This is a genomic window from Sinobaca sp. H24 (genome assembly GCF_023845525.1).
Window position 1 is genome coordinate 57,672 of the sequence record NZ_JALBWT010000012.1, and the last position, 57,671, is coordinate 115,342.

Sequence of the window (57,671 nt, forward strand, 5' to 3'; positions counted from 1 at the left end):
AGGCAAATCGTGCCAAAAGCACCGCATCCATGGAAAACGAGAACACCTCCTCGCTTTGAATAATCTGCAGGTTTTTTGTTATGTAATCGATACGTTCGTTTGACTCTGTCACGTGCTGCCACTCCTTTATTTCAATAAAAAGGCCTGTGTCCATTTTACACATAAAAAGACTGCCCAAAGAGTGAAAATCACTTTTAGACAGCCTGTTTTTTTATTTTTGCTGGAGAAAGGATAAGCAGAATAAACAATCGCCATCTGTACGAAGACTTCCATAATGCATGTTGCAAATATGAAAACCCTCATGATAAAGGCGGGCCAGATTATCGTACCCTTCGCCTACACTTGTACGCTTCGGTTTTTTGTTTACCTGAAGCTTTTCCATTTCCAGCCTGGCTTCCTCTTTTACATCCAGACGTTTACGCAGATGTTTATTTTCCAGGGAAAGAGCCTGGTTTTCTTCGATCAGCATAGCCAGCTGTTCTTTCAATTCTCCCAGTTCATCATGCAAAGCACCGATTCGTTCTTCCATATGAATGACCTGCGAAAATATTTCTCGTTTCTCCACGTTCCTCCCCACCCCAACTATCCGTATGCTATCAGCGAGTAATGAATCCTTGATCCATTAATTCGTCAAGACTGTATTCCAGCACATTTTCACGCTCTGCAATATGAACCTGAACCAGTCGTTCGAGTATGTTAATTCCTGCTACTTTTCCACGGCCTTCCGGTGTTTCAATTTTCTGGCCGATATCGGGCAGGTCTTTTTTCGCCTGCTCGTAGTGGTCGTTTTCATATTTGAGACAACACATAAGGCGTCCGCACAGCCCGGAAATCTTAGCCGGGTTTAACGAAAGGTTCTGATCTTTAGCCATCTTAATAGAAACCGGCTCAAAATCGCCCAAAAAGTGGAACAGCATAGGACACGGCCGCAGGGACCGATTCCGCCAAGCATTTTGGCTTCATCTCTTACACCATCTGTCGAAGCTCAATACGCGTCCGGAATACCGAAGCTAAATCTTTAACTAAATTCCTGAAATCAATGCGTCCGTCCGCGGTAAAGTAAAAAAGTACTTTATTGCGGTCAAACGTATACTCTACATTGACCAGCTTCATATCTAAGCTGTGTTCAGAAATTTTCGCTGCACAGGTAGCAAATGCTTTCTCTGACAGGGTTTTGTTCTCTTCCATAGCTTTTTTATCTTTACTATCTGCGATACGCAGCACCTTTTTTAAAGGAAGGACTACGTCATCTTCATTTACCTGTTTGTTGCCAATGACTACTTTCCCGTATTCTACACCACGGGCAGTTTCTACAACGATCCACTCTTCAGCGGGAATCGTTAACTCGCCTGGTGAAAAATAATATATCTTGCCTGCTTTCTTAAACCTGACTCCTACTACGTCATGCAAGGCTATGATCCCTCCTGTAAATGGAGCACTAACTGCTCCATCAGAAGCTGGTTGTTTACATTAGCACGAAGACGTCGTTTTGCGTCCAGGATAAGCTGCATCGATGCAGCAATCTCTTGTTCTGTTATAGAAAGGGCTTGTGATTCAAGCTTTTGCATTTGATCAGGATAAGCAAATTCTCCGCCTGCTTTCTGCACAGAAAGTAGATCACGGTACCAAAAGAGCAGCAGATCCAAGCCAATGTCCAGCTCTTTTCTATCTTTAAAATGAACGAGCCACTTTTCCTGTAACGTTAATAATGCCTGCTGAGGTCTTTGGTTCACCTCGTTTACTAATTGTATCACTAGAGCCCGCCCCTGTACAATCCACTCCTTGCTCTCTTCCTCGTAGTTATCAAGGGCATCATCAGGCAGCCGGGCCAATAAACCGGCGCCGGCCGGACTCATTCCCTGCTCTTCGAAATAAGCTATTCTTGTAGAAAGAAGCGGCGGCGCAAAGCTGATCCGCTGCGCTCTTGATTGAATAGTCGGCAGCAGAAAATGGGCATTTTCTGTTAAAAGTACTGCCATTGTCGGACTGGCAGGCTCTTCTAAGAACTTCAGGAGGCTGTTTCCGGCACTAGCTGTCATCGTATCTGCTTTATGAACAAGGTATACCTTCGTCCCAGCTTCCATTCCTTTATAAGTAAATTCTTTTTGTAGAGCTTCCACCTGAGCTTTTTTTATAGACTCCCCATCCGGATGCAGAAGCATTACATCTGGATGGTTGCCGTGGGCAATGCGTTTGCACTCCACACAGGTTTCGCAAGGCCTGCCTTCTGTCTGCCTTGCACAGAAAATACTCTGAGCCATAAGCAGGGCCACATCTTCCTTTTTGCTGCCGTGCATGCCTTCAAAAATATAAGCATGCGACAGCCTATCTTTTCTGATAGCCTGCCGCAGCATGGTCATTACTGTGGGCTGTTCTATTTCCATATCCGTCCACTTCATTTATTAACGCCTGCCTTAAAACTTCTCAAATCGTTCTACATCCATAATAAACACAGTTGCCCCGCCTACCTGCACCTCTACTGGATAAGGAACGTAGGAATCGGCATTTCCTCCCATGGGAGAAACAGGAGCTACAAGCTGTTCGCGTGACTTACAGTGATTCTTTATTATATCAAGGACGGCATCTGTCTCTTCATCTTTTATGCCTATGAGGAATGTCGTACTGCCTGCCTTTAAAAATCCACCGGTGCTGGCAAGCTTTGTCGCTTGAAAATCGCGTTCTACTAAGGCATTCGATAGTCTGTTGCTGTCTTTGTCCTGAACTACGGCCACGATTAACTTCACGGCTGATCCCCCTCTTTCTATAGGATAATATAAGTAGGTTTTCTTTAATATTACTGGAAATTATAAAAATCGCAAGCAGGAAATCCGGAGCTGTTATCCTTTATCGAGCAGCCTGACTTGAATAATCCGTACAGCCTCCTCTATAACCTCTTCTTTTGATTGATCAGCATCCACCCGCTCCATACGTTCTGGAAAACGCTCCAGCAGCTGATGATAAGCCTGATGCACAGAATGATGAAAAGGCATCGCTTCGCCATCAAGGCGATTAAACTCTCTATTCTGGTTCTCCAAAATACGGGCCATTCCGTTTTCCGGAGAAATATCAAAAAACAAAGTCAGATCCGGCATGCAGTCCTCAATAGCAAAAGCATTAACCTGATAGACAGCATCTATTCCCAGACCACGGGCGGCTCCTTGATAAGCGAGACTGCTGTCTACAAACCGATCGCATAAAACCACACATCCCTGTTTTAAGGCAGGGAGAACTACCTCCACCAGGTGCTGCCTTCTGGCTGCTGCGTATAAAAGAGCTTCAGTTCTGGCATCCATCTCCTGATGGTCAGGATCTAAGATGAGCGCTCGGATTTTTTCAGCGATGGCGACGCCCCCCGGCTCTCTCGTTGTAACTACTTCTTTTCCTGTCTGCTTCAAAAATTGTTCCAGCTCATGCATTGCCGTTGTTTTTCCTGAGCCTTCTCCACCTTCTAACGTGATAAACCATCCTTTATGAGTCATCTGCCAGCCTCCATCATCGTTTTAACCTTCCAGGTGCCCTCGCATGGATGCACTCCTTGCACACGGCCTCCCTGATAAAGCCATTCATTTAAAAATTCCCAGCGATCTCCCGTCAGCACTTCTCCTTTAAAAAAACAAGGGAACACCGGGAGGATAAGGGATAATATCAACCGCTGTCCTACAATATTCAGCTTCTGTCAGTGTTTTTTCCTTCTGCTTTCCATGAAAGACCACGGGGACTATTCGTCCCTCCGTGATAAGTTTATCTGTAATAGGCGACAAAGGCATCGCATTATAAAGATTTTCGGCCGGAGTTGTCTGTGTTAATTTTTGCAGAGCCCTTGAAGCTTTGTTCTTCGTTTCTTCGGTCCACGCTTGCCGCTCAAGCGGCAGAATAAGAAGAACCGTTTTTACAGTGGAAAGTTCCGGGTACAGTCCTTCCTCTTCTAATAAGGAAGCAAGCTGCCATCCTGTATAGCCTGGCGGCGTTTTAATAATACACTTTAATGGATCTTTATGGTAGGGCACCGGCGGGACATACAGGTTAAAACCAATATTCTCCAGAGCCTGCTCTGTCCCGGTGAAATGTTCGTCCCATTGTTCGGGTGAAATCTGCTTCTTCTGATCCAATGCATATTGTCTGGCTCCATCCAAAGAGGCCATAATGGGATACGAAGGACTGCTGGATTGAAAAATAGCACAGGCAGCCTGAACTGCTTCAAAGGAAAGACGGCTGGCGGAGCCGATATGTAAATAAGCACCCATCGTCATAGCAGGAAGCGTCTTGTGAGCGGAGTGTACAACTGCATCTGCTCCCTGCACGAGACTGGAAGTCGGAAAGTAATCACTCACCGCAAAATGGGCCCCATGCGCTTCATCGACTAATACAACACCTTCTTTCTCGTGAACCAGAGAAATAATATCACCTAAAGAAGAGACTATGCCGAAATAGGAAGGAGATGTCAAAATAATGCCTTTTGCTTCCGGATAAAGCGCATATGCCCGTTTCACTGTCTGTATATCCAAACCTAATGTAAGTCCTGTGTGTTCATCGACAGCCGGCATTAAAAAAATAGGCTTCAGACCGGCCAGACGGATAGCATTTATAACAGACACATGCGCATCCCGCTGCACCAAAACCACAGCTCCTTTTTCAAATGCCCCAAGTATCATCGCCTGGTTTCCGGAGGTCGATCCCCCTGTTAAAAAAAACGTATGACTGGATTGATAAAAAGAAGAGGCCAGTATCTGCGCTTCTTCAATGATTCCTTCCGGTGCATGCAGATCATCAAGGCCGGGAATCTCTGTGAAATCATAGTTCAGTATCGAAGCAAACATAGTTTTTTCGCCATAGGGAACAATACGGCCATTTTTATGACCCGGCACATGAAAAGAAACAGGTTCCTTTTGATGGTGGGCAAGCAGAGCATTTAGTAAAGGGGTATGGGCAGTCATAATAAACCTCCTGTTTTCCTTTAAATGTTTCACGTGAAACAGAAATAATAATAGAAAAAGCACCTTTTCCGTAGAGGAAAAGGTGCTTGCAGTAGCCCGGCAACGTCCTACTTTCACAGGGGGTCGCCCCCCAATTATCATCAGCGCACAAGAGCTTAACTTCCGTGTTCGGCATGGGAACGGGTGGGACCTCTTGGCTATCGTCACCGGACAAGGCTGGTTCCTTCAAAACTGGATAGCGACATCCGAATGGAAAAAGTTGTTGGATAAGTCCTCGATCGATTAGTATTGTCAGCTCCATGCGTCGCCGCACGTCCACCTCAACCTATCTACCTTGTCATCTCCAAGGGATCTTACTCACTTGCGTGATGGGAAATCTCATCTCGAGGGGGGCTTCATGCTTAGATGCTTTCAGCACTTATCCCGTCCACACGTAGCTACCCAGCGATGCTCCTGGCGGAACAACTGGTACACCAGCGGTGTGTCCATCCCGGTCCTCTCGTACTAAGGACAGCTCCTCTCAAATTTCCAACGCCCGCGACGGATAGGGACCGAACTGTCTCACGACGTTCTGAACCCAGCTCGCGTACCGCTTTAATGGGCGAACAGCCCAACCCTTGGGACCTACTTCAGCCCCAGGATGCGATGAGCCGACATCGAGGTGCCAAACCTCCCCGTCGATGTGGACTCTTGGGGGAGATAAGCCTGTTATCCCCAGGGTAGCTTTTATCCGTTGAGCGACGGCCCTTCCATACGGGACCGCCGGATCACTAAGCCCGACTTTCGTCTCTGCTCGACTTGTAGGTCTCGCAGTCAAGCTCCCTTTTGCCTTTGCACTCTGCGAATGATTTCCAACCATTCTGAGGGAACCTTTGGGCGCCTCCGTTACTGTTTAGGAGGCGACCGCCCCAGTCAAACTGCCCACCTGACACTGTCCTGATCCGGATCACGGACCGAGGTTAGAATAGTCGTACAGCCAGGGTAGTATCCCACCAATGCCTCCACCGAACCTAGCGGTCCGGCTTCCAAGGCTCCTACCTATCCTGTACAAGCAGTACAACCATCCAATATCAAGCTACAGTAAAGCTCCATGGGGTCTTTCCGTCCTGTCGCGGGTAACCTGCATCTTCACAGGTAATATAATTTCACCGGGTCTCTCGTTGAGACAGTGCCCAAGTCGTTGCACCTTTCGTGCGGGTCGGAACTTACCCGACAAGGAATTTCGCTACCTTAGGACCGTTATAGTTACGGCCGCCGTTTACTGGGGCTTCAATTCAAAGCTTCTCCCCAAAGGGGATAACCTCTCCTCTTAACCTTCCAGCACCGGGCAGGTGTCAGCCCCTATACTTCGCCTTGCGGCTTCGCAGAGACCTGTGTTTTTGATAAACAGTCGCTTGGGCCTTTTCACTGCGGCTCTCCTGGGCTATTCACCCGAAAGAGCACCCCTTCTCCCGAAGTTACGGGGTCATTTTGCCGAGTTCCTTAACGAGAGTTCTCCCGCGCGTCTTAGAATTCTCATCCCACCCACCTGTGTCGGTTTGCGGTACGGGCACCTTTTTCCTCGCTAGAGGCTTTTCTTGGCAGTGTAGGATCGGGAACTTCGGTACTTAATTTCCCTCGCCATCGCCGCTCAGCCTTGATGAAGAGCGGATTTGCCTGCTCTTCGGCCTAACGGCTTGGACGTGCATATCCAGCAGCACGCTTGCCCTACCTTCCTGCGTCCCCCCATTGCTCAAATGGAAAGGAGGTGGTACAGGAATTTAAACCTGTTTTCCATCGCCTACGCCTTTCGGCCTCGGCTTAGGACCCGACTAACCCTGAGCGGACGAACCTTCCTCAGGAAACCTTGGGTTTTCGACGGAAGGGATTCTCACCCTTCTTTTCGTTACTCATACCGGCATTCTCACTTCCAGGCGCTCCACCAGTCCTCACGGTCTGGCTTTACAGCCCCTGGAACGCTCCCCTACCACGATCCCCCGAGGGGGATCCTCCACAGCTTCGGTACCGCATTTAGCCCCGGTACATTTTCGGCGCAGAGTCACTCGACTAGTGAGCTATTACGCACTCTTTCAATGGTGGCTGCTTCTAAGCCAACATCCTAGTTGTCTAAGCAACTCCACATCCTTTTCCACTTAATGCGGATTTAGGGACCTTAGCTGGTGGTCTGGGCTGTTTCCCTCTCGACTACGGATCTTAGCACTCGCAGTCTGACTCCCGGACAACAAGTCTCTGGCATTCGGAGTTTGACTGAATTCGGTAACCCGGTAAGGGCCCCTCGTCCAATCAGTGCTCTACCTCCAGGACTCTTATCCGAGGCTAGCCCTAAAGCTATTTCGGGGAGAACCAGCTATCTCCGAGTTCGATTGGCATTTCACCGCTACCCACACCTCATCCCCGCAATTTTCAACTTGCGTGGGTTCGGGCCTCCAGTAGGTGTTACCCTACCTTCACCCTGGACATGGGTAGATCACCCGGTTTCGGGTCTACGACCGCATACTAATACGCCGTTGAAGACTCGCTTTCGCTGCGGCTCCGCCTCTTCGGCTTAACCTGGCATACGATCGTAACTCGCCGGTTCATTCTACAAAAGGCACGCCGTCACCCATAAACGGGCTTCGACTACTTGTAGGCACACGGTTTCAGGATCTGTTTCACTCCCCTTCCGGGGTGCTTTTCACCTTTCCCTCACGGTACTGGTTCACTATCGGTCACTAGGGAGTATTTAGCCTTGGGAGATGGTCCTCCCGGATTCCGACGGGATTTCTCGTGTCCCGCCGTACTCAGGATCCACTCCGGAGGATCAGCGATTTCGGCTACCGGGCTGTTACCGTATCCTGCGGGCCTTTCCAGGCCGCTTCGCCTATCGCTGATCTTGATAACTCCGATGGAGTGTCCTACAACCCCAGGATGCAAGCATCCTGGTTTGGGCTGATTCCGTTTCGCTCGCCGCTACTCAGGAAATCGCATTTGCTTTCTCTTCCTCTGGGTACTAAGATGTTTCAGTTCCCCAGGTCTGCCTTTATCTACCCTATGTGTTCAGGTAGAAATACTATCGGATTAACGATAGTGGGTTCCCCCATTCGGACATCCCCGCCTCACAGCTCACTTACAGCTCCGCGGGGCGTATCGCCGTTCGTCGCGTCCTTCATCGGCTCCTAGTGCCAAGGCATCCACCGTGCGCCCTTTCTTACTTAACCGTTTTTCCGTCAAAAAAACAGCTGGCGCCTGCATATGCAGGGCTTGCTTGGTCTTTTTGTTTCGTTGTCGCTATCCAGTTTTCAAAGAACCAGGGTTCATCTTGCGAGAGGGTATCCTCTCAAAATGGAATGAAAACAACTGCGCGCACTCCGGACCGGTGGTCCGGGGTCGATCCACGAATCAAAGCTCCGTAGAAAGGAGGTGATCCATCCCCACCTTCCGGTAGGGATACCTTGTTACGACTTCACCCCAATCATCTGCCCCACCTTCGGCGGCTGGCTCCCAAAGGGTTACCTCACCGACTTCGGGTGTTGCAAACTCTCGTGGTGTGACGGGCGGTGTGTACAAGGCCCGGGAACGTATTCACCGTGGCATGCTGATCCACGATTACTAGCGATTCCGGCTTCATGCAGGCGAGTTGCAGCCTGCAATCCGAACTGAGAATGGCTTTGCGAGATTGGCTCCACCTCGCGGTTTCGCATCCCTCTGTACCATCCATTGTAGCACGTGTGTAGCCCAGGTCATAAGGGGCATGATGATTTGACGTCGTCCCCACCTTCCTCCGGTTTGTCACCGGCAGTCACCTTAGAGTGCCCAACTGAATGCTGGCAACTAAGATTAAGGGTTGCGCTCGTTGCGGGACTTAACCCAACATCTCACGACACGAGCTGACGACAACCATGCACCACCTGTCATTTTGTCCCCCGAAGGGGAACCTTCTGTCTCCAGAAGTAGCAAAAGATGTCAAGACCTGGTAAGGTTCTTCGCGTTGCGTCGAATTAAACCACATGCTCCACCGCTTGTGCGGGCCCCCGTCAATTCTTTTGAGTTTCAGCCTTGCGGCCGTACTCCCCAGGCGGAGTGCTTAATGCGTTAGCTTCGGCACTAAGGGCATCGAAACCCCTAACACCTAGCACTCATCGTTTACGGCGTGGACTACCAGGGTATCTAATCCTGTTTGCTCCCCACGCTTTCGCGCCTCAGCGTCAATAACAGACCAGAGAGCCGCCTTCGCCACTGGTGTTCCTCCACATATCTACGCATTTCACCGCTACACGTGGAATTCCACTCTCCTCTTCTGCATTCCAGTTCCCAGTTTCCAATGACCCTCCACGGTTGAGCCGTGGGCTTTCACATCAGACTTAAGAACCGCCTGCGCGCGCTTTACGCCCAATAATTCCGGACAACGCTTGCCCCCTACGTATTACCGCGGCTGCTGGCACGTAGTTAGCCGGGGCTTTCTGGTGAGGTACCGTCAGGGGGCGGCCCTGTTAGAACCGCCCTTGTTCTTCCCTCACAACAGAGCTTTACGATCCGAAAACCTTCATCACTCACGCGGCGTTGCACCGTCAGACTTTCGTCCATTGCGGATGATTCCCTACTGCTGCCTCCCGTAGGAGTCTGGGCCGTGTCTCAGTCCCAGTGTGGCCGATCACCCTCTCAGGTCGGCTACGTATCGTCGCCTTGGGGAGCCTTACCTCTCCAACTAGCTAATACGCCGCGGGCCCATCCTCCAGTGCATGGTCCGAAGCCATGCTTTTACAAGCGATCAGGAGATCTGCTTGATTATCGGGTATTAGCTCCGGTTTCCCGGAGTTATCCCCGTCTGAAGGGCAGGTTGCCCACGTGTTACTCACCCGTCCGCCGCTCAATTCCCCGGTTTCCCTCCGAAGAGGTCCGCCGGGTCATGCGCTCGACTTGCATGTATTAGGCACGCCGCCAGCGTTCGTCCTGAGCCAAGATCAAACTCTCCATGAAAGTTGATGCTTAGTTCTTGCTGGTCTTACATTGCGCAGCAGCCTTCTGCCGCGACTTCTTGTTCGCGCGTTGTTTTCATTCCATTTTCAAAGGACACTTATTTACGTTGTCGTCTCTTAACGACTTCATAAATTAACACTTGCGTGCAAAAAACGCAATACATAATTGTGATAAAATAATGAACGTTTTTGAGTTGTTTTCTCAGCAACGTTTTCAACTATACCATCTCTATTATAAAATAACAATAAAAAAAATGCATTACTTATTAAAAAAATTTCGTTACTTTATATCGTAAATAAAAAACAGGAAGACTTCCCCGCTTTTACTCAGATGGTATTGATTCAAAAAGCAGCTTTTCTCCATCAAAGTAAAAACGCGGATCATAAACTCCCAGCTCTGTCTCATCTTTCGTTACCACTACGAAAGGAGCCCACTCGATTAATACTTCAGCCCGTTTGTTTTTTTCCAAAAGAGGATCAAGATTTACTTCTTCCTGGGAATAAAGAGTCTCTGTCAGTGATTCTCTTCCGAAGGCATTGTGATTTTTAATGGTAACAACCTCATTTTTTTTACCAATAACATTAAACGAGCCAGGAACAAAACCCGCAGAAAGCTCTACTTGATCATACCTGTCTTCTACCTGGTTAATAATAAACGTTCCCTGCAGCCCCTGTATGGAAGTGTGAAGAGCCGCCAGAACGAGCACGGTTCTCCAGACCCTCGGAGCAGAAATATCTTTGTATTTCCATTTAATAAAAAAGGCGCCCGCAAACAGAGTCCAAATAACCACATCAACAATAGGAAGAAATCCTAAAGCTACCCTCGTGGAACTTAGAGGTTCAAACCAGCCCGTTCCCCAGGCATTTAAACCGTCAAGCGTATTATGGATAACTACGTTAATAAACGCCGCGAAAAAGATCAGCCAATGCTTTTGCTTCCAGATGATAAAAGCTGCTGAAAAAATCAACAACGCCCAAACAGGAGCCATAAAAAAAGAATGCGTTAATCCACGATGCCAGAGAAGCCCCATGATCTGCCCCGTCTCCGTAAGACCCGTAAAGACGTCAGCATCAGGAGCCTGGCTGCCGACTAAACTCGCAAAAAAAATGGAGCGTTTGACCGGTTTATCGAGACCAGATTTATCAATAGCTCCATAAGTCGCCATTCCAAAAAGAGCATGTGTCAGCGTGTCCATTTAATACCTCTTCTCTACCAAGGGTAAGTCTGTCTTTGTACTGTACCTTTTCTTTCTATAGAAGAGCAACGTTTTTGACCTGAGCACGCCGGTTCCCTTATTTAATAAAAAACAGCAGGCATAAACAGCCGGCTTGTTATTTATTCTTTTGAAGTGCCTGCTGATAGCGCATTTCCTTTAAAAGAAACATATACTTTGCTTTCTTTATCTTCAAATAAGCAATTGTCTCAGGAGAAGGATCAAGGCTTTTTTCAACATTAAGCTGAAATGATTGAAATTCGCGCTTCAGCTCTTCTGTTTTTTCGATAAGGCTTTGCTGTCCGGCATGATAAATCTTGTTTTTTTTGAACAAAGAAGCGCCCTCCTTTTTTGAATACTATTCATTATAAGGAGCCCGTCGTTATTTTATAGTTCCCGGCGGCCTTCTATTGCTTTGGAAAGCGTCACTTCATCTGCATATTCCAGATCTCCGCCTACAGGAAGACCATGAGCAATTCTTGTCACTCTCATACCAGAAGGTTTAACGAGCCTGGAAATACATCGCTGTAGCTTCCCCTTCAATAGTAGGGTTTGTTGCGATAATAACTTCTTTTACTTCATCATTTTGAAGCCGTTTGATCAGCTCAGGTACTTTAATATCTTCTGGACCAATACCATCCATTGGGGAGATCGCGCCATGGAGAACATGGTACTGTCCGCTGTACTCCCGCATTTTTTCCATTGCAATAACATCCTTAGAGTCCTGTACTACGCATATAATAGATTGATCCCGCTGCTTGTCTTCACAAATTCTGCACGGATCTGTATCTGTTATAAAATGACAGTTAGAGCAGTAGGTTAAGTCGCGTTTAGCATGAACCAGCGCTTTCGCAAAATCCAGCACATCATCTTCTTTCATATCCAATACAAAGAAAGCAAGGCGGCCTGCTGTTTTCGGTCCAATACCAGGAAGTTTCATAAAGCCTTCAATTAGTTTAGAAATTGGCTGTGGATACTGCACCTTTTCCTCCTTTTAGAACATTCCAGGCATATTCATTCCTTTAGTAAATTTGCCCATGTCCTGTTCAATCATTTCGTCTGCTTTCTTAAGAGCCTCATTAGTAGCGGCAAGGACGAGATCCTGCAGCATTTCTACATCTTCAGGATCTACAACGTCCTGGTCGATTTCGATATCGACAATACGTTTGTCTCCGGAAGCAGTAACTTTAATAGCTCCGCCGCCTGCTGTTGCTTCTACATTCTTTTCTTTTAGTTCTTCCTGCGCCTGAGCCATTTGTTTCTGCATTTTCTGCATCTGCTTCATCATATTTCCCATATTGTTTTTCATTATTATTCCTCCAATAGTATATTAGTCTTTTATTTCTAAAAGGTCTTCCCCCACCAGTTTCATCGCTTCATCAACAAAAGGATCTTTTTCCGGTTCCTGTTCCTGTTCTTCAGAAGCAGGCTGGCGGCTTTTATATTCCTGCTTCACCTTTTCCCACTGCTGATTTAAAAGTGTGACTGCTTCAAGCGCCTGTCCTGTTACTTCTTTAATGGAAGACTCTATAGCATCCCGGAATTTTGTATCAACCATGCTTCGATGCATTTCATTCTGAAAAGCCAGAATCAGTTTTTCTCCATTTGTTGCTACCGGCTTAGCATCACTGATCCACGCATGACCCGGTACACTTGTCTGCTTTACCTTCTGCATAACAGCTGCCCACTGCCCTGTCAGCTCCTGAAGCTTCTGGCGATCTGCACCCTGAACTGCTTCCCGTACTTTTCCATCATTGCCCAGAGCCTGTCCTCCGCCGCTTCGCGGCTGCACTTTCCTCTTAGCAGCCTCAGAGCGGGAAGAGTCTGCGGGCTTTTCAGGCGCGGGTGCTTCTTTTACCTTGTTCAGCTTTTGTTCGAGCTGCTCTATTTTCTTCTCAAGACGTTCGTAAACGTCAGAGGATACAGGAGCACTCTCTGTTTTAGATGCCGGCATGGCAGAGGAGGCATGAGCCGTTTGGATAAGCGCCATTTCCAGGAAAATCTTAGGGTGGCTGGACCATTTCATCTGCTGGAAATGGGTATTGAGCTCATTGAGTACCTGATAAATCCAGGAAAGTTCTGCCTGTTCGGCCAGCTCCTTAAATGTATCGTCCACCATGACTCTATCTAGAATTTCATCAACATTTGGTGCGGTTTTAGCGACCAGCATGTCTCTTAAATAGTATATAACGTCTTCCATGAATCGAACAGGATCTTTTCCATCCTGAATCAGCTTATCTGCAGCTCTTACGGCAGCAGAAGTGTCTCCTGCAAGAACAGAACGTATGGTTTCCGCCAGAAAACGCTGGGAAACCGCCCCGGTAATGGCTAATACATCATCCGGCGTAATAGTATCCTCTGCAAAAGAGGAAGCCTGATCCAGAAGACTGAGTGCATCCCGCATTCCGCCTTCCGCCGCCCGTGCAATAAGCTGAACAGCTTCTTCTTCCGCCGTCCATTCCTGCTGCGTAATAATGTAATTCATTCTATCCGTCAAAGCTTTAGTTGTTATTCGTTTGAAATCAAAACGCTGACACCTGGATACAATGGTTAGCGGAATTTTATGCGGTTCTGTGGTAGCGAGAATAAAAACGGCATGCTTTGGCGGTTCTTCCAATGTTTTTAACAGGGCATTAAAGGCGCCTGTGGAGAGCATATGAACCTCGTCTATAATGTATACCTTGTATGAAATATCGCGGGGAGCGGACATGACATTTTCCCGTATATAGCGGATTTCGTCTACTCCGTTGTTGGATGCGGCATCGATTTCAATGACATCCACTACAGATCCATCTGAAATCCCTCGGCAGGCCCGGCATTCGTTGCAGGGTTCTCGAACAGGAGCATGCTCACAGTTAATCGCTTTAGCAATGATTTTGGCGGCGCTTGTTTTTCCGGTTCCCCGCGGACCGCTGAATAAGTAGGCATGTGAAAACTTTTCTTGTTCGAGCGCATTTTGAAGCGTTTTTGTAATATGTTCCTGGCCTGCCATATCTTTTAACTGCTTTGGCCTCCATACCCTGTATAATGCCTGATAGCCCAATCCTCTGCCTCCTTTATTAACATACTTCTGTTTTTAATTATACCGATTCTACAAACACTTTTCAAAAATGATATCCGTTTTCTTCATTATAATAATGAAGAAAAAAGAACCACTCTCAGGAGAGTCGTTCTTTTATCATATGTATAAAGCCGTGCACCTTCTGTCGACAATGCTTTCATGCACGTTACCTATGCAGTTAGCTCGAACCGGGCAGCTCTGCGGCACATAGAAGAGTCCGCTTACTGCTGCTTCCTTCCGGACCTGACAGGATTCACGGGTTTCCATTGCGCAGAACCCGGTTGTCAACACCACTTACATAGGGCAGGCTGCACAAAAGCATAGCCTCGAGAAGGGATTCAGTCTCGCTATAGCGGATTGCGAGTACAGGGCACCGCTACCTCCCCACCTAGCACGGCAAATTGGATAACATATTCAGGCGCTTTATGCGCAACTTTTAGTATATATAGTTTTTTGTTTGAACGCAATAGGTTCGGCTTTATTCTTCTGCCTGATTTTCGTCTGCTGTGCTCTGCTCTTTTTTTTCCAGTTCAGCAATTTTTGCCATAATAATATGCGGCGGCGTGTGCATAATGTGCTCTAACGGCATATTGAGCTTTTTGCCAGCATCTGAGCCGTTTCCGCTGAAAATTGATTAGGTGCCATTAATTATCCCCCTGTTTTATTCATCGTGTTCGTTTACTATATCATGATGAATCATTGAATCCAACTTCTCCCGCTCTCTTCTTTTGAAGCGCTCTTCTTTTTTCTTTCTCTGAGTTCCAAAAAAAAGGAGGAAAGATAGTGCCGCATTCCTCTTCCATCACTCCGCGTTCGACGAGGGCCTGATGATTAAAACGCGGTTCATCTAACAAGTTCATCAATGTGCCTGCACAGCCTGCTTTCACATCGGCCGCTCCGTAGACAACCCGGACAATACGAGACTGAACAATGGCTCCCGCACACATAGGACACGGCTCCAGGGTGACATAGAGCGTACAGTTCTCCAAGCGCCAGTTCCAAGCATTCGGCACGCCTGCTCAATCGCGGTCATTTCAGCATGAGAGCCCGCCTGCTGTTTCGTTTCCGCTGGTTGTAGCCATATCCGACGATAACGTCTTCTTTTACGATCACCGCACCGATCGGTACTTCCCCAGAATTCGGGCTTTTTCTGCCAGTTTCAATGCCTCTTTCATCCAATATACATCTGTATGAGCCATGGCCTGTCCCCTTTTATCACTTTTCTTCTATCATACCGAATTTGCTTTTGTCGTGCACTGACTTATAAAAAGCACAAAAAAAGCTGCCCTTTGCAGGACAGCTTTGTTATTAATAATGGCGGAGGAGGAGGGATTCGAACCCCGCGGGCGATGAAGCCCCTGGCGGTTTTTCAAGACCGCTCCCTTCAGCCAGACTTGGTACTCCCCGAATGGTTAAAAACTTTTGGCTGACAAGGAATATAATAGCATATACAAAATACCGGTGCAATAGAAAATAAAAGAAAGAGCAATTTAATTTTGCTCTTTCTTTGGTTTTAGCGTTTTCCACCTTTGGATCGAACGCATCCGAAGTCCATCTCCGATAAAATTAATGGAGAGAACCACAAGAAGAATAGACAGACCTGGTGGAATCCAGGCTTCTGGAGCTCCTGAAGAACTCGTATACTTCTTGCTTCGTTTACCATGTTTCCCCATGTAGGAGTAGGCTGCGGAATACCAAATCCTACGAAACTTAACGCAGATTCTAAAATGATCATCGTTGCCATCATAATTGTAGCGTTCGATAATCGGACCGACAGCATTGGGCAGAAAGTGCTTCGTAATGATACGCCAATCTGAACATCCGATTGATCTTGCTCCAAGAATAAATTCTTTTTCCCTGATTGATAAAAACGTTCCTCTCAGAATTCTCGTAATGTTCGGCCAGGTTGTCGCTGCAATGACTACTACAAACAATGTAATAGTTATATTTTGAATAATCGCGATTACCGTAAGAACAAAAAGAAGAAATGGAAGCGTAAGAACAACATCAGCAAGTCTCATAATAATACCGTCTACAATACCGCCGTAGTACCCTGCAATAGAGCCCAAAATCACTCCAATCACTAATGTACAAAACATGGCGAAAAAGCCAATAAGCAGCGTAACCCTCGCTCCATAGACCAGTCTGGCAAAATTGTCCCTGCCGGAACTGTCGGTGCCAAGCCAATGGTCAGAGCTTGGCGGCTGCATCACGTTGATTAAGTCAGACTGCGTTGGGCTGTTTGGGGTCAAAAATGGTGCAAATACAGCCACTAAAGAGAAAAACACAAGAATGACAAGTCCTGATATCGCAAGCTTATTTTTCATAAATCGCTTTACCGCTAACTGAAGGGGGCTGTGGCCTTTTTGTCCGGAAGTAATAATTGGTTCTACTGGTTGTGGATTCTGCATAGCATATGCCCCCTCAATCGTAGCGTATTCTTGGATCGACTACGGCGTAGAAAATATCCGCCAACAGGTTGCCGACAAGAATCGCTACCGATAATATCAAATTAATACCCATAATAACCGGGTAATCTCTGTTAACAATAGACTCTAAAAACAATGTACCAAGGCCTGGATAGTTAAATACAGCTTCTGTAATAACAGCCCCGCTCAGCAGCGTTCCAAATTCAAAACCAAGAAGTGTAATAATAGGAATTAAGGCATTCCGGAGCGTATGTTTATATAGGACGCTTTTAGGTCCCATCCCTTTCGCCTTAGCTGTTCGTACAAAATCACTTCCCTGAATATCAAGCATTTCACTTCTCATATAGCGCATGTAAATAGCCGTACTTGCCAGGCCAAGCGTTAAACCGGGAAGAACTAAATGATGGATCCGGTCAAAGAAATATTCCAGGCCGGTCGCTCCAATAGTGGAAACAGAGCCCTGCGTTGGGAACCATCCTAGTTGGAAGCCAAAGAAATAAATCAGCAGCAGCCCGGCAAAAAAGTTTGGTGTAGCAAGGCCTACAAAAGCAAATGTTGTAGCGCCGTAATCTGCTACAGAATAAGGTTTTCTGGCGGAATAAATACCGATTGGCAAAGCAACAATAATCGTAATAAATAAAGCAAAAATAGATAAGTACAAGGTGTTTACAATACGTGACATGATTAAGCCTTCTACCGTACGGCCGTTGTAGTTAATAGAATCTCCCAGATTCCCCTGGGCCACGGACCCTACCCAGCTGAGGTATTGAACATGAAACGGCTCGTTTAATCCAAGCTCCTCTGCCCGCTGTTCGTATACTTCAGCCGGAACGTTAGGATCGATATTTTCTCCGGTTAACGGATCGCCCGGTGCTAGAAACGCTAAAAAATATACGATCAAAGATACTGCCAGCAGCATAGGAATAAATAATAATAATCTGCGCAATATATATTTATACATCTATTTCTCCTCCTGCCTTTTTCAGAAAAGACTGGGCATTGCCAGAATTTCTGCTTGCATGATGTTGTAAGAGCCTCTTCCGGCAGTCTTTTCTCAAAAATTCAAAAGCAACAGCTGAATCTCTCTTATATACTTATGTATTGAAAAATAGTTTGGATGCATGGATCGAGATCCATACATCCTTCTATTTTCATGAAAATTACTGCTCTAAATACCACTCATGCGAGTTATCAACAATGGTATGCGGCTTTCTAACAATGCCCTGCAGGGCGCTGTTATGAGCGAATACGTTGTTTTCGGCATATAGTGGAACTTCTGGAAGTTCGTCAGAAAAGAGCTGTGCCCACTCTCCATACTTTTGCTCGCGGTACTCTAATTCAAATGCATCCGGAGCCTGCATTGCTTCTTCAATTAACTGGTCGCTTTCTTCACTGTTCCAGCGAAGATAGTTGTAGGCAGCATCTGATTTATGGATACCTGATGGATCCGGATCACCGGAAGCCAAAGACCAGCCTGCTAGATACATATCTACATCATTTGAGTTGCTTTCAATATGCTCGAAGTGAGCAGCTGCTTCACGCGGATTGTTTAAATTCACATCAAGTCCTACAGCTTCAAGGTTTTCTTCGATAATTGGTGCGCTTCTTTCACGGATAAGGTTTCCAGTTGGATAGTCCAGATTCAGCGTAAAGGCTTCGCCGTCCGGGTTTTCGCGCATACCGTCTCCATTTGTATCTTCGTAGCCTGCGTCATCTAAAATTTGATTTGCCGTATCTTCGTTATACTCGTAGTTAGTAACAGAGTCAGGGTTAAACGCCCAAGATGCTTCTGGGAACGGTGCATTCAACACTTCACCATGTCCGTAAAGAAGTCCGTCAATCATGCCCTGTCGGTTAATCGCATGAGCAATCGCCTGTCGAAGTTCAACGTCCTGTACTTTTTCATTTGGCTCCCATGAGTCCGGATCCGTCAGTGAATCATCCGGGCCTCTATTGTGCTTGAAACCAAGCAGCTGATAACCAAGGTCCTGCTGCTCAAACATTGTAATGTTTTCCATTTGTTCTACGGACTCTACGTCGCCTTTAGGAACACCGCCTGGATCTTTAATAAGATCTACATCTCCGTTTTCAAGCAGTCCTGGAATAATTTCCTGGTCCATTACCTGCCATTGAATGTTATCCAGGTTAGGCTCTCCGCCCCAATACTCTTCATGCTTGGCTAAAAGATACTGCTCGCCTTCCTGTAATTCGGAAAGCTGGAAAGGACCTGTTCCGATTACTTCACCGGCGTTCAGGGAAGCACCCGCTTCCGGCATTTCATCTACAGGAATGTCAGCAAAAACGTGCTCAGGAATAATCATAAAGCTTGTGTTATAAAGGGCCGTTGGGTTCGGCTCGGCAAACGTAAATTTCACGGTATTCTCATCGACTGCTTCTACTCCTTCCAGAGTATCAGCCTCTCCGCTTGAATATTCCTCAAAGCCGGCCAATTTATTTACATAATCGATACGCAGGCCGCCTGCGTTAATATATTCCGGATCTGCAATAGATTCATAAGTAAACACTACATCATCAGCTGTAAAGGCTTCGCCATCATGCCACGTTACGCCTTCCTCCAATGTATAAGTAAGTTCTGTCTGGTCGTCGTTGAATTCCCAATCTGACGCAAGTTCCGGAATGAACTCAAGGTTTTCATCCTGTGCCACCAGTGCCTCGTGCGTAAAATCAAGAATGTTTGCTTCATAAGCATCGCTGTAAAAGATTGGATTAAACTGGCCTTCAGGTGCGGAATACATTGCAGCCGTAATTGAGCCGCCTTCCTGAGGTTCGCCGCTGGATTCGCCGCCTTCTTCAGAATCCCCTCCTCCACTGCATGCAGACAATACTAAACCAAAAGACATCATTGATAGAAACCATGTTTTGTTTTTCAAAAAGATACCCCCTACTATATTTTATAATTACTCATTATTGAATCCTTACAGGATTCACCCCCTATACGTAATATAACCGGCTGATTAGTCTTTAGATGCATATTCCGGGCTGAGCACAGCTCCAGTTTTTGAATCAGTATACAAGTGGCATGCTACTTTATGGTCACCCCCTACATCGACAAGCTCAGGCCTTTCACCACTGCATCGGTCATGAGCCTGCGGACAGCGCGTATGAAAAGGGCACCCTGCAGGCGGATCTGATGGACTTGGCAGATCTCCCTGCAGATGAACTTTTTTCTTTCTTTTTTTTACATCCGGTTCGGGAACCGCTGAAATAAGTGCCTGAGTGTATGGATGCAGGGGCTGGGAGTAGAGGCTGCTTTTTGGAGCTATTTCTGCAATTCTTCCTAAATACATCACAGCTACACGATCACTAATATGTTTGACTACACTTAAGTCGTGGGCAATAAACAAATAGGTTAAATCAAAATCATCCTGCAGCTGTTTCATCAGGTTTAATACCTGCGACTGGACCGATACATCGAGAGCAGAAACCGGTTCATCTCCGATAATAAATTTAGGTCTGGTGGAAATAGAACGTGCTATTCCAATACGCTGACGCTGGCCGCCCGAGAATTCGTGCGGATATTTAAACCGTGCATCTCCGCCAAGACCTACTGTTTCCAGAAGCTCAATCACTCTTTCTCTGCGCTGCTCTTTTGTTAAATTCTCATGAAGAAGCATCGGCTCTTCAATCAGTTCCCCAACGCTCATCCGTGGATTTAAAGAACCGTACGGATCCTGGAATATCATCTGCATGTCTTTTCTCGAAGGTCTTATTTTCCGCTGCGATAACTTAGAGATATCTTTATCATCAAAAATGACTTTTCCCTCTGTTGGTGTGTATCAAGCCGCAAAATAATTCGTCCCAATGTAGATTTTCCGGAACCGGATTCTCCTACAATACCCAGCGTCTCTCCTTTATAAATATCGATGGAAATATCATCAACTGCTTTCACATGAGAAACAGTTCGTCTCAATATGCCGCCTTTTATAGGAAAGTATTTTTTTAAGTTTTTAATCTCTACCAGCTTTCCTTCGCATGGAGAGCAGGAACCTGGCTGTCTGTCCTCTTCCGTTTACTCTATTACTGAACTGGGTCAATGGCGTCTGCCTCCTTGGAACTCTGACTGTAAAGAATGCAGCGCACCTCGTGGCCTGGCTCATCTTCGTATATAGGAGGCACCGACTTGGTACACTCTTCCATGACATGCTACAGCGGGGAGCAAATCTGCAGCCCTGCGGGAAATCAGTGGCAGGGGGCACGGGCCTGGAATCGATTCTAATATTGTTTATCATCATCAATTTTTGGCATGCTGATTTAACAGCCCTACAGTATACGGATGTTTCGGATTCTCAAACAATTCATTTACCGCAGCTGATTCTACAATCTGCCCTCCGTACATAACCATTACTCTATCCGCCGTTTGCGGCGACTACGCCGAGATCATGAGTAATGATCAAAATAGCCGAGTGATTTTTCTTTGATATCAAGCAAAATCCAAAATTTGTGCTTGAATCGTTACATCGAGCGCAGTAGTCGGCTCATCTGCAATAATAAGCTTTGGATCACAGGAAAGGCGATGGCAATGATTACTCTTTGTCTCATTCCGCCGGAAAGCTGGTGCGGGTATTCATGAATCGTTTGTTCTGCACGGGGGAAACCAACCAGCTTAAGCAGTTCAATCGCTTTCTGCCTGGCTTCTTTTTTCTTCATTCCTCTATGTTTAATCAGCGGTTCTGCTATTTGCATCCCAATAGTGAATACAGGATTTAATGACGTCATAGGCTCCTGAAAAATCATTCCTATTTTATTGCCTCGTACTTTTATCATTTCCTTTTCAGAGAGATCCAATAAATCCTGATTTTCTAATTTGATGGATCCTTCCACAATCTTTCCGGCAGGTTCTGGTACAAGCCTCATAATCGACATGGATGTTATGCTTTTTCCGCTGCCGGATTCACCAACCAAAGCTACTGTTTCTCCGTTATGTATAGTAAAATCGATTCCATCAACAGCTTTGGCTGTTTTTCCATTTTCTAAAGAAAAATATGTTTTCAGCCCTGACACTTTCAGCAGCTCGGTCTGATTATTACTCATGAACCCACCCCAATTTATTAATTTACCTCTGATTTACCAAACGTTCATGAATTCTCTGCTTGTATGTACGAAAATGAATCCTTATACTGCTTCAGCTCTACGTTTACGTCAGCATTTAAAATACCTTCAATTTTTGCAAGTTCCTTGTTAACAAAATTCACTAAATCCTCATTACTCTTGAAATAAGCTTGTATAATAAGATCATGTTTACCTGAAAATGCTCCTACGAACCTTACTTCTGGATGCTTCTGCAGGGACCTTGCAATATCTTCCTGCGCCCCGAGCCTCGTTGAAAATCCTATAATTGCCTGCACCTCCAACCCCACTTTGTTTGGATTGGTATGAATAATAAATTCAAACACACCGGCACTAAGCATCTTGTTGATACGTGAACGTATCGTTCCCTCACTGCATTCTAAGTATCGTGCTATTTCACTGTAAGATCTTTTTCCATTCTCCTGCAGGTATCCAAGAATGGCCATATCCGTACTATCCAGCTGGCTCATTAGGCATCACTTCTTTTCTTTATGTATATTTCGCTGATTTCTTTACTATTTATTACGAAAAATGAAACAAATCGATAAAATATTGAGATAATTCGCAAGATTTTTTTATTTGATTAACGTAATTATAAGTACTACATAGAATATTTGCAATATTGTTTTTATATTTTTATTAAATTTAAATGACAGATTATCTAACAATGACTACTGCGAAAATATCAAATCTCCTGTTAAATAATACATTGATAACGCTTACATTACAATTTTTTTATGAAATATAATAAAAAATTCGTAGACAAAAAACAGGAGAGCTATTCGCTCTCCTGCTTTCTTAGAAAAAATTGGTTATTTACTTAGCTGAAATATGCGTTTTTCCACCCATATAGCCTTGAAGTACTTTAGGAATACGTATTGAACCGTCCTCCTGCTGATGATTCTCCATTAAAGCAGCTACCGTTCGTCCTACCGCTAATCCGGAACCATTAAGCGTATGGACAAATTCTGTTTTGGCTTTTGGCTCCCGCTTAAATCTAATGTTAGCGCGGCGGGCCTGAAAATCTTCAAAATTACTGCAGGATGAGATTTCTTTATAATCTTCGTAGCTTGGAAGCCATACTTCAATGTCATATTTCTTAGCGGCTGTAAATCCTAGGTCTGCGGTACACATGTTCAGTACGCGGTAAGGAAGCTCCAGGTCCTGAAGAACCTTTTCAGCATGACCGGTTAAAAGCTCCAGCTGCTCGTAGGAGTTTTCCGGATGCACAAAACGCACAAGTTCTACTTTATTAAACTGATGCTGGCGAATCAAACCTCTCGTATCCCGGCCGGCAGACCCTGCTTCTGAACGAAAGCAGGCACTGTAGGCAGAATAACCAAATGGCAGCTTCCAGCCTTCAATAATTTCGTCCCGGTGCATATTAGTAACCGGCACTTCGGCAGTAGGGATCAAAAAGTAGTCCTCTTCGCGGATGTTGAACGCGTCTTCTTCAAATTTTGGAAGCTGTCCTGTTCCCGTCATGCTTTCTCGGTTAACCATGTAAGGAGGAATCACTTCTTCATATTCATGCTTATCTGAATGAAGATCCATCATATAAGATATCAACGCACGCTCCAGCTTGGCTCCGGCTCCTTTATAAAAAACAAAACGGCTGCCGGTCACTTTCGAGGCGCGTTCAAAATCAAGCATACCAAGCTCCACTCCAAGATCCCAATGTGCTTTTACAGGAAACGAAAAGGAAGGCGCCTCGCCCCATTTCCGAATTTCTTCGTTATCCTCTTCACTTTCGCCAATCGGACACTCTCATGGGAATGTTCGGAATCGTAAGCATGAGCTGCTGCAGGTCTTCTTCTACCGTACGAAGCTCTTCGTCATACTTTTTCATATTGACGGATACATTTTTTGTTTCATCAATCAAATCCTGCGCATCTATGTTTTCCCGTTTGCGTTTGGCTACTTCCTGAGAGACTTCATTTCGCCTCTTTTTTAATTCCTCCGTTTTTTGAATAAGACTTCTTCGGCTTTCGTCAAGCTCTAGAAAACGATCGAGTTCGTCAATATTCTCGCCTCTTTTTTCCAGCTTTTTCTTCACTTCATCAAAATCTTTTCTTAGTCTTTTTACGTCCAGCATACTGCTGCCTCCTCTGATTTAATAATAGAATTTCAAACAAAAAACTCCCGCCCTTTATAGAAAAGGGACGAGAGTTCACCCGCGTTGCCACCCAGATTGCAGCATAGCCTGCTGCCTCTTTGTTCATCTGCTAACGGGGATGAGCCGGGAGAGGCTACTTGGTGTTCACTTCTCCACTCCGGATTGGATTCCTGAAGAACCGGTGCCTGCTTCCACCACTGCACAGGCTCTCTGTGTTCCGATTGTCTTCAGTACTAGTATCCATCAACGCTTTATACAGGCCTGACCGTTTCCTGCGCCGGCCTTGTTTCTTTTGCTTCTTTAACCATTTTAACAAAAAATTGATGCAGACGGGCATCATCTGTTAATTCCGGATGAAATGAGCAGGCCAGCAGATGATTCTGCTTCGCTGCTACAATTTCTCCTTCATACTCCGCCAGAATGTCAACGGATTCTCCCGTTTCGGAAATGAGCGGGGCCGGATAAAGACAGCTTCTACATCGTCAGCCACCTGATCGACGACGAGCGTCGTTTCGAAACTCTCCCGCTGTCGCCCAAAGGCGTTTCGTTCCACTTTCATGTCCATTAGCTGCAGATGGCCTTCTTCGTCTGAGCCTTCAATTCGTTCAGCCATAAGAATTAAGCCGGCACATGTACCGAAAATAGGCTTTCCAACCTCTGCAAAATCGCGGAGTGGCTGAAAAAAACCATATTTGTTTACTAAACGGCGCATGGTCGTACTTTCTCCTCCAGGAAATACAAGGCCGTCCAAGTCATCTAGCTGCTCAACCCGTTTAATAATTACGACTTCTGTATTTGGAGCTTCCAGGCTTTTTACATGTTCCCGGACAGCTCCCTGTAAAGCAAGCACACCAATTTTCACCATATTAGCATTCCTTCTTTCAAGCTTTATAATAGCGGATTACCAGCCGCGGTCCTGCATACGGTCACCTGGAGCAAGCGTGGAAATTTCAAGACCTTTCATCGCTTCTCCAATGTCTTTTGAAACGCGTCCGATTAATTCATAGTCGTCATAATGAGTCGTAGCTTCTACGATAGCACGGGCAAATTTCTCCGGCTGATTGGATTTGAAAATACCGGATCCAACAAACACACCGTCTGCGCCCAGCTGCATCATAAGCGCTGCATCAGAAGGAGTAGCAATTCCTCCTGCAGCAAAATTCACGACAGGCAGGCCTTTATTTTCCTGAATCTGCACAAGAAGCTCAAAAGGCGCTCCCAGATTCTTTGCTTCTGTCATTAGTTCATCACGGGACATACCGATAACACGCTTCACCTGAGACTGGATCATTCTCATGTGACGAACGGCTTCAACAATATTTCCTGTGCCGGGCTCGCCTTTTGTACGAAGCATGGAAGCTCCTTCGCCTACACGACGCATAGCCTCTCCGAGATCTCTGGCTCCACATACAAATGGAACGGTAAATTCGCTTTTATCCAGGTGATAGACTTCATCGGCCGGTGTTAATACTTCACTTTCGTCGATATAGTCTGCTCCGAGTGCTTCAAGTACACGAGCCTCTACTATGTGACCGATACGGGCTTTAGCCATGACAGGAATCGATACTGCTGCCATTACTTCCTCTACAATAGTAGGGTCAGCCATACGAGCCACTCCGCCCGCTGCACGGATGTCAGAAGGTACGCGCTCGAGTGCCATAACGGCCACTGCTCCTGCTTCTTCTGCTATTTTAGCCTGTTCGGCATTAATGACGTCCATAATGACGCCGCCTTTTTGCATTTCAGCCATACCTCTTTTTACGCGATCTGTTCCTTTATCTGCCATTATCCTAATCCCTCCGCTGTATAATACTGCCTGGTTACTAAGCAGTCTATCTCTATTTATTACAAAGCTTCTCCTTTATTGAAAACTTTCCTTAAAAAGGCAATAGGATAACTCTGCATTGCATCACTATTCCCATTGTATCACTGCTTCGCCAAGGAATAAAGACATTCGCACGGGCTTTCTGTAAAAAAGAAAAAGAAGAATATTTTATAAAATATTCTTCATCCAGTCTCCTGCATTATAACGAATGCTGTTAAATAAGCCGCCTACATTATCAAGAGCAGAAGAAAACCAGGTAGCTTCTTCAATCGTTTCGTCTGCAATAAGAGGTACACGATTTGGTACTCTCATCGAATCCAGCAGGTACTCACCGCCGGTACCATTTGTTTGAAGACGTATGGTACCAACTACATCGCCTTTTTTAACTGGAGCCTGCAGATTTCCTTCTTCATCCACTTTTTCCGAATCGAGCATTGTATCGATTTGAGGTTCTTTTCCTCCTTCTTCCACGTATGCTGAAATATTGTCACCGGCCACTACAGCAACTTCATCATTTCTGCCTTGTGACACTGGTAAAGTACTGCTTCCCTGAAGGCTTTCACCCTCTTCTACGTACTTGTTCTCCGAAATCACATCAAATCCATAGTCGTACAGTTTAGCGGTTTCCGTAAAACGGGCATTTCTGGACTCTGTACGCATAACAACAGAAATATACCGGCGCTCATCTCTTTCCACTGTTCCCGTGAAAGCATTACCAGCCAAATTGGTAGATCCTGTTTTTAACCCGTCTACTCCTTCGTATTCCTGTTCAAATCCAGGCAGCATCCAATTCCAGTTTTCTAAAACGACTTCATCATTAGTGCCTTCTCCAAACAACACTTCTTCTTCAGAAGCAATCTCAAGTATCTCCGGATAATCATTAAGGAGATTATACGCTAATATAGCGGTATCTCTAGCAGACATCATATTTTCTTCGTCCGCTCCCGTACCGGAAGGGTGTTCTCCAGCCATCGAAGTATTGTTCAGTCCGCTGGCATTCACGAATTTATAATCACTCATACCAAGTTGTTCTGCTTTGGCATTCATCTCATCAACAAAGGCCCGCTCCGAGCCGGCCAAATGTTCTGCCAAGGCTACAGTGGCCCCATTAGCAGAGTCTACAGCCATCGCTTCATAAAGTTCTTCGACCGTGTAGGATTGTGATTCCCGCAGAGGGACGTTAGCCAATCCCGGTCTTATCGATAAAGCAGCTACTTTGCTGCTGATTTCCACTTCGTCTTCCCATGATATGCTCTGTTCGTCTATAGCTTGATGGACTAAATATTCAGCCATCATTTTGGACATACTTGCAGGGGGTAGACTTGTATCAATATTGTCCTGATACACAATCTCTCCTGTCTCAGCATCTACTAAAATCGCAGCTTCTGCCTCTAAAGCAGGAGCCTCTGCTTCCACATCCATATGCAAGCCGACCAGCATCATAACGGCTATAGCTAGAGCCAGGCTGGATTTTAATAAGCTCTTCATAAATGTAACGCACCTCCGAAATATACTTCCGTTAGTTTATCACAGCCGCCTGTAAAAGAATAGACAACAAAATGTAACTAAACTCTAATATTTCATTATTTCCATGCAAAAAAACACTCAAGCCAAGTCTGCTTGAGTGTTTGCTGTTTAGCCGCTGTATTACAGGCTGTAGTTTGGGGATTCTTTTGTAATCTGTACATCGTGCGGATGGCTCTCACGCAGACCTGCATTCGTGATGCGGATAAATTGTCCATTTTCCCGAAGGTCTTCCAGAGTAGCGGTACCGCAGTACCCCATACCGGCACGAATGCCTCCGATCAACTGGTGTATCGTATCAGCAAGTGGTCCTTTATACGGTGTTCTTCCTTCGATACCTTCTGGTACAAGCTTTTGGTTATCTTCCTGGAAGTAACGGTCCTTGCTGCCTTTTTCCATAGCAGCCATAGAACCCATGCCGCGGTAAACCTTAAACTGACGTCCCTGGAAAATCTCGCGCTCTCCCGGGCTTTCTGATACTCCGGCCAGAAGGCTTCCGAGCATAACCGCATGGCCGCCGGCTGCAAGCGCCTTTACGATATCTCCGGAATATTTAATGCCTCCATCTGCAATAATCGGTACGTTGTGTTTTTCTGCTTCTTCAGCGCAGTCAAAAATAGCTGTAATCTGTGGAACACCTACACCGGCCACAACCCGTGTCGTGCAGATGGACCCAGGACCAATACCGACTTTTACAACATCTGCGCCCGCTTCGATTAAATCACGAGTACCTGCTGCTGTTGCCACGTTTCCTGCGATTAAAATCACATCCGGGAACGCACTGCGGATTTCGGCTATTTTATCCAATACACCTTTGGAATGACCGTGTGCTGTATCAATAACTAGAGCATCAACACCTGCATCAACAAGCAGTTCCACACGCTTTAACACATCTGCAGTTACACCGACAGCTGCTCCGGCAAGAAGACGTCCGTGTTTATCTTTAGCCGAATGAGGAAACTCAATAAGCTTTTCGATGTCTTTGATAGTAATTAAACCTTTTAACGTACCATCTTTTTCTACAAGCGGAAGCTTTTCGATCCGGTGCTGTTGAAGGATTTTCTCTGCTTCTTTTAAGGTAGTTCCCACCGAAGCGGTAACAAGGTTGGTTTTAGTCATAACGTCTTCAATTTTAATAGAGTAGTCTTCAATAAAACGAAGATCCCGATTCGTCAAAATACCAACAAGCTTTCTGCTTTCATCTACAATCGGCACGCCGGAAATACGAAACTTACCCATTAAATGCTCCGCATCAAACACCTGACGATCTGCGGTCAGATAAAAAGGATCGGTAATAACGCCGCTCTCCGAACGTTTTACACGGTCTACCATTTCTGCCTGCTCTTCTATGGACATGTTCTTGTGGATAATGCCAAGGCCGCCTTCTCGTGCAATGGCAATGGCCATGCCGGCTTCCGTTACGGTGTCCATGCCGCACTAATAATAGGAAGGTTCAACGGAAGTTTGTCTCCTAATGACGTTTTTACAGAAACGTCCCGGGGATGAATCTCTGAACGATCCGGGATCAAAGCACGTCATCAAACGTTAACCCCTCTTTTCCAAATTTATCTTCACGCATATGATATTCATCCTTTCCGCCTGTAAGTTTTTTCGATCATTTCTGATCTGTAAATGCCCATTTCATGCTGGTGACTTACGATTTCCTCATATCTTATCATTTTTTTCTGTACTGTCACGACTAATATGCATATGTTTAAACATTCCGAAAACTGGTAGGGCTTACTTTTCCAATAATAGGAAATCAGCTTTTTATACAGCCATTGCTATATAAAAAGCAGCCCCCTGATAAAGGGCTGCCCGTTATTTATTCTTCTTCAGGCTCTTCCGGGCCGTCATTGGTTGTATCGTTGGTTTCATTATCTGTTTCTGTTGGTTCCGCATCTTCTGAAGAAAGCGGATCTGCCGTTTCACCTTCCAGCAGTTCATCTTCAAGTAAAGCTTCTTCTTCAGGAGAATCTACAGGAGCTACGGTAGACACGAGTTCCCCGTCGCCAAGACGGATTAAACGGACTCCCTGGGCATAGCGTCCCATCGTAGAAATTCCTTCTACGCTCATGCGGATCAGCACGCCGTGTGCCGTCATAATCATGATTTCCTGCTCTTCTCCTACACATCTCATTGCAATAAGCGTGCCGTTTCGTTCCGTCAGGTTGGTCGCCTTCAAGCCTTTACCACCGCGGTGCTGCACCTTGAATTCACTGATTGGAGTACGTTTACCGTATCCTTTGTCTGTAACAACCAGTACATCACGGTCCTCGCTTGCAATGTCCATGCCGACGATTTCATCCTCACCTGTTAAACTAATTGCTTTTACGCCGGATGCTGTACGTCCCATTGCGCGGACATCCTGTTCAAGGAAATGAATAGCCATGCCTTGTTTTGTTCCGAGAATAATGTGGTCTTCTCCTTTTGTAAGCCTCACGCCGTAAAGCTCATCGTCTTCTCTAACGTTAATGGCAAACAGACCGCCTTTACGAATATTGGAAAAAGCGGATAAAGGAGAACGCTTGGATATTCCTTTTTTCGTAAGGAAGAATAAATACGTGTCGTCCGTAAATTCTTCTACAGGCATCACCGTACTAATGTATTCATCCTTCTCAATTTGAAGAAGGTTGATCGCCGGTATACCTTTAGCCGTCCGTGAGAGCTCCGGTATTTCGTAAGCTTTCAACCGATAAGCTTTTCCTTTATTCGTAAAGAAAAGAATGGTCTGATGGGAGCCTGTAGTAAACAAATGCTCTACGAAATCCTCATCATTGGTTCCCATCCCCTGTACGCCGCGTCCGCCGCGCTTCTGGCTGCGGTAGGTGCTGCTGAGCATCCGCTTAAGGTAGCCATTGTGCGTAATGGTAATAACCACGTTCTGTCTTGGGATAAGATCTTCATCCTCTATCTGGTTTTCCCCTGCTTCAATGCCTGTTCTCCGTTTATCATTAAAACGGTCTTTTACATCCTGCAGTTCCTCCCGGATAATCTCGAGGACCTTTTCTTCACTGTTGAGAATTGCTTTAAGCTCATTAATACGCTCTAACAGCTCCTGGTACTCGTTTTCAATTTTGTCGCGCTCCAGGCCGGTTAAGCGCTGCAGTCTCATATCAAGAATAGCCTGAGCCTGTTCATAGCTGAGACCGTATTCTTCCATAAGGCCGTTGCGGGCTGCATCGGTTGTCTGGGATCCGCGGATCAATGCAATAATTTTATCAATATGATCCAATGCAATACGGAGACCTTCTAAAATATGAGCTCTCGCTTCAGCTTTTTTTAATTCGAAGGCTGTACGGCGCTTAATCACCACTTTTTGGTGTTCCAGGTAATGGTAAAGCATTTCTTTTAAATTCAGTACTTTTGGCTGGCCGTCTACAAGAGCCAGCATGTTAATACCAAAGCTCGTCTGCAGGGAGGTCTGCTTATATAAGTTGTTTAAAAGAACATTGGCATTGGCATCTCTTCTAACTTCAATGACAATTCTCATGCCATTTCGGTCAGATTCATCGCGCAGATCCGTAATACCTTCGATTTTTTTATCACGGGCCAATTCAGCAATTTTTTCAATCAGACGTGCTTTATTGACCTGATAAGGAAGCTGATCCACAATAATCGTCTGTTTACCGTTTTTCTGCTCTATGATTTCTGCTTTTGAACGGATAATAATAGAGCCGCGGCCGGTCTGGTACGCACGTTTAATGCCCAGACGTCCCATAATGGAGGCACCTGTCGGAAAGTCAGGTCCCGGTATATATTCCATCAGTTCCGGTATTGTAATATCCGGATTGTCCGCCACAGCAAGAACGCCGTCAATGACTTCTCCAAGCTGATGGGGAGGAATATTCGTTGCCATCCCTACAGCAATACCAGAAGCTCCATTTACAAGAAGGTTAGGGAAACGGGCCGGGAGTACAATCGGCTCTCTTTCGTTTCCATCATAGTTTTCCTGAAATCAATCGTGTCCTTGTTCAGGTCACGTACCATTTCCATGGAGATCTTGGCCAGACGCGCCTCTGTATAACGCATTGCAGCAGCGCATCCCATCGACGGAACCAAAGTTGCCGTGTCCGCTGATCAGCATATTACGATAGCTGAAATCCTGCGCCATCCGTACCATCGTTTCATACACTGCCGAATCACCGTGTGGGTGATACTTACCAATGACTTCGCCGACAATACGTGCAGATTTCTTAAAAGGTTTATCCGGTGTCATGCCGAGTTCGTTCATTGCATACAAAATACGCCGGTGAACCGGCTTCATTCCATCTCTAACGTCCGGAAGAGCACGGCTTACGATAACGCTCATCGCGTAATCCAGGAAAGAGGTTCTCATTTCCTGGCCGATATTTATGCCTGTTACTCTTGATTCATTCTCTGCCAATGTTGTAACCTCCTGTTTCGAGCCGTTCTAATTCCTGATTATGCCCCGCCGGGCGTGGTTAAATGTCCAGGTTTTTCACGTAGTGGGCATTTGCCTGTATAAAGTCACGGCGCGGTTCCACACGCTCTCCCATTAACATTTCAAATACTTCATCTGCTTTCATTGCATCTTCTAGTTCTACTGCAGCAGGGAACGGCCTTCAGGATCCATCGTCGTCTCCCAAAGCTGGTCCGGATTCATTTCACCAAGACCTTTGTAACGCTGTACACCCGGTTTAGGCTGGGCCGCAAGTTCCGAAAAGATCTGGTCTCTTTCTTTTTCATCAAAAGCATAGCGGATCGTCTTTCCCTGTTTCACTTGATATAAAGGCGGCTGGGCGATATAAATATAGCCTTTTTCAATCAAAGGTCTCATATAGCGGTAGAAAACGTCAGAATCAACGTCCGAATATGCGCCCCATCGACGTCCGCATCGGTCATAATAATAATGCGGTGGTATCTTGCTTTTTCAATATCGAACTCTTCTCCAATGCCCGTACCAAGTGCTGTAATAATCGTACGGATTTCATTGTTTCCAAGAATTTTATCGAGCCGTGCTTTTTCTACGTTAATAATTTTCCCGCGGAGCGGCAGAATCGCCTGAAAATGGCGATCTCGTCCCTGTTTGGCTGAGCCTCCGGCAGAATCACCCTCTACGATGTAGATCTCGCTGATCGAAGCATCTTTGGATGAACAATCGGCCAGTTTACCAGGAAGAGAACTAACTTCCAGAGCGCTCTTTCTTCTTGTTAACTCACGGGCTTTTTTGGCTGCATCCCTTGCTCTTGAAGCCATAAGACCTTTATCTACAATTTTTCGGGCCGTATCCGGGTTTTCAGCGAGAAAGCGGGAAAAGTGTTCACTGAATAATGAATCAGTAACCGTACGGACTTCGCTGTTGCCAAGCTTTGTTTTTGTCTGGCCTTCAAACTGCGGGTCTGGTATTTTTACGGAAATAATAGCTGTCAGACCTTCTCTGACATCGTCTCCGACTAAGTTAGGATCACTTTCTTTAAATAGATTGTTTCGTCTTGCGTAATCGTTTATTACCCTGGTTAGTCCTGTCTTAAAGCCGGATTCATGCGTTCCGCCTTCGTGGGTGTTGATGTTATTGGCAAAGGAATAAATGTTGCTTGTATAACTGTCGTTATACTGCACAGCAATTTCTATTTTTGTTCCATCTCTGTCTGCTTCAATAAAAATAGGCTCTCCGTGAAGCGCTTCTTTCTGGCGGTTCAAATACTCTACAAAAGAAGCAATTCCGCCTTCATAGTGGTATTCTACTTCTTTTCCATCTTCCCGTTCGTCTTTGAGGGAGATACGAAGTCCTTTATTTAGAAAAGCAATTTCACGCAGACGGGTTGCCAGAATTTCATAATCAAATACCGTTACCTCTGTAAAAATATCAGCATCCGGCTTGAAATGAATTTTTGTTCCCGTAACATCTGTATCTCCTACCATCTGCAGATCCTGCTGAGGCACACCTTTGCGGTATGTCTGCTGGTATACATGACCCTCACGGTGAACTTCAATTTCCAATATCTCTGACAGCGCATTTACGACAGACGCTCCGACACCGTGAAGGCCTCCGGATACTTTATAGCCGCCGCCGCCGAATTTACCGCCTGCGTGCAGTACAGTCATAATAACTTCTACAGCTGGACGTCCCATTTTTTCATGGTTTCCGACCGGGATTCCGCGTCCATTATCCTGGACGGTAATACTGTTGTCCTTTTCAATAACAATGGAAATGTAGTCACAATAACCACCCATTGCTTCATCAATGCTGTTATCGACAATCTCCCACACAAGTGGTGAAGTCCTCTGGAACTAGTTGAGCCAATGTACATGCCGGGACGTTTTCTAACTGCTTCCAGGCCTTCGAGGACCTGAATCTGGCTTTCATCATATGAATTTGGATCCATTGCCAATTACATTCACCTTCTCTTCCATTACCGTATTCCAAATGTATACCTGTCTGTTATTCTTCGCTGAAATCTTCTATTTCTGAAATGACCTGCGCCGACGCTTCAATGTTAAAGAAGAAATGGGGGATAAGTACACTTTGTCGTGCGTAACCACTACTGATTTCGTATAATCTTCCGTAATCTCTACGACCTGACTGTTCTGCCGGGAGTCCATAAAACGGGCGGTGTCTTTTGAAGAAGCATGCGAAGTTTCATCGAGAATAGCGACTACATCCTTTGACCGATAATCATATCCCCGCCCAAATGAATAAACATAAGCCTTCCTCCCTACTTTGCTGGTGTCAGCAGACCATTGCCTGCGTGAAATGTTGAAGCTTTCTTTAGCGTTTCATGTTCAATGCCGTCAATACTCGTAGTCGTGACAAATGTCTGCACCTTTCCCTGAATCGCATGAAGAAGATGAGACTGCCTGAAATGATCCAGCTCTGAGAGAACATCATCAAGAAGCAGAATTGGGTACTCTCCTATGTTGTCATGGATAAGTTCAATTTCTGCCAGCTTCAGCGACAGTGCTGCTGTACGCTGTTGTCCCTGCGAACCATAAGTCTGTGCTTCCTTGCCATTTATTTTTAAAATAAGTTCGTCACGATGAGGACCGACCAGAGATATGCCGCGTCTTATTTCACGATCCGCGGCTTTTTCAAAGGCCTGATGGAGAGCGGCGGAAATTGCCTTTTCATCCATTCCTTCCTCTACTTCTGTAGACGAACTATATTCAATTTCAAGCTTTTCCATCTGCCGGCTGATCTGCCAATGAATATCCTGGGCCCAGGTGCGCAGCATCTTTAAAAAAGAAAAACGCCTTCCGATAACTTTAGAGGCCGTTTGGACAAGCTGATCTGTCAGCACCTGCAGCATCATATCCTGTTCTTTCGTAGCAGATGGAAAGATGTCTTTTAGCAGCTGATTTCTTTGTTTGAGTATTTTCTGGTAAATGCCCAGATCGTGAAGGTAGACCGAGCTGATCTGGCCTATTTCCATATCGAGAAATCGTCTCCTCAGGTTAGGACCTCCCTTAACGAGAGATAAATCTTCCGGAGCAAACATAACGACGTTGCAGGAGCCAATGTACTGGCTCAGCTTTTTCTGCTCCAATCCATTCACTTTTGCTTTTTTACCTTTTTCCGACAAGATCACCTGAAGGGACGCAGGGCCGTTTTTTTTTGTGATTTCCGCACTGATTCTGGCAAAATCCTGATCCCACTGGATTAACTCTTTATCCTTGGAAGTCCTGTGCGACTTAGCAAATGCAAGTACGTGAATGGCTTCCATAAAGTTTGTTTTACCCTGTGCATTTTCTCCAAGTATAACATTGATTTCATTTTCAACCGGAAGGGTCAGCTGGTTGTAATTTCGATACTGCTTCAGGGAAATTTCGTTTATATACAATCTTTGTTCCTCAATTAGAGCTGGAAGCTATTTCAAAAACTCCAGCGCCCTCAATCTCAACCACATCGCCGGGATACAGCTTACGGCCTCTGCGCTGATCCTGTTCTTTGTTAACAAAGACGGTATACTCCAGCAGAAAAATCTTAGCCATGCCGCCGGTATCAATAACTCCGGCTTCTTTTAAAAGCTGTCCGAGCGTTATATATTCTTTCGTTATTTCAATCGTATTTTCCATATAACGGGCCTCCTATGCCAAAAATGAACTGACATACTATATCATCTTATATTTTACTAAATTTCCGCCTATAAAGCCAATATGAAATCGACGCTTACATACTTGCTGCTGCGCTCTTTCATCAGAAAAGCCCCTGGCTTTTTCAACCCAGAGGCATAAGTGTTATTTAGTACGTTCTTACAGGAGAGAATAAATGCAGCATTTGATCATGGTCTGTCGGCTGAACGGTAAAAGGACTCATTGCTCCGGTGAAACGGATCTTAATCGTTTCACTATCGATTACTTTTAATGCATCCATAATGTTTTTGCCGTTAAAAGAATGCGCAGTTCTTCTCCCTCCATTGTATCACATGAAATCTTTTCTGTTACCTTCCCTACTTCTGCAGAAACAGAACTTACTTCTATTTCGTTGTTCTCCATTGTTTTCAAGTTAATAACATTGTTTTTTGCTTCTCTGGAAAGAAGAAGTGCGCGTTCAAGTGAAGATAGAAGTTCTTTTGTACGGAGCACAAGCTCCGTTTTAGCATGATCAGGAATCATATTTTTTGTAACCGGGTATTTACCGTCCAGAAGTCTGGAGAAAAACAGAAGGTTTTCAAATTTAAACAATACTTGGCTTTCCGTAACAATAATATCTACGAGTTCGGTAGAATCTTCGAGCACTTTATTTAATTCGTTCAGGCTTTTTCCTGGGATGACAACATTCGACAAAGACATAGCGCCCGTTTTTGTCTCTACTGAAGCCTTACGCATAGCAAGTCTGTGACTATCTGTTGCAGTACAGATTAATTCAGATTCTTCCCCTTCCAGGTTTACACCTGTCAACACGGGGCGTGTTTCCTGAGTGGACACGGCGAAAACAGTCTGGCGCACCATATCTTTAAGAAGATTCTGCGGCATTTGAAAATGATTGTCTTCATCAAGCTGTGGAAGTCTTGGATACTCCTCTGGATCAAGACCGTTAAGGTTAAAAACAACACTGCCTGAACGAAGAGTTGTGGCAAATTGATCCTGGACCGCGACTTCAATCTCTTCTCCCGGAAGCTTTTTTACAATTTCAGCAAAAAAACGGGCCTGCAGCACAATGCTTCCTTCTTCTTTGATCGTTACATACTCTTTTTCACCGTCACTGACAGGTATAAATGTTTCAATAGATATATCTGAGTCACTTCCGGTCAATGTTACTCCGTAATTAGTTGCTTCTATCTTGATTCCTGTAAGGATTGGAATGGTAGTTCTGGAGGAAACAGCTTTGTGTTACATGCTGAACACTGTGAACGAAAGCATCTCGTTGAATTGTAAAATGCATAGGTAGACTCCCTTATTATATATTTTAATAATTTATAGTCGTAGTAGTAGGGGGTGTTGGCAGTGTGGATAAGTTAGACAAGCCCAATCACCCCTAGGTTATCCACATGTGGATGGATTGTTAATAACTAAAATGTTATCCTCACTATGCTTTGAGCTGATCCATAAGCTCTTTAAGCTGCTTTTGAAAGTCGCTGTCTGAATGAACGAGTTTAGATATTTTCTCATGCGCATGAATAACCGTTGTATGGTCGCGTCCTCCAAATTCTTCTCCAATTTTAGGCAGAGAAAACTCGGTCATTTCCCTGGAAAGATCATAGCAATCTGTCTTGGAAATGCAAAACCTTTGTACGTTTTTTTTGCTTTCAGCTCCTGAGGCTGCAGGCTGTACTGGCTTGCGACCAGACGCTGAATATCCTCAATTGTCACTTTTTTTGGTTTGCTGTTTGGAATAATATCTTTCAATGCTTCTGCTGCCAGATCGGCATTCATATCCTGATTGATCAAAGAATAAGCGACGACCCTGATTAAGGCACCTTCAGTTCACGAATATTGGTATCTATCTGGTTGGCGATATAAAGCATGACTTCATTTGTATATCAAGCTTTTCCGCTTTTGCTTTTTTTCTGAGGATAGCAATTCTCGTTTCCAGATCAGGTGGTGTAATATCTGTAATCAGCCCCCATTCAAATCTGGAACGAAGCCGGTCTTCCAGGGTAGGTATTTCTTTAGGCGGCCGATCGCTGGAAATAACGATTTGTTTAGATTCCTCATGAAGAGCGTTAAACGTATGAAAAAAACTCTTCCTGTGTTTTGTTCTTTACCGGCTAAAAATTGAATGTCATCTATTAACAGTACATCTACATTTCTATATTTGTTCCGAAAGTTTACCGTTTATTGTCCCGGATGGAATTAATAAATTCATTAGTGAATTTCTCTGAAGATAGATAGACGACTCTGGCGTTTGGATTATGATCAATAACGTAATGCCCGATTGCATGCATTAAATGGGTTTTTGCCAAGTCCAACTCCCCATAAATAAACAGCGGATTATATGCTTTTGCGGGTGCTTCTGCTACGGCGAGCGAAGCAGCGTGGGCAAAACGGTTTCCAGATCCGATAACAAATGTATCAAAAGAATACTTATCGTTAAGCATACTTTTAGGCACGTTCTCCGAATTGTCTTCTTTTTCTCTTTGGCATTAGGCGCAGCCGGTACTGTGAATTCATCTGCGTGCTCAGCTTCAGGAATAATGAATTTTACATCCAGTTCCGAGCCGGTTAGATCATTTAATGTATCAGATATTAAAGAAGAATAGCGGTTTTCAAGCCAGTCGCGGGCAAACTCATTTGGTGGCAGTAACCACGATAGTGTCATCGTATATTCTGAGCCCTGGTTGCTTTCAGCCATGTTTCATAGCTTGGCTTGCTTACTTTTTCTTTCATAATTTCAAGCGTTTTGATTCCATAAGTCATTAATATTTTCCAGCACTCTCTTACCCTCCTTTTCGTCTCTCTTTACTGCTTTATCTATTACATAAGCGGATAAAAAAAACTCGGTTCACCACCGAGTCTGGTGTATCCATCTATTTTTTTTGCATGCCGGTCCCATAGTACACGGTAAAACTATTCAATGCTACCAAGGAAAAAATTTAATAGCATTTAACCTATGTATAAGGAAAAATTCGTATAACTTTTCTTAAAGGAGCTCTTGATAAGAAGTGGATAACAACTAGTATAGTAACATAATCGTCTTATCCACATGAGTCTTTTTTATGTGGAAAAACTATTCAGAGCCTGTGGAAAGTTATGCACAAAGTTATCAACAGGTGTGGATAAGTATTTTAGTTCACAAAGTTATCCAGAGGAAAACATAACTATCATATCAAAATAAAAAGCGAAGACAACGGACTTTTTAATAGTTATCCACATAATCAATAACTTGTGGGCTATACTTGTCCACACTACTATATTGTGTGTATATCCTGTAAGTAATTCTTTTAAAAGATAAAAATATGGCAAAAAAGTTATCCACACTACTTTTTATTTTGGGAGCTGCTGTTATTTTTTTCTGCCGGAGGTTTCATCAAAAGATTGCTATTGACAGATGCCCCTGTTTCTCTATATAATTTTACGGGAATGTGCAAGAGATTATATTTCAGTAAAGTACCCTTTCGGCTTAAGCAATCGAATTGATTCTTTTGAGAATATAAAGGCTGGGATATAGAAGAAACAAAGCACAGCAGAACGATAAATTACTCACCAGGAGGTGCTAGGAATGGGAAAACCAACGTTTAATCCAAATAATCGTAAGCGCAAAAAGAATCATGGCTTCCGTACAAGAATGAGTACAAAAAACGGCCGTCACATTATTAAAAACCGCCGTCGTAAAGGAAGAAAAGTACTATCTGCCTAAGGCCACTGATATTGACAGTGGTCTTTTTTTACTTTTCCTTACAAGAAGCACCGGCATATCCTGCTTAAATAAGCTGCAGGGCTGCTGTGCTTTCTGTAAGGGCTTGTTTTCTCAAGCAAGGCAGCTCTTTTGCTGCTAATTAAGCATACGGTCTGTTGAAGGCTTTGGCGGAGGTGCCGCTGTTTGAAAAAAAGCGCATAAATTAAAAAAGAATCATGAGTTCAGCACAGTCTTCGATAAAGGATCCTCATATGCGAACCGCCAGTTCGTACTATATGTTCTTAAGAAGCCTGCTCAGTCTGAATACCGTGTAGGTGTCACCGTGAGCCGTAAGCTTGGAAATGCGGTTACTAGAACAGGATGAAACGACTTCTTAGAGAAGTATTAAAAGAGCTGGATGATTTTCTTGATCCAAAAAAGATTATGTTATTATCGCTCGTAAGCCGGCTTTAGAAATGGAATATGAAGAATTAAAGAAAAGCTTTAAACATGTATTGCGAAAAAGCGGCAGCCGATCTTCCTAAAATAGGAAGCAGGCTTTTCTTTCTTTATCTTTTATATTCGCTAAAATGGTTAAGGGCTCTTTTTTTTGAGAAAAGCGAACGCTTACTTTTATATTTCAATATTTTACCATTATAATTGTATATATTTAACATTAAAATAAACCATACATACAAAATTTTAACTTAATGGAATTATTTGTAATTTAATAAATTCTCTTTTTCTTAAATGAGGCCCGGAGTATTACACTATATTGAAGATGGTTTTTATCAAGGAGGAAGCGTTTGTGCGAAAGAAATTAGGTTTAGTGGCAATGCTTGTTGCTTTAATGACTGTCATGGCCGGTTGTTTTGACGTAAATCAGCCAATCGATGCAGACAGTGAAGGTATTTGGAATTCGTATTTTGTTTATCCATTATCGTGGTTAATTATTTATATTGCAGAGGCAATGGGAGAAAGCTACGGCATGTCTATCATCATAGTAACGATTATGCTTCGTATTTTGATTCTTCCTTTAATGATCAAACAGACTAAAAGCGCAAAAGCAATGCAGGAAGTGCAGCCTGAGCTTGTAAAGCTGAGAGAAAAGTATTCAGCTAAAGATCAGAAGACGCAACAGGAACTGCAGCAGGCGACAATGAAGCTATTCCAGTCCAAAGGAATTAATCCGTTAGCCGGTTGTCTTCCTATTTTCATTCAAATGCCTATTCTCATCGCTTTTTATCACGCGATTATGCGGACGAGAGAAATTGGCACACACGAGTTTCTATGGTTCCAGCTTGGTCAGCCGGACTATATACTTCCAATCATTGCAGGTGTTACTACCTTCATTCACAGAAAATGATGATGGTTTCAGATAATCCTCAGATGAAAATGCTTATGTATATGATGCCATTTATGATTGGTGGATTTGCTTTCTTCTTCCCATCTGCCCTGGCGCTTTACTGGGTTATTGGTAACCTGTTTATGATTATCCAGACGTATTTCATTACAGGGCCTGGTGCAAGAAACAAACGTGATGCAAAAGCAGCAGCCGAGGTCAGTGATAGCGGACCGAAAGAACCGAAAGCTGGAGGAGTGAAAAAGAAGTGAAAACAGTAACGGTATCCGGAAAAACAATAGAAGAAGCGAAAGCTAACGCACTATTGGAATTGAGTATTGAAGAAGATCAGCTTGATTATGAACTCGTACAAGTTCCGGTAAAAGGTTTTCTGGGCTTATTTAAAGGAAAACCGGCTATTATTGAAGCGAAGATAAAGCAGGATCCGACGAAAGAAGCGGCTGCTTTTCTGACTCAGGTTTTAAAAGAAATGGGTACAAAAGCTGAAATAGTAATAACAGAAAAGAAAAAAGAAGTTCTTTTTGATATTCAAGGCGAAGATCTTGGAGTGTTAATTGGAAAACGGGGAAAGACGCTCGATTCACTTGAATACCTGGTTAATCTAGCAGCAAACCGTTATTCTGATAAATACTCCCGTATCACGCTCGATGCCGAGAATTACCGCGAACGACGCCGTGAGGCGCTTCATCAGCTGGCAGAAAGACTTGCTGATAAAGCCCGGAAAACGAAACGGAAAGTAGTGCTGGAGCCTATGAGTTCGCGGGAACGAAAAATCATTCATGCAGCGCTTCAAAACGAAAAAGATATCGAAACAGCTTCTGAGGGAAAAGAACCTCACCGCTATGTAGCTATTTTCCTTTCGAAAAAGTAGCAGACGTTTTTCTCATACTCAATACGGATATTATTACGCCGAGCCATTCCTGATAAGCAGGAGTGGCTTTTTTGTGTATAAAAAGTAAGAATAATTTACAAATGACTGAGAGTTATCCACATGTGGATAATCTATGCTTTCCCAAAATGCATTCCTATGCTATTCTATTTAGTTAGGAATACAAAACTAGATGAAATAATGTAAGCAAACTATTATTCATTCTGAGGAGCGAGAGTTAGAATGGAATTTGATACAATAGCCGCTATTTCCACTCCGGTCGGCGAAGGAGCTATTGCCATCGTCCGATTGAGCGGGGAGCAGGCTTTTTCTATTGCTGATACACTATATAGAGGTAAAAAAAGTACAGGAAGCAGATACTCATACGATTCACTACGGTCATATCATGGATCCGCAGACAAATGAAACGGTGGAAGAAGTGATGGTGTCTGTGCTTCGTGCTCCCCGGACATTCACAAGAGAAGATATTATAGAAATCAACTGCCACGGCGGGTTGGTGTCGGTTAATCGGGTTCTTGATCTGGTACTTAGTGCTGGAGCAAGGCTGGCTGAACCAGGGGAATTTACCAAACGGGCCTTTCTAAATGGTAGAATTGATCTTTCGCAGGCAGAAGGTGTTATGGATTTGATTCGTGCTAAAACTGATAAAGCAATGCATGCGGCAGTGAAGCAGGTAGAGGGCAGATTTTCAGAACGAGTAAGACGATTACGCCGGGAGCTGCTTGAAACAGTAGCTCACGTAGAAGTGAATATTGATTATCCTGAATTTGATGCCGAATCAGTAACGCTCGACAATTTAAAAAAACACACCTCACATGTAAAAGATGAAGTAAACAGCGCTCTCTACGGCGAAGCAGGGTAAAATTCTCCGCGAAGGCCTGGGAACAGCTATCATAGGGCGTCCCAACGTTGGTAAGTCTTCTTTGATGAACAGCCTGATTCATGAAAACAGAGCTATTGTTACGGATATTCCCGGGACGACCCGTGATGTCCTGGAAGAATACGTTAATATCCGTGGTGTTCCGCTGCGTCTTATTGATACTGCCGGTATTAGAGATACAGAAGACATCGTAGAAAAAATTGGCGTAGAGCGCTCCAGAAAGGCTCTGCAGGAAGCCGAATTAATCTTTTGGTCCTTAACAGTGCAGAAGAACTTTCTGTAGAAGATGAAGCGCTGTTTAAAGCGATACATGGACTAAATGCGGTAATACTTTTAAACAAAACAGATCTGGATAAAAAAATAGATGAAACCGTGTACGAGAACTGGCATCCGGCCGCCCCGTTATTGCGGCGTCTTTATTAAAAGACGAAGGTATTGATGAACTGGAGCAGGCAGTATCAAGCCTCTTTTTTGAGGAAGGTATTGAAGGTTCCGATTTAAGCTATATTTCCAATGCCAGACATGTTGGTTTGTTGAATCAGACTAGACAGACTCTTGAAGACGCCCTGGAAGCGGTTGAAATGGGAGTTCCTGTCGATATGATTCAAATTGATATTACGAGAGCATGGGAAATGCTCGGTGAAATTATTGGAGAAAATGTGCACGATGGATTGATTGATCAACTCTTTTCTCAATTTTGTCTAGGTAAATAAATCGAAAAATAATAACTAAATTACTTTTTTTCCATATTTAACTATTATAAGGAGGCACATGAATGAATTATGAAGGCGGTACGTATGACGTTGTAGTCATCGGAGCCGGGCATGCAGGAGTTGAAGCTGGACTTGCGGCAGCTCGTTCAGGCTCAAAGACATTGATGCTCACATTGAATCTCGACGCTGTTGCTTTTATGCCATGTAATCCCTCAGTCGGCGGTCCTGCAAAAGGAATTGTCGTACGTGAATTAGATGCTCTCGGCGGAGAGATGGCAAAGAATATTGATAAAACGCATATTCAAATGAAATGTTGAATACCGGAAAAGGGCCTGCTGTAAGAGCTCTTAGAGCACAGGCCGATAAGTTTATGTACCAGCACGAAATGAAAAACACGATCGAAGAACAGGAAAATCTTACCCTGCGCCAGGGCCTGGTCGAGAAATTGATTGTAGAAGATAATGTATGTAAGGGTGTAGTAACAAACACGGGAGCAGAATATAGAAGCAGTACGGTCGTAATTACAACCGGAACGTACCTGCGCGGGAAAATCATTCTGGGAGAACTTGCTTATGAGAGCGGACCGAATAACATGCAGCCCTCGGTGCAGCTTTCTCATGAACTAAAGGCTCTTGGTTTTGAACTCGTTCGTTTTAAAACGGGCACCCCTCCACGTGTAAATGGCAATAGTATCGATTACAGCAAGACAGAAGTACAGCCGGGAGATGATCAGCCCCGTGCTTTCTCCTATGAAACGACTAAATTTATTACCGATCAGCTTCCTTGCTGGCTGACATATACAGGAGAAGCAACGCATCAGATTATTAATGATAATTTGTCACGATCTCCAATGTATTCCGGCATGATTGAAGGAACCGGACCGAGATACTGTCCTTCTATAGAAGATAAAATTGTCCGCTTTAACGATAAGCCGAAGCATCAGATCTTCTTAGAGCCGGAAGGCAGAAATACAACAGAAGTTTATGTACAGGGATTGTCAACGAGCCTGCCGGAGGACGTGCAGTTCAAGATTCTGCAGTCCATTCCTGGTCTTGAAAATGTTAAGATGATGCGTCCGGGCTACGCTATTGAATATGATGCGATGGTTCCTACACAACTGTGGCCTACACTGGAAACGAAAAAAGTAGAAAATTTATTTACTGCCGGCCAGATTAACGGAACATCTGGTTATGAGGAGGCCGCGGGGCAGGGCCTTATGGCTGGAATGAATGCTTCGCTGAAAGCTCAGGGTAAAGAGCAGGTTATTCTGGATCGCTCCGATGCCTACATCGGTGTAATGATTGATGATCTGGTTACAAAAGGCACTAATGAACCGTACCGTTTATTAACGTCAAGAGCAGAATATCGTCTGCTTCTGCGCCACGATAACGCCGACCTCCGCCTGACAGAAATAGGCTATCAGGCAGGTATGATAGAGCAGGAGCGCTATGATCGTTTTCTATCAAAGAAAGAAGCGATTGAGCAGGAAAAGCAGCGTATGAAAAAGGCAAGCATTCAGCCGAGTCCTGAACTTGAGGAAATGCTTACTTCAAAAAACTCTTCTCTTATTAAAGAGACGGCAACAGCAATGCACCTGCTGAAACGTCCGGAGCTTGGATACGACGATATTTTTCCATTTACCGGCTTCACGAGTCGCGTTACCCCGGATGTTGCCGAGCAGGTTGAAATTCAAACAAAATATGAAGGCTACATTTCCAAACAGCTTGATCAGGTAAATAAAATGAAAAAAGATGGAAATGAAGAAAATACCGGAAAATCTGGACTACAGTGTTATCAGCGGTATTGCGACCGAAGCACGCCAAAAGCTGACCGAAGTAAAACCATTATCAGTAGGCCAGGCTTCAAGAGTTTCGGGAGTGAATCCTGCAGATATTTCTATTCTTCTTGTTTATCTGGAACAGGGAAAGCTTGCCAGAGTAGGGGAAGCATAAAAGGAAGCTGAGCGTCCGTTTCTTACGGACGCTTTTTTCTAGGCAGCGACGCTAGGTGAACAAACAAAGGAGGAGAATGATGAGCAAAGCACAATTTCCGGCGTGGGCAGAGGCAGAAGGCATCACTCTATCCACCCATCAGCTCAAGCAGTTCGAAGATTACTATACGCTGCTTGTTGAATGGAATAAAAAGATGAACTTAACAGGTATTACAGAAGAAGATGATGTCTATGAAAAACACTTTTTTGATTCTATTACTGCAATAAAAGCATTTCCAACTACAGATAGACCACAGAAAGCTATTGATATCGGAGCAGGAGCGGGTTTTCCAAGTATTCCTTTGAAAATATGTTTTCCTCATATTGAAATGACGATTGCGGACTCGTTAAAAAACGGATTACGTTTTTAAGAGAGGTGGCAGGAGTCCTCGGTTTAAATGATATTCACTTTGTTCATGAGAGGGCAGAACAGCTGGCCCGGATGAAAGACCACCGGGAATCCTATGATATTGTAGTAGCAAGAGCAGTGGCTCGAATGCCGGTCCTTGCAGAGTTGTGTCTGCCTTTTGCCAAAGTAGGAGGTACGTTTATCGCAATGAAAGGATCTACAGGACTGGAGGAAAAAGCAGAAGCGGAAAAAGCCTTCAGCCTGCTTGGAGGAGTATGGAAAAATGAATTTTCATTTACACTTCCTGTAGAAAAAAGCCAGCGCTGTATTCTGCAGGCTGTGAAAGAGAAAAAAACACCAAAGGCCTATCCCCGTAAGGCGGGAACTCCTTCTAAAGAACCTATCGTTTAAAATATGCTATGACAGCCTGAAGCATTAATCAGGCTGTTTTTGTATATATACTGAAAAATAAGGAAAAAGCGCAACAAAAAGAGAACTGTTGCGAATTTTTTCACAAAACATGATAGAATAAAAAAAGAAAGAAAATCCGCTTAAATACAGTTTTTACTAATACTATTCGGATATTCCATCCAGGCTTTACATATAATAAATGAAGCAGCAGGAGAGAAAGTAGGTGTAACGATGGCCAAAGTAGTAGCCATTGCTAATCAAAAAGGCGGCGTTGGTAAAACAACAACAGCAGTAAATATCAGCGCATGCATTGCATATCTTGGAAAAAAAGTTCTTCTCGTCGATATGGATCCTCAAGGAAATGCTACGAGCGGAGCCGGTATCGAAAAAGGCGAAGTAGATAAATGCATTTACAATCTTCTCGTCGATGATGTAGAAATCAAAGACATTATTCGGCCCGGCAGTGTGGATAACTTGGATGTTGTTCCCGCTACTATCCAGCTTTCCGGCGCTGAAATTGAGCTTGTTTCTACCATTTCCAGAGAAGTTCGATTAAAAAATGCACTTCGGGACGTTATTAAAGATTATGACTACATCATTATTGATTGTCCGCCTTCTCTCGGGTTGTTAACGATAAATGCACTTACAGCCTCTGATTCGGTTCTTATTCCAGTGCAGTGTGAATATTACGCATTAGAAGGGTTGAGCCAGCTGCTGAATACCGTCAGACTTGTGCAGAAACACTTAAATCATGACCTGGCGATTGAAGGTGTTCTTCTAACTATGCTTGATGCCCGTACGAATCTTGGACTGCAGGTCATTGAAGAAGTTAAAAAGTACTTCCGTGAAAAAGTGTATAAAACGATAATTCCAAGAAATGTCCGGCTGAGTGAAGCGCCAAGCCATGGCCTTCCGATTATCAGTTATGACGCCAGATCAAAAGGGCCGAAGTTTACTTAGATTTAGCAAAGGAAGTGGTGGCGAGTGGCTAAAGGACTAGGCAGAGGACTGAATGCTTTTTTCCCAGAGGAAAAAACAGCCAAAACAGAAGCAGTGAAGGATATTGATGTGAATCAGCTACGTCCGAATCCTTACCAGCCAAGGCAGGTGTTCGACAAGGAAGCTCTCCAGGAGTTGAGCGAATCGATTTCAGCACAGGGTGTCGTTCAACCTCTTATCGTTAGGAAAAGTATTAAAGGCTACGATATTGTAGCAGGGGAAAGACGCCTCCGTGCTTCGAAAATAGCAGGACTTCAAACCGTGCCGGCAATTGTAAAGCAGCTGACGGACGAACAAATGATGGAAATAGCCCTAATTGAAAATCTGCAGAGAGAAAATCTAAACGCGCTCGAAGAAGCTAAAGCGTATGAAAAGCTGATGGACCACTTGTCGTTTACTCAGGATGAGCTGGCAAAGCGCGTCGGCAAAAGCCGTCCGCACATTACAAATTACTTGAGACTTCTACAGCTTCCTAAAAGCGTTCAGCAGATGGTGGAGAAAAAGGAATTGACGATGGGCCATGCCCGAGCTCTTCTAGGTATTAAAGAAAAGAAAACAATTGAACAGCTGGCTCGTGATATTGTGAAAAACCAGTGGAACGTCCGGAAAACAGAAGAGATAATAAAGGGAATGCATGAGAAAAAGGAGGATGTTTCACGTGAAACATCAAAGCCTTCGCCCTCTATTTTTATTCGTTCGACGGAGAACAACCTTAAATCTTACTTTGGAACAAAAGTGGCAATCAAACAAGGAAAGAAAAAAGGAAAAATTGAAATTGACTTTTTTTCGGAGGAAGATTTAAAGCGGATTATTGAGCTTTTGGATAAAGATGAATAACCCCCTGTCCGGGGGTTTTATTTTGTTAAGATAAAGAAAGAGTAGAAGGTGAGAGGGCATGGTGTTATTAGGCACGCTGGTGAATGGGGCAGCAATCGTTGTTGGATCTTTGCTGGGGCTGGTCTTTCATAATATTCCGGAACGATATAAAACGACGATTATGCAGGCCCTGGCCCTGGCGGTTATGCTTTTAGGCATACAAATGGGGCTGGCAAGTGACCAGTTTTTGATTGTTATTGGAAGTCTTGTAATCGGAGGTTGGATAGGAGAAAGAATTCAGCTGGAAGATATGTTGAACAGGCTTGGGAAATGGATTGAGAAACGAAGCGGAGCTGGAGGAAGCGAAGGAGCAGTGGCTAAAGCGTTTGTTACAGCTACCCTCGTATATGTAGTTGGAGCAATGGCTGTACTTGGAGCGCTGGACAGCGGATTAAGGCTTGATCATAACGTTCTTTATACCAAGTCTATGCTGGACGGTTTTACAGCGGTGTTATTCACGGCAACCCTCGGTTTTGGTGTTGCGTTCTCCTTTATACCAGTGGTATTGTATCAAGGCAGTATTGCTCTGCTGGCGGGCCAGATTGACCAGTTCGTGCCGGTGGAGCTAAGGGAAATGTTTATTACAGAAATGACAGGTACTGGTGGGATTATGATTCTGGGGATTGGGCTGAAGCTTGCGGGAATTCTTGATATTCGGGTGGCTAATCTGCTTCCGGCTATACCGGTCGTAGGAGCTATTGTGACGGTGATATATTTATTATAGTATATGTAAGCCGATTCTCTCGGCTTTAAAAAATCAGGCTTCGTGTTTAACGGTTTTCCCACCTATGGGAACCGGACGGTCCTGATAGGCTTTTTTGATTAATTTCTTTCCCTGCAGGCGGCGGTCGGCAAGAACGAAACTCTCTGAAAGACTCTCTGCCATCTGCATAACAACATGAAGACGTGTATTCTGAAGCACAAAAAACTCCATCATTCCTCCTACGTTGACGATACCCGTAATGTGTACCTGTCCGACAGGAGGAAGATTCTTTTTCATTGCAGCTCCGGGATAAACTGGACCGTCTTCGAAATGTAATGATCCAACATTCTTAACTCTTCCAAGACAGGCATCTACAGCAATAATATATGGAGAGGTATAACGCAACTCAATATCAGCTAATACTTCTTCCAAATTAACAGCATGCACAGGAGAGGCAAGCGTGCCGTAGATTTTAAAATTATCAAGCTTGTTTTTGGCGAGCAGGGTACCGGTAAGTGGTCCCAGAGAATCGCCGGTAGAACGATCGGTGCCGATGCATACGATTACTATTTCAGAAGTTTCCGGGACAGTTGATAAGACATCTGTTAAAGTATTAGAAAGAATCGCCGGTGTCTGCTCGGATTCAGTGTCCAAGTATAAAGAAACAGGTGAATGACCTGGTCGGCTTTGTTTCCTGAACATACAGTTCTCCTCCTTAAATAAAGCATTTGACTGTAAATGACATATTACTTCTATATACCCGCTTTTATATGCTTTAATTTAAAAAAGCAGCCGGGTTCTAAAAATAAATCTTTATACCCTTTAAAATGGTAAAAAAAGGATAATAAGACTGGGGGCATAAAATGGCACTTGACTCGTACCAAATGCATGACGTTGTTCAAATGAAAAAAGCACATCCCTGCGGGGAAAACAGATGGGAAATTATCCGACTTGGCGCAGATATTCGTATAAAATGTCAAGGGTGCGGGCACAGTGTCATGCTTCCAAGAAGAGAATTTCAGAAAAAATTGAAAAAAGTAACCGGAAATACAAAAGAAGATCCTAAATAACGTTTCTTCCTTGTGTTTCCCGAAACGCCTTTCTATACTAATAGAAAGAAATAGGCTTTAATAAGCCGATGATTATGAAAAAGGACGTGAAAAGATGGCTTTAACAACTGGTATTGTAGGTCTTCCTAACGTAGGGAAGTCTACTCTTTTTAATGCAATCACACAGGCTGGAGCAGAGGCAGCCAATTATCCATTCTGCACGATTGATCCGAACGTTGGTATCGTAGAGGTGCCTGACGAGCGTCTGCAGAAATTAACAGCGCTTGTGAAACCTAAAAAAACCATTCCAACTGCATTTGAGTTTACAGATATTGCAGGGATTGTAGAAGGAGCAAGCAAAGGCGAAGGGCTTGGTAATAAGTTTCTGACACATATTCGTCAGGTGGACGCTATTTCTCATGTAGTTCGCTGCTTTGATGATGGTGATGTGACACATGTGTCCGGCAGCGTCGACCCCATTCGTGATATTGAAGTAATTAATCTCGAGCTTATTTTAGCTGATATGGAATCAATCGAGAAGCGTGAAGCAAAAGTAGCTAAACTGGCAAAATCGAGAGATAAAGATGCGTTGGCAGAGCATGCTGTACTGAAAAAGCTGCTTGCTGTTTTTGAAGAAGAAAAGCCGGCCCGCGCTCTTGACTTAACAGACGAAGAACGGAAAATGGTCAATGGCTTTCAGCTTCTCACTATGAAGCCCATCCTATACGTCGCGAACGTAAGTGAAGAAGATCTTGTCAGCGGTGAAGATAACGAAATGGTAAAAAGAGTGAAAGAGTTTGCTGATGGTGAAAAATCAGAGGTCATTACGGTGTGTGCGAAAATTGAAGCAGAAATTGCTGAACTGGATCCGGAGGAAAAGCAGGAGTTTCTGCAGGATCTGGGTATTGAAGAATCCGGTTTGGATCAGCTGATCCGCGCAGCTTATGTGCTTCTCGGCCTGCAGACTTACTTTACAGCAGGTGAGCAGGAAGTGCGCGCTTGGACCATTACCGGCGGCACCAAAGCACCTCAGGCAGCCGGAGTGATTCACACCGACTTCGAACGCGGCTTTATCCGCGCAGAAACCGTCAGCTACGAAGATCTTACAACGACAGGTTCGATGAATGCAGCCAAAGAAGCCGGCAAAGTCCGCTTAGAAGGTAAAGAGTATATCGTAAAAGATGGAGACGTTATTCATTTCCGTTTCAATGTTTAGAAAATCACCTTCACGTATTGCTATAGAGTAGTTTCTATGCTAAAATTATACATTGTGAGTAAAATCGTTTTATTAAATTTTGCTCCTTGCTCTTTTCAAAGAAAAAGAGCCTTAGACCAAAAGGAGGTGACGCAATATGCGTAGGTACGAAGTACTTTACATTATTGCTCCAAACGTAGATGAGGATGGCGTGAAACAGACAGTTGAACGCTATAACGAAATTCTGACGAAAAACGGAGCAGAGATCGAAAAAGTAGATCAAATGGGAAAACGCCGTCTAGCTTATGAAATCAATGATTTCACTGATGGACATTATGTCGTGGTTTACACGAAGGCTAATTCCGAAGCTACTAGTGAATTCGATCGTCTTGTTAAAATAGATGATAACGTAATCCGCCATCTTATCGTTAGAAACGAAGGCTAATATCTAAAATGGGGAGGGGCACTTATGATAAATCGTGTAGTTCTAGTTGGACGATTAACTCGTGATCCTGAATTGCGATACACCCCTAATGGTGTAGCCGTGGCAAATTTCGGCATTGCAGTAAACCGCCCGTTTACGAATCAGCAGGGAGAACGCGAAGCGGACTTTCTTAACTGCGTAACGTGGAGAAAGCAGGCCGAAAATGTAGCAAACTTCCTTAAAAAAGGAAGCCTTGCCGGTGTAGACGGACGTCTTCAGAGCCGCAGTTATGATACCAGGATGGTAAACGTGTATATGTTGTAGAAGTACAGGCCGAAAGCGTTCAGTTTCTTGAACCTAAAAATGCAGGCGGCGGCGGTTCTCAAAGCCAGGGAAACTATGGCGGAGGAAACAGCGGCGGCCAGCAGGGCTATGGGCAGCAGAATCAAAATAAAGGCTCATCTAATTTAAATGATGATCCATTTTCAAATGATGGCCAGCCTATCGATATTTCAGATGATGATTTACCATTCTAATCCCCTTCTCCTGAAATAAAATGTAATATATGTAAAAAAACAAAGGAGGATGAAAAACATGGGTAAACGCAGAGGTAAGCGCCGGAAAGTTTGTTACTTCACGGTGAACAAGATCGAAAAGATCGATTATAAGGATGTAAATCTTCTTAATAAGTTCATTAGTGAGCGTGGAAAGATTCTTCCACGTCGTGTAACAGGGACTTCCGCAAGATATCAGCGTATGCTGACTAGAGCGATCAAACGCTCCCGTCACGTAGCATTGATTCCATATGTAAGAGAACAATAGAGCAAGAGAATAATTAGAGCTTTTCTCCGGGGAACTTTCAGCGGGGAAAAGCTCTTTTATACTTTTTGAAGACTTTCAGCTGACCGTCTGACCTTCATAAAAACAAAGGGAATGACTGTTATCAGGCCTGCTTTCGGTACGCTTGCGCATTTATTATTACATAAGCTACAATGAAGCAATGCCTGTTCTGCAGGCAGCTTTTTTGAGCATGTGATCAGCTTTTTTATACAACAGATGGGGTGAACGGATTGCAGCGGACGAGAAGCTTAACGGAGGGTGCAATACTGAGCGGATTATTTATTATATTAATGCTGCTTACTATATTTGTCCCTCCTCTTGTTTATATTTTATTGTGGTTTTTGCCACTGCCTTTTCTGATTTATACTGCACGCTACGGTCTTCGAAGCGCGCTGGTGATGTTTATTGTTTTGTTTCTGCTGTCTTTATTCATCGGCGGCCTGACAGGGGTTCCATTCGTGTTAATGTTCGGCCTCGGCGGTATTACCGTCGGCGAAATGATCCGCAGAAAAAAAGAGCCTTTGTTTGTTTTAGTAGGGGGATCGCTCGCATATGTAACGAGCCTTATGGTAATCTATGCGGTAACGATTCTTGTATTTAATATTAATCCCGTGGAAACACTTCAAAATGTAATGAGAGATTCAGCAGTGCAGGCAGAATCCATGCTGAATTCGATCGGTCAGGATGGAGCGGACAGCGTAGAGGCAATGAGTGAAGTCATCATTCAAATTGGCTATATGATTCCTGTCATTATGGTAAGTGCCGGTGCCGGATTCGCGGTTATCACGCAGGTGATTGCCCATTACTTTTTAAAAAGACTGTCGATACCGTATCAGCCATTTCCTCCTTTTCGGGAATGGAATTTTCCAAAGTCGCTGCTTTGGTTTTATCTGGCAGCAATTGTGCTTACATTGATTGGAGCAGAAGAAGGCACCACTCCTTACCTGCTCATCTGGAACGTTTACTGGTTTCTTGGAAACATTATGATTATTCAAGGGTGTACAGTAGTCTTTTACTACTGCTATAAGAAATCACTGCCCAAAGCGCTTCCAATTATTTTCGTTATTTCCTTAGTAATTTTACCAATTATTCCACTCTTTGCGCGAATCTTGGGTATAATTGATTTAGGCTTTCGTTTGAAAGAACGACTGGAAACTGACAAGAAGTAGGGGTTGACATTATGCCTAAGTTCTTATTAAGACGCTGGCACGGCTTACACGTTGTTGCTCTATTTATCCTTGCCTCTTTCTTCATCGGAGCACTGATGATTTACCGCTGGGAATTAGGCCTGGCCGGATTTATTCTTTTAGGCGTGATGGTTTTTTATGTCGTTCAGGCCAGAGCATCTTTTGAACGGGATCTTGAACGCTATATAGCCACTTTATCCCATCGTGTTAACAAAGCCGGCGAAGAAGCTGTAACCGAGCTTCCGATTGGTATCTTGTTGTATGGAAAAGAATATGAAATTGACTGGGTGAATCCTTTCGTTCATGAACTGCTCCCCGGCCATTTCCTAGGGAAGGGACTGGACGAAGTTTCTTCAGATCTCATTCCGGCTATAAAAAAAGGCGAAGAAGAAGTACAGATCAGCTTAAATGACAATTACTATACCGTGTATATTCGTCACGAAGACAAGCTTTTGTACTTTTTCAATATGACGGAGACAGCGGAAACGAACAGATTGTATGAAGAAGAACAATCGGTAGTCGGTCTGATATATCTGGATAACTATGATGAAGTGACTCAGGGGATGGATGACCAGCTTCGAAGCAGGTTGAAAAGTCACGTAACGTCCGCGCTGAATCATTGGGCCAGCGACTATGATATTCTGCTGCGAAGTATTGCCTCGGACCGATTTATAGCATTTATGGACCAAAAAGCTTTGAAGGAAGTAGAGAAAACGAAGTTTGTGCTTCTCGACGAAGTACGAGAAGTAACAGGAAAAGAAAAGGTGCCGATTACGCTTAGTATCGGTATAGGAACAAAGGAATCTTCCTTACGGGAGCTTGGCACACTAGCTCAGTCCAGTCTGGATCTGGCGCTTGGCAGGAGCGGCGATCAGGTAACTATTAAAGAAAAAAATGGCAAAGTGCGCTTCTACGGCGGCAAATCAAACGCCATGGAAAAGCGGACCCGCGTGCGAGCCCGCGTTATTTCCCACGCCCTGCGGGATTTTGTACTGGAAAGCGATCAGGTGGTGGTCATGGGCCATAAGAATCCTGATATGGATGCTATTGGAGCAGCGATCGGTGTTTTGAAGATTGCAGAAGTAAATAATACGGATGCCTACGTCGTCGTTGATCCAAATGAAATCAACCCGGACGTTCAGAAGCTTATGGAAGAAATAGAAGCTCATGAATATCTGTGGTCCCATTTTATTACTCCGGAAGAAGCAATGGACGAACTGACACGTCACACGCTTCTTGTGGTCGTCGATACGCACAAGCCGTCTTTGGTTATTGAGCCGAAGCTTGTAGATGCAGTTGACCGGATTGTTATACTTGATCATCATCGCCGCGGGGAGGAAATTATTAAAGATCCCGTGCTCGTGTACATGGAGCCGTATGCTTCTTCAACGGCAGAGCTTGTAACAGAACTTCTCGAATACCAGCCTCAGAAGCTGAAGATGGACGTACTCGAAACGACAGCTCTGTTGGCGGGGATGATCGTCGATACGAAAAGCTTTGCTATTCGAACAGGTTCCCGGACGTTTGACGCCGCTTCGTTTTTAAAGTCACACGGGGCAGATACGACGCTTGTACAAAAGCTTCTTAAAGAAGATATTGAGCAGTACGTGAAACGCTCGCATTTAATTGAAAAAGCAGCCATCTATAAAAAAGGCCTGGCTATTGCGAAAGCATCTGAAGGGGAAACATATGACCAGATTCTTATCGCTCAGGCGGCAGATACGCTGCTGACGATGAACGACGTAAAGGCCTCATTTGTTATTTCCAAGCGGGCCGACGATAAGATCAGCATCAGCGCCCGCTCTTTAGGTGAAGTCAATGTCCAGCTTATTATGGAAACGTTGAACGGAGGCGGCCATTTAACCAATGCCGCAGCCCAGTTAAAAGAAACTACGCTTGAAGAAGCGGAAAAGCAGTTGAAAGCAGCAATTGATGAATATATGCAGGGAGGTTCTTCTGAATGAAAGTAATATTGAATGAAGACGTTAAAGGTAAAGGAAAAAAGGGGGATGTAGCCAATGTATCGGAAGGCTATGCCCGCAACTACCTTTTTCCAAATAAGCTTGCTGTAGAAGCAAACGCAGGCAACATGAAAAACCTGCAGGCCAAACAACAGAGCGATGACAAAAAATCAGAGCAGGAACTGGAAGAAGCAAAAGCTTTTAAAGAAAAAATTGAAAGCAAAAAAATTGATATTAAAGCAAAATCCGGAGAAGGCGGCAAGCTGTTTGGCGCCGTGTCCTCTAAGCAGATTGTTCAGCGCCTGAAAGAAATGGATTTAAAGGTCGACAAGAAAAAAATTGATCTTGATGAACCGATCCGTACACTCGGCGTTACCAAAGTGCCGGTTAAAGTACATCCGAAAGTAACAGCCACTATGAATGTCCACGTTGTCGAAGAATAGAAAATCCGGCCCTCTCTCTTACAGAGGGGGTTCTTTATTAGGAATACATAAGAGCATCATAGAAGGAAAGGCAGGACGACCAGGATGAGTGATATGTATACAGATCGAATGCCTCCCCAGAACATTGAGGCCGAACAGGCTGTCCTTGGAGCTATATTTTTAGAAAGCGAAGCATTGATTACGTCTTCCGAACGATTGGCTCCCGAAGATTTCTATAGAGCCTCCCACCAGCGGATTTATCAGGTGATGCTCGAGCTTGGGGAAAAAGGAAGCCCGGTCGATCTTGTTACCGTCACCTCCTCTCTGCAGAATTATCAGTGGCTGGAGGAAGTGGGCGGAATTTCGTATTTAACCGACTTGGCAAATTCCGTTCCTACAGCAGCGAATGTAGACTTCTACAGCAAGAGCGTTCAGGAAAAATCCTTGATGAGGAGACTGATCCGAACGGCGACAGATATCGCAACGGACGGGTACAGCAGCGAATCGGAAGTAGAAGATATTTTAAATGAAGCGGAACGCAGTATTCTGGAAGTTGCCAATCAGCGAAGCTCCAAAGCGTTTGTTTCCATAAAAGATGTATTAATTGAAACGTACGACAATATGAAACACTTCAGAACAGGGAAAGCGATGTTACCGGTATTTCGAGCGGCTTTATGGAGCTCGACCGTATGACTGCCGGTTTTCAAAAGAATGATCTTATTATTGTAGGCGGCACGCCCTTCGATGGGTAAAACGGCTTTTGCCCTGAATATTGCCCAGAATGTTGCTACGAAGACAGAAGAGAATGTAGCTATTTTCAGTCTGGAGATGGGAGCCAGCCAGCTTGTCCAGCGGATGCTTTGTGCGGAAGGAAATATCGACGCTTCGCGTATGCGGACAGGTGCTCTCCAGGAAGAAGACTGGGAAAAGCTGACGATGGCAATGGGAAGCCTTTCCAACGCCGGCATTTATATTGACGATTCTCCCGGTATCCGAGTGAGTGATATCCGGGCAAAATGCCGGAGGCTCCAGCAGGAAAGAGGGCTGGGGATGATTTTAATAGACTATATGCAGCTTATCCAGGGTTCTTCTGCACGCGGAGGCGAAAGCCGCCAGCAGGAAGTGTCCGAAATTTCCCGGAGCCTGAAAAGCCTGGCCCGCGAACTGAATGTGCCAGTTATTGCGCTTTCCCAGCTTTCACGTGGAGTAGAATCCAGACAGGACAAACGCCCGATGATGTCCGATTTAAGAGAATCGGGAAGTATTGAGCAGGATGCCGACATTGTATCTTTTCTTTATAGAGAGGATTACTACGATCAGGAAGGCGAGAATCAGAACATTATTGAAATTATCATAGCAAAACAAAGAAATGGTCCGGTCGGCACAGTAGAACTGGCTTTTATTAAAGAATATAATAAATTCGTTAATTTAGACCGACGTCACGATGAAGGAAGCGCTCCGCCTATGTAGGAGCGTTTTTTTGTGACATTATTACGAACAAAAATAACAGTCTTCATTTAGAATGTTCGTGTTTATTGACTTTCCCCCGGCTAGTTGATACACTATGTAAGGGTTTTTTGAACACGTTTTACATACCAAATTATAAATAGATCGTTTAAATATTCTGGAGGTGGGAGTCATGTCATCCATCGTTATCGTAGGTACACAATGGGGAGATGAAGGTAAGGGTAAGATTACCGATTATTTATCAGAGAATGCCGAAGTAGTAGCCCGTTATCAAGGGGGAAACAACGCCGGCCACACAATCGTGTTTGGGGGAGATACGTATAAGCTTCATTTGATCCCGTCCGGTATTTTTTACAGTGATAAAATCTGTGTGATTGGAAACGGAATGGTTATTGATCCAAAGGCTTTGGTCGAAGAGCTTAAATATCTCCATGACCGCAATGTAGATACGAGCAACCTGCGTATCAGCAACCGTGCCCATGTCATTCTTCCTTATCATATCAAACTCGATATTGTAGAAGAAGAGAGCAAAGGCAGCAATCAGATTGGAACGACAAGAAAAGGCATCGGTCCTGCTTATATGGATAAAGCAGCACGTACAGGCATCCGTATTGCTGATTTGCTGGATAAAGAAGAATTTCGTGAAAAACTGGACCGCAATTTAAAAGAAAAAAACCGTCTGCTGGAAAAAATTTATGAAACAGAAGGATTCGAGCTTGAAGAGGTGCTTGAAGAGTACTATGAGTACGGTCAGCTTGTATCAAAATATGTAGACGATACATCCGTTGTGTTAAACGATGCGATTGATCAGGGGCGCCGCGTGCTGTTTGAAGGCGCACAGGGCGTTATGCTTGATATTGATCAGGGAACGTATCCATTTGTTACATCTTCGAATCCTATCGCAGGCGGCGTTACAATCGGCTCCGGTGTAGGTCCTTCAAAAATTCACCATGTGGTTGGTGTATCAAAGGCTTATACCACAAGAGTAGGCGATGGTCCTTTTCCAACGGAGCTTTTGGATGAAACCGGGGATAAGATCAGACAAGTAGGTAATGAATACGGAACAA

At 44.4% G+C, this 57,671-nt stretch carries 39 protein-coding genes, 3 rRNA genes, 1 other RNA gene, 19 pseudogenes and 1 other annotated feature (2 of these 63 cut by a window edge); of the genes and pseudogenes, 20 read left to right on the forward strand and 42 right to left on the reverse strand.

Annotation, left to right across the window (positions count from 1 at the left end; translation table 11 throughout):
- The 41 genes and pseudogenes from MMY81_RS16260 to MMY81_RS35415 form a co-directional block, all read right to left on the reverse strand.
- Positions 1-112 carry the beginning of a tRNA1(Val) (adenine(37)-N6)-methyltransferase gene (locus tag MMY81_RS16260; RefSeq protein ID WP_308215351.1) on the reverse strand. It extends 551 nt beyond the left edge of the window, so 112 of the gene's 663 nt are visible here — the first part of the coding sequence; it begins with the start codon at positions 110-112; its stop codon lies off the left edge, out of view.
- A 99-nt stretch (positions 113-211) separates the two neighbouring features.
- Positions 212-565, reverse strand: coding sequence for a DNA replication initiation control protein YabA (yabA, locus tag MMY81_RS16265; RefSeq protein ID WP_252313691.1), 354 nt, complete (start codon positions 563-565; stop codon positions 212-214).
- 31 nt (positions 566-596) lie between these two features.
- Positions 597-1,410 (reverse strand): annotated as a pseudogene (locus tag MMY81_RS16270) (PSP1 domain-containing protein).
- A 2-nt stretch (positions 1,411-1,412) separates the two neighbouring features.
- Positions 1,413-2,399, reverse strand: coding sequence for a DNA polymerase III subunit delta' (gene holB / locus MMY81_RS16275; RefSeq protein WP_252313692.1), 987 nt, complete (start codon positions 2,397-2,399; stop codon positions 1,413-1,415).
- Between the two features lie 15 nt (positions 2,400-2,414).
- On the reverse strand, positions 2,415-2,744 hold the full coding sequence (locus MMY81_RS16280; RefSeq protein WP_252313693.1) for a cyclic-di-AMP receptor: 330 nt from the start codon (positions 2,742-2,744) through the stop codon (positions 2,415-2,417).
- A 93-nt stretch (positions 2,745-2,837) separates the two neighbouring features.
- Complete coding sequence (gene tmk / locus MMY81_RS16285) at positions 2,838-3,479, reverse strand: dTMP kinase (RefSeq protein WP_252313694.1); 642 nt, start codon at positions 3,477-3,479, stop codon at positions 2,838-2,840.
- Between the two features lie 126 nt (positions 3,480-3,605).
- Positions 3,606-4,934 (reverse strand): aminotransferase class I/II-fold pyridoxal phosphate-dependent enzyme, encoded by a 1,329-nt coding sequence (locus tag MMY81_RS16290; RefSeq protein ID WP_252313695.1) that lies wholly within the window; start codon positions 4,932-4,934, stop codon positions 3,606-3,608.
- A gap of 94 nt (positions 4,935-5,028) precedes the next feature.
- A 5S ribosomal RNA gene (gene rrf / locus MMY81_RS16295) occupies positions 5,029-5,145 on the reverse strand.
- A gap of 51 nt (positions 5,146-5,196) precedes the next feature.
- Positions 5,197-8,131 (reverse strand): 23S ribosomal RNA (locus MMY81_RS16300).
- 195 nt (positions 8,132-8,326) lie between these two features.
- A 16S ribosomal RNA gene (locus tag MMY81_RS16305) occupies positions 8,327-9,890 on the reverse strand.
- The 16S, 23S and 5S rRNA genes sit together here, the layout of an rRNA operon.
- A gap of 322 nt (positions 9,891-10,212) precedes the next feature.
- Complete coding sequence (locus tag MMY81_RS16310; RefSeq protein ID WP_252313696.1) at positions 10,213-11,085, reverse strand: metal-dependent hydrolase; 873 nt, start codon at positions 11,083-11,085, stop codon at positions 10,213-10,215.
- Between the two features lie 136 nt (positions 11,086-11,221).
- The gene (locus MMY81_RS16315) at positions 11,222-11,437 is read right to left on the reverse strand and encodes a DUF2508 family protein (RefSeq protein WP_252313697.1); all 216 of its coding nucleotides are present in this window, start codon (positions 11,435-11,437) and stop codon (positions 11,222-11,224) included.
- A gap of 53 nt (positions 11,438-11,490) precedes the next feature.
- Positions 11,491-12,085 (reverse strand): annotated as a pseudogene (recR, locus tag MMY81_RS16320) (recombination mediator RecR).
- 12 nt (positions 12,086-12,097) lie between these two features.
- Positions 12,098-12,412 carry a YbaB/EbfC family nucleoid-associated protein gene (locus MMY81_RS16325; protein ID WP_252313698.1) on the reverse strand — a complete coding sequence of 105 codons (315 nt, stop codon included), beginning with the start codon at positions 12,410-12,412 and terminating at the stop codon, positions 12,098-12,100.
- Positions 12,413-12,433: 21 nt separating this feature from the next.
- Complete coding sequence (gene dnaX / locus MMY81_RS16330) at positions 12,434-14,146, reverse strand: DNA polymerase III subunit gamma/tau (protein WP_252313699.1); 1,713 nt, start codon at positions 14,144-14,146, stop codon at positions 12,434-12,436.
- Between the two features lie 149 nt (positions 14,147-14,295).
- Positions 14,296-14,561: signal recognition particle sRNA large type (ffs, locus tag MMY81_RS16335), an RNA gene on the reverse strand.
- 81 nt (positions 14,562-14,642) lie between these two features.
- Complete coding sequence (locus MMY81_RS16340; RefSeq protein WP_374562123.1) at positions 14,643-14,753, reverse strand: YycC family protein; 111 nt, start codon at positions 14,751-14,753, stop codon at positions 14,643-14,645.
- 97 nt (positions 14,754-14,850) lie between these two features.
- Positions 14,851-15,177 (reverse strand): nucleoside deaminase, encoded by a 327-nt coding sequence (locus MMY81_RS16345; protein WP_374562125.1) that lies wholly within the window; start codon positions 15,175-15,177, stop codon positions 14,851-14,853.
- A 16-nt stretch (positions 15,178-15,193) separates the two neighbouring features.
- Positions 15,194-15,343: a hypothetical protein gene (locus MMY81_RS35385; protein ID WP_374562127.1), complete on the reverse strand. Its 150-nt coding sequence runs from the start codon at positions 15,341-15,343 to the stop codon at positions 15,194-15,196.
- 311 nt (positions 15,344-15,654) lie between these two features.
- Positions 15,655-16,575 (reverse strand): ABC transporter permease, encoded by a 921-nt coding sequence (locus MMY81_RS16350; RefSeq protein WP_252313700.1) that lies wholly within the window; start codon positions 16,573-16,575, stop codon positions 15,655-15,657.
- 13 nt (positions 16,576-16,588) lie between these two features.
- Complete coding sequence (locus MMY81_RS16355) at positions 16,589-17,554, reverse strand: ABC transporter permease (RefSeq protein WP_252313701.1); 966 nt, start codon at positions 17,552-17,554, stop codon at positions 16,589-16,591.
- A 199-nt stretch (positions 17,555-17,753) separates the two neighbouring features.
- Positions 17,754-19,484 (reverse strand): ABC transporter substrate-binding protein, encoded by a 1,731-nt coding sequence (locus MMY81_RS16360; RefSeq protein ID WP_252313702.1) that lies wholly within the window; start codon positions 19,482-19,484, stop codon positions 17,754-17,756.
- A gap of 84 nt (positions 19,485-19,568) precedes the next feature.
- Positions 19,569-20,575: pseudogene (locus tag MMY81_RS16365) on the reverse strand (ABC transporter ATP-binding protein).
- Positions 20,576-21,066: 491 nt separating this feature from the next.
- On the reverse strand, positions 21,067-21,645 hold the full coding sequence (locus MMY81_RS35390) for an ABC transporter ATP-binding protein (protein WP_374562130.1): 579 nt from the start codon (positions 21,643-21,645) through the stop codon (positions 21,067-21,069).
- 44 nt (positions 21,646-21,689) lie between these two features.
- Entirely contained in the window at positions 21,690-22,151 is a 462-nt protein-coding gene (locus MMY81_RS16375) for an Lrp/AsnC family transcriptional regulator (RefSeq protein WP_252313703.1), read from the reverse strand.
- 346 nt (positions 22,152-22,497) lie between these two features.
- Positions 22,498-23,776: pseudogene (gene serS, locus MMY81_RS16380) on the reverse strand (serine--tRNA ligase).
- Positions 23,777-23,836: 60 nt separating this feature from the next.
- Positions 23,837-24,053: a binding site (T-box leader), on the reverse strand.
- Positions 24,049-24,662: pseudogene (gene pdxT, locus MMY81_RS16385) on the reverse strand (pyridoxal 5'-phosphate synthase glutaminase subunit PdxT). Its footprint overlaps the feature before it by 5 nt.
- Positions 24,663-24,698: 36 nt before the next feature.
- Positions 24,699-25,583, reverse strand: coding sequence for a pyridoxal 5'-phosphate synthase lyase subunit PdxS (pdxS, locus tag MMY81_RS16390; protein ID WP_252313704.1), 885 nt, complete (start codon positions 25,581-25,583; stop codon positions 24,699-24,701).
- A 207-nt stretch (positions 25,584-25,790) separates the two neighbouring features.
- Positions 25,791-27,110, reverse strand: a complete 1,320-nt coding sequence (locus MMY81_RS16395; protein ID WP_252313705.1) for a serine hydrolase — start codon at positions 27,108-27,110, stop codon at positions 25,791-25,793.
- 159 nt (positions 27,111-27,269) lie between these two features.
- Positions 27,270-28,725 (reverse strand): annotated as a pseudogene (gene guaB, locus MMY81_RS16400) (IMP dehydrogenase).
- Between the two features lie 246 nt (positions 28,726-28,971).
- Positions 28,972-31,485: pseudogene (gene gyrA / locus MMY81_RS16405) on the reverse strand (DNA gyrase subunit A).
- A 106-nt stretch (positions 31,486-31,591) separates the two neighbouring features.
- Positions 31,592-33,496 (reverse strand): annotated as a pseudogene (gene gyrB, locus MMY81_RS16410) (DNA topoisomerase (ATP-hydrolyzing) subunit B).
- 76 nt (positions 33,497-33,572) lie between these two features.
- A complete protein-coding gene (gene remB, locus MMY81_RS34125) occupies positions 33,573-33,866 on the reverse strand; it encodes an extracellular matrix regulator RemB (RefSeq protein ID WP_308215372.1) in 294 nt (97 codons plus the stop codon).
- Positions 33,827-34,948, reverse strand: a complete 1,122-nt coding sequence (recF, locus tag MMY81_RS16420; protein WP_252313706.1) for a DNA replication/repair protein RecF — start codon at positions 34,946-34,948, stop codon at positions 33,827-33,829. Before recF ends, remB begins: the two co-directional genes overlap by 40 nt.
- A gap of 10 nt (positions 34,949-34,958) precedes the next feature.
- A complete protein-coding gene (gene yaaA / locus MMY81_RS16425) occupies positions 34,959-35,183 on the reverse strand; it encodes a S4 domain-containing protein YaaA (RefSeq protein WP_252313707.1) in 225 nt (74 codons plus the stop codon).
- Between the two features lie 166 nt (positions 35,184-35,349).
- Positions 35,350-36,492: pseudogene (gene dnaN, locus MMY81_RS16430) on the reverse strand (DNA polymerase III subunit beta).
- 144 nt (positions 36,493-36,636) lie between these two features.
- On the reverse strand, positions 36,637-36,792 hold the full coding sequence (locus tag MMY81_RS35395; RefSeq protein ID WP_374562134.1) for a helix-turn-helix domain-containing protein: 156 nt from the start codon (positions 36,790-36,792) through the stop codon (positions 36,637-36,639).
- Positions 36,789-36,998: a helix-turn-helix domain-containing protein gene (locus MMY81_RS35400; RefSeq protein ID WP_374562136.1), complete on the reverse strand. Its 210-nt coding sequence runs from the start codon at positions 36,996-36,998 to the stop codon at positions 36,789-36,791. The genes MMY81_RS35395 and MMY81_RS35400 overlap by 4 nt, the downstream gene beginning before the upstream one ends.
- A 52-nt stretch (positions 36,999-37,050) precedes the next feature.
- Positions 37,051-37,346: pseudogene (locus MMY81_RS35405) on the reverse strand (DnaA ATPase domain-containing protein).
- A 32-nt stretch (positions 37,347-37,378) separates the two neighbouring features.
- Positions 37,379-37,648, reverse strand: coding sequence for a DnaA ATPase domain-containing protein (locus tag MMY81_RS35410; RefSeq protein WP_374562137.1), 270 nt, complete (start codon positions 37,646-37,648; stop codon positions 37,379-37,381).
- Between the two features lie 85 nt (positions 37,649-37,733).
- Positions 37,734-37,980 (reverse strand): annotated as a pseudogene (locus MMY81_RS35415) (DnaA N-terminal domain-containing protein); the annotation flags it as partial.
- A 789-nt stretch (positions 37,981-38,769) separates the two neighbouring features.
- On the opposite strand from MMY81_RS35415, the gene rpmH reads away from it, so the two are divergent.
- The 10 genes and pseudogenes from rpmH (at position 38,770) to MMY81_RS16485 (ending at position 48,080) form a co-directional block, all read left to right on the forward strand.
- Positions 38,770-38,907, forward strand: a complete 138-nt coding sequence (gene rpmH / locus MMY81_RS16440; protein ID WP_252313708.1) for a 50S ribosomal protein L34 — start codon at positions 38,770-38,772, stop codon at positions 38,905-38,907.
- 187 nt (positions 38,908-39,094) lie between these two features.
- Positions 39,095-39,431 (forward strand): annotated as a pseudogene (gene rnpA, locus MMY81_RS16445) (ribonuclease P protein component); the annotation flags it as partial.
- A 263-nt stretch (positions 39,432-39,694) separates the two neighbouring features.
- Positions 39,695-40,500 (forward strand): annotated as a pseudogene (gene spoIIIJ / locus MMY81_RS16450) (YidC family membrane integrase SpoIIIJ).
- A complete protein-coding gene (gene jag, locus MMY81_RS16455) occupies positions 40,497-41,120 on the forward strand; it encodes an RNA-binding cell elongation regulator Jag/EloR (RefSeq protein ID WP_252313709.1) in 624 nt (207 codons plus the stop codon). Before spoIIIJ ends, jag begins: the two are co-directional and overlap by 4 nt.
- Positions 41,121-41,360: 240 nt before the next feature.
- Positions 41,361-42,731: pseudogene (mnmE, locus tag MMY81_RS16460) on the forward strand (tRNA uridine-5-carboxymethylaminomethyl(34) synthesis GTPase MnmE).
- Positions 42,732-42,793: 62 nt separating this feature from the next.
- Positions 42,794-44,683 (forward strand): annotated as a pseudogene (mnmG, locus tag MMY81_RS16465) (tRNA uridine-5-carboxymethylaminomethyl(34) synthesis enzyme MnmG).
- Positions 44,684-44,762: 79 nt separating this feature from the next.
- Positions 44,763-45,481: pseudogene (gene rsmG, locus MMY81_RS16470) on the forward strand (16S rRNA (guanine(527)-N(7))-methyltransferase RsmG).
- A gap of 231 nt (positions 45,482-45,712) precedes the next feature.
- Positions 45,713-46,473: pseudogene (locus tag MMY81_RS16475) on the forward strand (ParA family protein).
- On the forward strand, positions 46,466-47,317 hold the full coding sequence (locus MMY81_RS16480) for a ParB/RepB/Spo0J family partition protein (protein WP_252313710.1): 852 nt from the start codon (positions 46,466-46,468) through the stop codon (positions 47,315-47,317). The pseudogene MMY81_RS16475 and the gene MMY81_RS16480 overlap by 8 nt, the downstream one beginning before the upstream one ends.
- A gap of 58 nt (positions 47,318-47,375) precedes the next feature.
- The gene (locus MMY81_RS16485; RefSeq protein ID WP_252313711.1) at positions 47,376-48,080 is read left to right on the forward strand and encodes a DUF554 domain-containing protein; all 705 of its coding nucleotides are present in this window, start codon (positions 47,376-47,378) and stop codon (positions 48,078-48,080) included.
- Positions 48,081-48,113: 33 nt separating this feature from the next.
- On the opposite strand, the gene yyaC is transcribed toward MMY81_RS16485, so the two are convergent.
- Positions 48,114-48,761 carry a spore protease YyaC gene (yyaC, locus tag MMY81_RS16490; RefSeq protein WP_252313712.1) on the reverse strand — a complete coding sequence of 216 codons (648 nt, stop codon included), beginning with the start codon at positions 48,759-48,761 and terminating at the stop codon, positions 48,114-48,116.
- Positions 48,762-48,922: 161 nt separating this feature from the next.
- On the opposite strand from yyaC, the gene MMY81_RS16495 reads away from it, so the two are divergent.
- The 10 genes and pseudogenes from MMY81_RS16495 to MMY81_RS16540 form a co-directional block, all read left to right on the forward strand.
- Positions 48,923-49,129: a DUF951 domain-containing protein gene (locus MMY81_RS16495; RefSeq protein WP_252313713.1), complete on the forward strand. Its 207-nt coding sequence runs from the start codon at positions 48,923-48,925 to the stop codon at positions 49,127-49,129.
- A gap of 94 nt (positions 49,130-49,223) precedes the next feature.
- Complete coding sequence (ychF, locus tag MMY81_RS16500) at positions 49,224-50,324, forward strand: redox-regulated ATPase YchF (RefSeq protein ID WP_252313714.1); 1,101 nt, start codon at positions 49,224-49,226, stop codon at positions 50,322-50,324.
- 136 nt (positions 50,325-50,460) lie between these two features.
- Positions 50,461-50,748 (forward strand): 30S ribosomal protein S6, encoded by a 288-nt coding sequence (gene rpsF / locus MMY81_RS16505; RefSeq protein WP_252313715.1) that lies wholly within the window; start codon positions 50,461-50,463, stop codon positions 50,746-50,748.
- A gap of 24 nt (positions 50,749-50,772) precedes the next feature.
- Positions 50,773-51,263: pseudogene (ssb, locus tag MMY81_RS16510) on the forward strand (single-stranded DNA-binding protein).
- Between the two features lie 58 nt (positions 51,264-51,321).
- A complete protein-coding gene (gene rpsR / locus MMY81_RS16515; RefSeq protein ID WP_211327008.1) occupies positions 51,322-51,549 on the forward strand; it encodes a 30S ribosomal protein S18 in 228 nt (75 codons plus the stop codon).
- Positions 51,550-51,797: 248 nt separating this feature from the next.
- Entirely contained in the window at positions 51,798-52,736 is a 939-nt protein-coding gene (locus tag MMY81_RS16520; RefSeq protein WP_252313716.1) for a YybS family protein, read from the forward strand.
- Between the two features lie 11 nt (positions 52,737-52,747).
- Entirely contained in the window at positions 52,748-54,718 is a 1,971-nt protein-coding gene (locus tag MMY81_RS16525; protein WP_252313717.1) for a DHH family phosphoesterase, read from the forward strand.
- Complete coding sequence (rplI, locus tag MMY81_RS16530; protein WP_252313718.1) at positions 54,715-55,158, forward strand: 50S ribosomal protein L9; 444 nt, start codon at positions 54,715-54,717, stop codon at positions 55,156-55,158. The genes MMY81_RS16525 and rplI overlap by 4 nt, the downstream gene beginning before the upstream one ends.
- An 84-nt stretch (positions 55,159-55,242) precedes the next feature.
- A pseudogene (dnaB, locus tag MMY81_RS16535) lies at positions 55,243-56,607 on the forward strand (replicative DNA helicase).
- Between the two features lie 169 nt (positions 56,608-56,776).
- Positions 56,777-57,671: the 5' portion of an adenylosuccinate synthase gene (locus MMY81_RS16540; RefSeq protein WP_252313719.1), read on the forward strand. 395 nt of this gene lie beyond the right edge of the window; 895 of the gene's 1,290 nt are visible here — the first part of the coding sequence; its start codon is at positions 56,777-56,779; the stop codon falls past the right edge of the window.

Bases quoted from the DNA above. Each gene is read 5' to 3' on its own strand.
- MMY81_RS16355 (WP_252313701.1), bottom strand. From the start codon at position 17,554: ATGTATAAATATATATTGCGCAGATTATTATTATTTATTCCTATGCTG.
- MMY81_RS16375 (WP_252313703.1), bottom strand. From the start codon at position 22,151: ATGAGCCAGCTGGATAGTACGGATATGGCCATTCTTGGATACCTGCAG.
- MMY81_RS16325 (WP_252313698.1), bottom strand. From the start codon at position 12,412: ATGAAAAACAATATGGGAAATATGATGAAGCAGATGCAGAAAATGCAG.
- MMY81_RS16340 (WP_374562123.1), bottom strand. From the start codon at position 14,753: ATGCCGTTAGAGCACATTATGCACACGCCGCCGCATATTATTATGGCA.
- ychF (WP_252313714.1), top strand. From the start codon at position 49,224: ATGGCTTTAACAACTGGTATTGTAGGTCTTCCTAACGTAGGGAAGTCT.
- MMY81_RS16290 (WP_252313695.1), bottom strand. From the start codon at position 4,934: ATGACTGCCCATACCCCTTTACTAAATGCTCTGCTTGCCCACCATCAA.
- MMY81_RS35390 (WP_374562130.1), bottom strand. From the start codon at position 21,645: ATGAGTAATAATCAGACCGAGCTGCTGAAAGTGTCAGGGCTGAAAACA.
- pdxS (WP_252313704.1), bottom strand. From the start codon at position 25,583: ATGGCAGATAAAGGAACAGATCGCGTAAAAAGAGGTATGGCTGAAATG.
- rplI (WP_252313718.1), top strand. From the start codon at position 54,715: ATGAAAGTAATATTGAATGAAGACGTTAAAGGTAAAGGAAAAAAGGGG.
- MMY81_RS16310 (WP_252313696.1), bottom strand. From the start codon at position 11,085: ATGGACACGCTGACACATGCTCTTTTTGGAATGGCGACTTATGGAGCT.
- MMY81_RS16350 (WP_252313700.1), bottom strand. From the start codon at position 16,575: ATGCAGAATCCACAACCAGTAGAACCAATTATTACTTCCGGACAAAAA.
- tmk (WP_252313694.1), bottom strand. From the start codon at position 3,479: ATGACTCATAAAGGATGGTTTATCACGTTAGAAGGTGGAGAAGGCTCA.
- MMY81_RS16485 (WP_252313711.1), top strand. From the start codon at position 47,376: ATGGTGTTATTAGGCACGCTGGTGAATGGGGCAGCAATCGTTGTTGGA.
- rpsF (WP_252313715.1), top strand. From the start codon at position 50,461: ATGCGTAGGTACGAAGTACTTTACATTATTGCTCCAAACGTAGATGAG.
- MMY81_RS35395 (WP_374562134.1), bottom strand. From the start codon at position 36,792: ATGACCGAGTTTTCTCTGCCTAAAATTGGAGAAGAATTTGGAGGACGC.
- MMY81_RS35410 (WP_374562137.1), bottom strand. From the start codon at position 37,648: ATGCTTAACGATAAGTATTCTTTTGATACATTTGTTATCGGATCTGGA.
- rpmH (WP_252313708.1), top strand. From the start codon at position 38,770: ATGGGAAAACCAACGTTTAATCCAAATAATCGTAAGCGCAAAAAGAAT.
- yaaA (WP_252313707.1), bottom strand. From the start codon at position 35,183: ATGGAAAATACGATTGAAATAACGAAAGAATATATAACGCTCGGACAG.
- holB (WP_252313692.1), bottom strand. From the start codon at position 2,399: ATGAAGTGGACGGATATGGAAATAGAACAGCCCACAGTAATGACCATG.
- yyaC (WP_252313712.1), bottom strand. From the start codon at position 48,761: ATGTTCAGGAAACAAAGCCGACCAGGTCATTCACCTGTTTCTTTATAC.
- MMY81_RS16395 (WP_252313705.1), bottom strand. From the start codon at position 27,110: ATGAAGAGCTTATTAAAATCCAGCCTGGCTCTAGCTATAGCCGTTATG.
- MMY81_RS16525 (WP_252313717.1), top strand. From the start codon at position 52,748: ATGCCTAAGTTCTTATTAAGACGCTGGCACGGCTTACACGTTGTTGCT.
- rpsR (WP_211327008.1), top strand. From the start codon at position 51,322: ATGGGTAAACGCAGAGGTAAGCGCCGGAAAGTTTGTTACTTCACGGTG.
- MMY81_RS16495 (WP_252313713.1), top strand. From the start codon at position 48,923: ATGGCACTTGACTCGTACCAAATGCATGACGTTGTTCAAATGAAAAAA.